The 45,035-nt window shown below is 72.4% G+C and carries 43 protein-coding genes, 4 tRNA genes and 1 pseudogene; 21 read left to right on the plus strand and 27 right to left on the minus strand.

Annotated elements, in window-relative coordinates:
* The 4 genes from UK12_RS18240 to UK12_RS18255 all read left to right on the plus strand — a co-directional run.
* Nucleotides 1-657: LLM class flavin-dependent oxidoreductase (locus UK12_RS18240; protein ID WP_045304087.1), on the plus strand; the 657-nt coding region annotated here is incomplete at its 5' end.
* Entirely contained in the window at nt 654-1,274 is a 621-nt protein-coding gene (locus UK12_RS18245; RefSeq protein ID WP_045304088.1) for an FMN reductase, read from the plus strand. The genes UK12_RS18240 and UK12_RS18245, both read left to right, overlap by 4 nt.
* Nucleotides 1,275-1,420: 146 nt before the next feature.
* Entirely contained in the window at nt 1,421-2,785 is a 1,365-nt protein-coding gene (locus UK12_RS18250) for an FAD-binding oxidoreductase (RefSeq protein ID WP_045304089.1), read from the plus strand.
* Nucleotides 2,786-3,177: 392 nt separating this feature from the next.
* Nucleotides 3,178-3,507 (plus strand): hypothetical protein, encoded by a 330-nt coding sequence (locus UK12_RS18255; protein ID WP_045304090.1) that lies wholly within the window; start codon nt 3,178-3,180, stop codon nt 3,505-3,507.
* A gap of 175 nt (nt 3,508-3,682) precedes the next feature.
* Here UK12_RS18255 and UK12_RS18260 read toward each other — a convergent pair whose 3' ends face one another.
* Complete coding sequence (locus UK12_RS18260; RefSeq protein WP_045304091.1) at nt 3,683-4,621, minus strand: EamA family transporter; 939 nt, start codon at nt 4,619-4,621, stop codon at nt 3,683-3,685.
* A 127-nt stretch (nt 4,622-4,748) separates the two neighbouring features.
* On the opposite strand from UK12_RS18260, the gene UK12_RS18265 reads away from it, so the two are divergent.
* The 3 genes from UK12_RS18265 (at nt 4,749) to UK12_RS18275 (ending at nt 8,558) form a co-directional block, all read left to right on the plus strand.
* Entirely contained in the window at nt 4,749-5,687 is a 939-nt protein-coding gene (locus UK12_RS18265) for a DUF1906 domain-containing protein (protein WP_082119725.1), read from the plus strand.
* A gap of 167 nt (nt 5,688-5,854) precedes the next feature.
* Nucleotides 5,855-6,265, plus strand: coding sequence for an SSI family serine proteinase inhibitor (locus tag UK12_RS18270; RefSeq protein WP_045304092.1), 411 nt, complete (start codon nt 5,855-5,857; stop codon nt 6,263-6,265).
* A gap of 616 nt (nt 6,266-6,881) precedes the next feature.
* A complete protein-coding gene (locus UK12_RS18275) occupies nt 6,882-8,558 on the plus strand; it encodes a long-chain fatty acid--CoA ligase (protein ID WP_045304093.1) in 1,677 nt (558 codons plus the stop codon).
* Between the two features lie 86 nt (nt 8,559-8,644).
* Here the strand turns inward: UK12_RS18275 and UK12_RS18280 are convergent, their stop codons facing one another.
* On the minus strand, nt 8,645-12,334 hold the full coding sequence (locus UK12_RS18280) for a hybrid sensor histidine kinase/response regulator (protein ID WP_045304094.1): 3,690 nt from the start codon (nt 12,332-12,334) through the stop codon (nt 8,645-8,647).
* Between the two features lie 221 nt (nt 12,335-12,555).
* On the opposite strand from UK12_RS18280, the gene UK12_RS18285 reads away from it, so the two are divergent.
* The 3 genes from UK12_RS18285 (at nt 12,556) to UK12_RS18295 (ending at nt 12,983) form a co-directional block, all read left to right on the plus strand.
* Nucleotides 12,556-12,646 (plus strand) — tRNA-Ser (locus UK12_RS18285).
* Between the two features lie 152 nt (nt 12,647-12,798).
* Nucleotides 12,799-12,874: transfer RNA gene (locus tag UK12_RS18290), tRNA-Arg, on the plus strand.
* 36 nt (nt 12,875-12,910) lie between these two features.
* Nucleotides 12,911-12,983: transfer RNA gene (locus UK12_RS18295), tRNA-Arg, on the plus strand.
* A gap of 72 nt (nt 12,984-13,055) precedes the next feature.
* Here UK12_RS18295 and UK12_RS18300 read toward each other — a convergent pair.
* Together UK12_RS18300 and UK12_RS18305 are read right to left on the minus strand one after the other, a co-directional pair.
* Nucleotides 13,056-13,754, minus strand: a complete 699-nt coding sequence (locus UK12_RS18300; protein ID WP_045304095.1) for a globin domain-containing protein — start codon at nt 13,752-13,754, stop codon at nt 13,056-13,058.
* Between the two features lie 10 nt (nt 13,755-13,764).
* The gene (locus UK12_RS18305) at nt 13,765-14,079 is read right to left on the minus strand and encodes a hypothetical protein (RefSeq protein ID WP_156178793.1); all 315 of its coding nucleotides are present in this window, start codon (nt 14,077-14,079) and stop codon (nt 13,765-13,767) included.
* Nucleotides 14,080-14,371: 292 nt separating this feature from the next.
* Here UK12_RS18305 and UK12_RS18310 point away from each other — a divergent pair, with 292 nt between their 5' ends.
* Entirely contained in the window at nt 14,372-17,356 is a 2,985-nt protein-coding gene (locus UK12_RS18310; protein ID WP_156178794.1) for an Ig-like domain-containing protein, read from the plus strand.
* A 128-nt stretch (nt 17,357-17,484) separates the two neighbouring features.
* A complete protein-coding gene (locus UK12_RS18315; protein ID WP_156178795.1) occupies nt 17,485-18,924 on the plus strand; it encodes an SPFH domain-containing protein in 1,440 nt (479 codons plus the stop codon).
* On the opposite strand, the gene UK12_RS18320 is transcribed toward UK12_RS18315, so the two are convergent.
* Together UK12_RS18320 and UK12_RS18325 are read right to left on the minus strand one after the other, a co-directional pair.
* Entirely contained in the window at nt 18,863-20,014 is a 1,152-nt protein-coding gene (locus UK12_RS18320) for an SGNH/GDSL hydrolase family protein (RefSeq protein ID WP_052681968.1), read from the minus strand. The two genes, UK12_RS18315 and UK12_RS18320, sit on opposite strands and share 62 nt — an antisense overlap.
* Before the next feature lie 145 nt (nt 20,015-20,159).
* A complete protein-coding gene (locus tag UK12_RS18325) occupies nt 20,160-21,095 on the minus strand; it encodes an aldo/keto reductase (RefSeq protein WP_231591277.1) in 936 nt (311 codons plus the stop codon).
* A gap of 206 nt (nt 21,096-21,301) precedes the next feature.
* Between UK12_RS18325 and UK12_RS18330 the strand changes: the two genes are divergently transcribed.
* Nucleotides 21,302-21,502: a hypothetical protein gene (locus UK12_RS18330; protein ID WP_045304099.1), complete on the plus strand. Its 201-nt coding sequence runs from the start codon at nt 21,302-21,304 to the stop codon at nt 21,500-21,502.
* A 56-nt stretch (nt 21,503-21,558) separates the two neighbouring features.
* On the opposite strand, the gene UK12_RS44770 is transcribed toward UK12_RS18330, so the two are convergent.
* Nucleotides 21,559-22,233 (minus strand): endo alpha-1,4 polygalactosaminidase, encoded by a 675-nt coding sequence (locus UK12_RS44770; RefSeq protein WP_082119732.1) that lies wholly within the window; start codon nt 22,231-22,233, stop codon nt 21,559-21,561.
* A gap of 30 nt (nt 22,234-22,263) precedes the next feature.
* Between UK12_RS44770 and UK12_RS18340 the strand changes: the two genes are divergently transcribed.
* Nucleotides 22,264-23,157: a tyrosine-protein phosphatase gene (locus UK12_RS18340; protein ID WP_045304100.1), complete on the plus strand. Its 894-nt coding sequence runs from the start codon at nt 22,264-22,266 to the stop codon at nt 23,155-23,157.
* A 56-nt stretch (nt 23,158-23,213) separates the two neighbouring features.
* Here the strand turns inward: UK12_RS18340 and UK12_RS18345 are convergent, their stop codons facing one another.
* From UK12_RS18345 to UK12_RS18375, 9 genes are all read right to left on the minus strand, one after another.
* Nucleotides 23,214-24,125: an RNA polymerase sigma factor SigF gene (locus UK12_RS18345; RefSeq protein WP_045304101.1), complete on the minus strand. Its 912-nt coding sequence runs from the start codon at nt 24,123-24,125 to the stop codon at nt 23,214-23,216.
* Between the two features lie 163 nt (nt 24,126-24,288).
* A complete protein-coding gene (locus UK12_RS18350) occupies nt 24,289-25,131 on the minus strand; it encodes an RNA polymerase sigma factor SigF (RefSeq protein WP_082119728.1) in 843 nt (280 codons plus the stop codon).
* A gap of 256 nt (nt 25,132-25,387) precedes the next feature.
* The gene (locus tag UK12_RS18355) at nt 25,388-25,681 is read right to left on the minus strand and encodes a Dabb family protein (RefSeq protein WP_045304102.1); all 294 of its coding nucleotides are present in this window, start codon (nt 25,679-25,681) and stop codon (nt 25,388-25,390) included.
* Between the two features lie 85 nt (nt 25,682-25,766).
* On the minus strand, nt 25,767-25,955 hold the full coding sequence (locus UK12_RS39805; RefSeq protein ID WP_156178796.1) for a hypothetical protein: 189 nt from the start codon (nt 25,953-25,955) through the stop codon (nt 25,767-25,769).
* Nucleotides 25,956-26,410: 455 nt separating this feature from the next.
* Nucleotides 26,411-26,587: a hypothetical protein gene (locus UK12_RS41405; protein WP_197084968.1), complete on the minus strand. Its 177-nt coding sequence runs from the start codon at nt 26,585-26,587 to the stop codon at nt 26,411-26,413.
* A 118-nt stretch (nt 26,588-26,705) separates the two neighbouring features.
* Nucleotides 26,706-26,795, minus strand: a tRNA-Ser gene (locus UK12_RS18360).
* Nucleotides 26,796-26,850: 55 nt separating this feature from the next.
* Nucleotides 26,851-27,348: a tRNA adenosine(34) deaminase TadA gene (tadA, locus tag UK12_RS18365; RefSeq protein WP_052681972.1), complete on the minus strand. Its 498-nt coding sequence runs from the start codon at nt 27,346-27,348 to the stop codon at nt 26,851-26,853.
* 29 nt (nt 27,349-27,377) lie between these two features.
* Nucleotides 27,378-27,965, minus strand: a complete 588-nt coding sequence (locus tag UK12_RS18370; RefSeq protein ID WP_331386656.1) for a tRNA adenosine deaminase-associated protein — start codon at nt 27,963-27,965, stop codon at nt 27,378-27,380.
* A 199-nt stretch (nt 27,966-28,164) separates the two neighbouring features.
* Nucleotides 28,165-28,368 carry a hypothetical protein gene (locus tag UK12_RS18375; protein ID WP_045304104.1) on the minus strand — a complete coding sequence of 68 codons (204 nt, stop codon included), beginning with the start codon at nt 28,366-28,368 and terminating at the stop codon, nt 28,165-28,167.
* Between the two features lie 116 nt (nt 28,369-28,484).
* Here UK12_RS18375 and upp point away from each other — a divergent pair, with 116 nt between their 5' ends.
* Entirely contained in the window at nt 28,485-29,120 is a 636-nt protein-coding gene (upp, locus tag UK12_RS18380; RefSeq protein ID WP_045304105.1) for a uracil phosphoribosyltransferase, read from the plus strand.
* 114 nt (nt 29,121-29,234) lie between these two features.
* On the opposite strand, the gene UK12_RS18385 is transcribed toward upp, so the two are convergent.
* A complete protein-coding gene (locus UK12_RS18385; RefSeq protein WP_063838282.1) occupies nt 29,235-29,984 on the minus strand; it encodes a LytR C-terminal domain-containing protein in 750 nt (249 codons plus the stop codon).
* A gap of 254 nt (nt 29,985-30,238) precedes the next feature.
* Nucleotides 30,239-30,535 (minus strand): type II toxin-antitoxin system VapB family antitoxin, encoded by a 297-nt coding sequence (locus UK12_RS18390; RefSeq protein WP_045304107.1) that lies wholly within the window; start codon nt 30,533-30,535, stop codon nt 30,239-30,241.
* A gap of 152 nt (nt 30,536-30,687) precedes the next feature.
* Between UK12_RS18390 and UK12_RS44775 the strand changes: the two are divergent.
* A pseudogene (locus tag UK12_RS44775) lies at nt 30,688-31,068 on the plus strand (helicase HerA-like domain-containing protein); the annotation flags it as partial.
* 53 nt (nt 31,069-31,121) lie between these two features.
* The gene (locus tag UK12_RS44780) at nt 31,122-31,463 is read left to right on the plus strand and encodes a helicase HerA-like domain-containing protein (RefSeq protein ID WP_045304109.1); all 342 of its coding nucleotides are present in this window, start codon (nt 31,122-31,124) and stop codon (nt 31,461-31,463) included.
* 88 nt (nt 31,464-31,551) lie between these two features.
* Here the strand turns inward: UK12_RS44780 and UK12_RS18405 are convergent, their stop codons facing one another.
* The 3 genes from UK12_RS18405 to UK12_RS44470 all read right to left on the minus strand — a co-directional run bounded on the left by UK12_RS18405 (nt 31,552) and on the right by UK12_RS44470 (nt 34,193).
* On the minus strand, nt 31,552-32,055 hold the full coding sequence (locus UK12_RS18405; protein ID WP_052681971.1) for a hypothetical protein: 504 nt from the start codon (nt 32,053-32,055) through the stop codon (nt 31,552-31,554).
* A gap of 130 nt (nt 32,056-32,185) precedes the next feature.
* Nucleotides 32,186-33,352 carry a hypothetical protein gene (locus UK12_RS18410; protein WP_045304110.1) on the minus strand — a complete coding sequence of 389 codons (1,167 nt, stop codon included), beginning with the start codon at nt 33,350-33,352 and terminating at the stop codon, nt 32,186-32,188.
* A 118-nt stretch (nt 33,353-33,470) separates the two neighbouring features.
* A complete protein-coding gene (locus UK12_RS44470; protein WP_045304111.1) occupies nt 33,471-34,193 on the minus strand; it encodes a rhomboid family intramembrane serine protease in 723 nt (240 codons plus the stop codon).
* A gap of 76 nt (nt 34,194-34,269) precedes the next feature.
* Between UK12_RS44470 and UK12_RS18420 the strand changes: the two genes are divergently transcribed.
* Both UK12_RS18420 and pyrB read left to right on the plus strand, forming a co-directional pair.
* On the plus strand, nt 34,270-34,788 hold the full coding sequence (locus tag UK12_RS18420; RefSeq protein WP_045304112.1) for a YbhB/YbcL family Raf kinase inhibitor-like protein: 519 nt from the start codon (nt 34,270-34,272) through the stop codon (nt 34,786-34,788).
* Between the two features lie 180 nt (nt 34,789-34,968).
* Nucleotides 34,969-36,015, plus strand: coding sequence for an aspartate carbamoyltransferase (gene pyrB, locus UK12_RS18425; protein WP_045304113.1), 1,047 nt, complete (start codon nt 34,969-34,971; stop codon nt 36,013-36,015).
* 63 nt (nt 36,016-36,078) lie between these two features.
* On the opposite strand, the gene UK12_RS18430 is transcribed toward pyrB, so the two are convergent.
* Nucleotides 36,079-36,798: a nucleotidyl transferase AbiEii/AbiGii toxin family protein gene (locus UK12_RS18430; protein WP_045304114.1), complete on the minus strand. Its 720-nt coding sequence runs from the start codon at nt 36,796-36,798 to the stop codon at nt 36,079-36,081.
* A 38-nt stretch (nt 36,799-36,836) separates the two neighbouring features.
* Here UK12_RS18430 and UK12_RS18435 point away from each other — a divergent pair, with 38 nt between their 5' ends.
* Nucleotides 36,837-37,049 carry a KTSC domain-containing protein gene (locus tag UK12_RS18435; protein WP_045304115.1) on the plus strand — a complete coding sequence of 71 codons (213 nt, stop codon included), beginning with the start codon at nt 36,837-36,839 and terminating at the stop codon, nt 37,047-37,049.
* A gap of 10 nt (nt 37,050-37,059) precedes the next feature.
* Here the strand turns inward: UK12_RS18435 and UK12_RS18440 are convergent, their stop codons facing one another.
* Nucleotides 37,060-37,710: an HhH-GPD-type base excision DNA repair protein gene (locus UK12_RS18440; protein WP_045304116.1), complete on the minus strand. Its 651-nt coding sequence runs from the start codon at nt 37,708-37,710 to the stop codon at nt 37,060-37,062.
* A gap of 206 nt (nt 37,711-37,916) precedes the next feature.
* Between UK12_RS18440 and UK12_RS18445 the strand changes: the two genes are divergently transcribed.
* Nucleotides 37,917-39,935: a transglycosylase domain-containing protein gene (locus UK12_RS18445; RefSeq protein ID WP_045304117.1), complete on the plus strand. Its 2,019-nt coding sequence runs from the start codon at nt 37,917-37,919 to the stop codon at nt 39,933-39,935.
* Nucleotides 39,936-40,028: 93 nt separating this feature from the next.
* Here UK12_RS18445 and UK12_RS18450 read toward each other — a convergent pair whose 3' ends face one another.
* The 4 genes from UK12_RS18450 to UK12_RS18465 form a co-directional block, all read right to left on the minus strand.
* Nucleotides 40,029-41,090, minus strand: a complete 1,062-nt coding sequence (locus UK12_RS18450) for a hypothetical protein (RefSeq protein ID WP_231591280.1) — start codon at nt 41,088-41,090, stop codon at nt 40,029-40,031.
* A 323-nt stretch (nt 41,091-41,413) separates the two neighbouring features.
* Nucleotides 41,414-42,202, minus strand: a complete 789-nt coding sequence (locus UK12_RS18455; protein ID WP_231591281.1) for a TIGR03943 family putative permease subunit — start codon at nt 42,200-42,202, stop codon at nt 41,414-41,416.
* A complete protein-coding gene (locus UK12_RS18460; RefSeq protein WP_063838283.1) occupies nt 42,187-43,122 on the minus strand; it encodes a permease in 936 nt (311 codons plus the stop codon). The genes UK12_RS18455 and UK12_RS18460 overlap by 16 nt, the downstream gene beginning before the upstream one ends.
* 260 nt (nt 43,123-43,382) lie before the next feature.
* Nucleotides 43,383-44,672: an MFS transporter gene (locus UK12_RS18465; protein ID WP_045304120.1), complete on the minus strand. Its 1,290-nt coding sequence runs from the start codon at nt 44,670-44,672 to the stop codon at nt 43,383-43,385.
* Nucleotides 44,673-45,035: the final 363 nt, after the last annotated feature.

Raw genomic sequence — 45,035 nt, forward strand, 5'->3', positions numbered from 1 at the left:
CAGGAGACGGTCGACTGGAAGGGCCGCTTCCGCACCCCGCTGCAGGGCTTCACCTCCACCCCGCGCCCGCTGGACGACGTCCCGCCGTTCGTCTGGCACGGCTCGGTGCGCAGCCCGGAGATCGCCGAGCAGGCCGCCTTCTACGGCGACGGCTTCTTCGCCAACCACATCTTCTTCCCCAAGGAGCACTTCGTCCGCCTGGTGGAGCTCTACCGCACCCGGTACGCCCACTACGGCCACGGCACCGCCGAGCAGGCGTACGTCGGCCTCGGCGGCCAGTTCTTCATCCGCCGCAACTCCCAGGACGCGATCCGCGAGTTCCGGCCGTACTTCGACAGCTCCCCGATCTACGGCGGCGGCCCGTCGCTGGAGGACTACCAGGCGCAGACCCCGCTCACGGTCGGCAGCCCGGAGGAGATGATCGAGAAGACCCTCGCCTTCCGCGAGCACTTCGGCCACTACCAGCGCCAGCTCTTCCTGGTGGACAACGGCGGCATGCCGCTGAAGACCGCCCTCGAACAGCTCGACCTGCTCGGCGAGTACGTACTGCCGGTGCTGCGCAAGGAGTTCGCGAACGGACGCCCGGCCGAGATCCCGGCCGGACCGACCCACGCCGAGCGGGTCGCCCGGGCGCAGAGCGCGGAGGCACAGCGGTGACCCGCACCCTGGTCGTGGTCTCGGCCGGCCTCAGCCAGCCGTCCTCCACCCGGCTGCTCGCCGACCGCCTCGCCGAGGCGACCACCCGCGAGCTCGGCGAGGCGGTCCAGGTCTGCTCGGTGGAACTGCGCGAGCTGGCCGTCGACATCGCCAACAACCTGGTGACCGGATTCCCGTCCGCGGCCCTGGCCAAGGTGCTCGCGGACGTGGTCCAGTCGGACGGCCTGATCGCGGTGACCCCGGTCTTCACCGCCTCCTACAGCGGCCTGTTCAAGTCCTTCTTCGACGTCATCGACAACACCGCGCTGACCGGCAAACCCGTGCTGATCGCCGCCACCGGCGGCACCGCCCGGCACTCGATGGTGCTCGACCACGCGCTGCGCCCGCTCTTCGCCTACCTGCGCGCCACCGTGCTGACCACCGGCGTGTACGCGGCCTCCGAGGACTGGGGCGACGGCCACGAGGAACTGTCCCCCCGGATCGCCCGGGCCGGCCGGGAGCTGGCCGCGGCCATCCGCTCCCGGCCCCGATCGGCGCCGCCCGCACCGGAGTTCTCCCCGGACACCGTCGTCCCCTTCGCCCAGCAACTGGCCGACCTCGGCATCGACCCGACCTGACCCCCGAGGGCCGCTGGCCCGCTCGTCCGTCCGCCCGGTTTCCCGGCCCGGCGACCTTGCTCCGGCCTCCTGGGCGCGGCAGAGTTCGCCCCGGGCCGGGCGCCGGGCACGCGTCCGGCCGGCGAGCACGAGGAGCGGAGGCTGTCGTGGCGGATCTGGCGGGAAGGCTGTTGGAGGGGCTGCCCGAGGCGGCCGTGGTGGTGGACCCGGACGTGACGTCCGCGTACCGCCACGACATGGCGGGATTCTGCGCGGCCGGCGAACCGGCCGTCCTGGTCCTGCCGGAGACCGTCGAGCAGGTGCAGCACGTCCTGCGCACGGCTACCGAACTCCGGGTCCCGGTGGTGCCGCAGGGGGCCAGGACCGGTCTCTCCGGCGGCGCCAACGCGGTGGACGGCTGCATCCTGCTCTCCCTCGTCAAGATGGACCGGATCCTGGAGCTGGACCCGGTCAACCGGCTCGCCGTGGTCCAACCCGGCGTGGTGAACGCCCGGTTGTCCCGCGCGGCGGCCGAGCACGGCCTGGCCTACCCGCCGGACCCGTCCTCCTGGGAGTCCTGCACCATCGGCGGGAACATCGGCACCGGCGCGGGCGGCCTGTGCTGCGTGAAGTACGGCGTGACCAGCGAGTACGTCCTCGGCCTGGACGTCGTCCTGCCCGACGGGCGGCTGCTGAGCACCGGCCGCCGTACCGCCAAGGGCGTCGCGGGCTACGACCTGACCCGGCTGCTGGTCGGCTCGGAGGGCACCCTCGGCGTGGTGGTGCAGGCCGTGGTGGCCCTCCGCCCGGCGCCCGCGGCACAGTTGGCGCTGGCGGCGGAGTTCCCGAGCACGGACGCGGCCTGTGCGGCGGTGTGCGAGGTGATGGCGGCGGGGTTCGTCCCCTCGCTGCTGGAGCTGATGGACGCCACCACCGTCCGTGCCGTCAACGAGATGGCGCAGATGGGGCTCCCGGACGCCACCAAGGCCCTGCTGCTGGTCGCCTTCGACGGTCCGGGCAAGGCCGAGGAGCTGTCCGCCGTGGCAGAGCTGTGCCGGGCGGCCGGGGCGGGCGAGGTGGTGCCGGCGGAGGACCGGGCCGAGTCCGACCTGCTGCTCCAGGCCCGTCGGCTGGCGCTCCCCGCGCTGGACCGGTTGGGCACCACGATGATCGATGACGTCGCGGTGCCGCGCTCTCGGATGGCCGAAATGCTGCGCGGGGTCGCCGGGATCGCCGACCGGCACCGGCTCACCATCGGCATGGTCTGCCATGCCGGGGACGGCAACACCCACCCCGTGGTGGTCTTCGACGCCGCCGACGAGGCGGAGTCGGCGCGGGCCCTGGAGTCCTTCGACGAGATCATGGCGCTCGGCCTGGAGCTCGGCGGCACCATCACCGGGGAACACGGGGTCGGTCTGCTGAAGCGGGACTGGCTGGCGCGCGAACTCGGCCCGGTCGGGCTGGAGTTGCAGCGACAGATCAAGTCGGTCTTCGACCCTTTGGGCATCATGAATCCGGGTAAGACTCTCTGACGGTCATTCAAATAGATGTCGGATATTCGGATATGGCCGGTTCGCACAGTCGGGGGCGTATTCAGGATTTTCTGCGCCCCCGGTGGTGCAACGGCGTGCGTACTTCATCGGAATGCGCAGGTCAGGGCGGTCCGCCGAGCCGCCGCCGTTCGATTGAACTCGCAGGTGGGCGGCGGTGTGTCGGCAGTAGCACGACCTTTCGACGGACTATGCGCCGCACTCGAAATGTCACGCTAACGGGCGAAAAACCAGTCCTGTGCTGGTGCCGGGTCGATTCGCTGCGGAAGCCTGTTCAGCGGCGTCGCAGCCGGCAGGAGTCCGTCTGGCCACGAACTCCTGCATGCAACAACCGACTTGCAGCCCGCGTGGCTGTCAGCCCTATGGAGGATTCCATGGCCCGCTCGCGTACCACACGTCTCGCCGGCCTTCTGGTCGCCGGCCCGCTCGCCGCGGGCCTGCTGCTCGCCGGAGCGGGGGCCGCAGCCGCCGACAACGGCGCTCTGGCCGGGGACGGTTCGAACAGCAGCGTGGTGTCCAACACCGGCACCGGCAACATCTTCGGCAGCGTGCACGGCAACTACAACACCACCCAGCAGACCGCGACCGGCGCCGGCGCCTCGAACCAGAACAACAACCTCCAGGTGAAGGACAACGCCGGCCTCGTCTTGGCCGACCAGTCCAACAAGAACATCGACTTTGTCTTCGCTCCCGTCTTCCGCTGATCCCGGTCGGCGGGGGCGCCGACCGGGATCCGTAGGAAAGGGCGGCGAGTGCGCCCGCACTCGCGAGTGAGGTGAGCGAAACAGCCGTGGGCGGCGCCGGTTTCCCGGCGTCGCCCACGGACGCGTTCTCCTCCTTCGGCAGGCGGGCGGCCCCAGGGGCACCGCCCGGGCCGTCCTACCGCCGCCCCGCCAGGGTCGCCCCGACGCTGGCGGCCACCACGCAGGCGATCCCGGCCAGCTGCACCGCGCCCAGCACCTGCTGCAGCACCGCCAGCCCGACCAGCGCGCTGACCGCCGGCTCCAGGCTCACCAGCACGCTGAACACCCGCTGCGGCAGCCTCCGCAGCGCCGTCATCTCCAGGGCGTACGGAATCACCGGCAGCAGCAGCGCCACCCCGGTCACCGCGAGCAGCAGCGGCCAGGGGTCGTCGGCCCCGGAGAGTCCGTGCCAGGCCGGACCGATGCCCAGCGGCAGCGTCACCAGGGCGCCGACCCCGATCGACACCGCCAGCCCCTCGAAGCCCTTGAAGGCCGCGCCGACCTTGTCGGTCAGCAGGATGTACCCGGCGTAGCAGGCCGCGGCGGCGAAGGCGAAGCCGAGTCCGACCGGGTCCAGGCCGGCGCCGTCGCCACCGCCCTCCGAGCCGAACAGGGTGAGCAGCGCGACCCCGCCCCCGGCGAGCAGCGCCCAGACCAGGTGGCTGGCCCGCCGGGCGAAGGCCAGGGCGACGGCCAGCGGGCCGAGGAACTCGATGGTCGCGGCCGTCCCCATCGGCAGCCGGTCGACGGCGCCGGCGAAGCACAGGGTCATCCCGGCGGAGACGACGCCGAGCAGCCCGGCCGAGGCCAGGTCGCGTCGGCTCCGGCCGCGCAGCCGCGGCCGGGTGAGGGCGAGCAGGATCACGGCGGCGGCGGCCAGCCGCAGGAAGGTCGCCCCGGCGACCCCGAGCGTCCCGAAGAGCGGCTGGGAGAGTGCGATGCCGAGCTGGACGGCGAACATCGCCGTGACGCAGAGCAGAGGCGCGGGGACGCCCAACCGGCGCCGCAGGGGATGGACGGGCGAGGGGCCGGGCGAGACCGGGACGGCGGTCTCGCAGGTACTGGCTGTGGACATGGGGTCGAGTGTGACGTAATACCTGAACAGGGTCCAAACTCATTACCGCACTGTTTCTCGGTATGCGGACAGTCGTCACTGCCGGGTGAACACCGGTGACTCTCCGGCGCGGCGGACCCATCGTGCGATGACCGGTCAGTATCAAAGGACGGTGCGCTACCTCGGCCCGGCCGCCCTCTCGGCAGCCTCCCTCGTCCTGCTCCTGGCCACCGATCGCAACCTGCCGTTGCCGGGCGAACGGGTGGTCGACGCCCAGGCGGTCGCCGCGGTCACCCGCCCGGCCAAGGGCCGTCCGTCCGTGCCGCCGACCGTGCTCCCGGAGTCCACCCACAGGCGGGAGGAACTGCCGAAGCGGCACTTCGTCGGGGCCGGCTTCGACGCCTGCACCGCGCCGCCGCTGGAGTCCATGCAGGCGTGGCGCACCGCGTCCCCGTACGGCGCGGTCGGCATCTACACCAGCGGAGGCCAGCGCGGCTGCGACCAGCCCCGGCTCACCGCGGACTGGGTGAGCCGGGTCCGGGCGATGGGCTGGGAGCTGGTGCCCACCCACGTCGGCCTCCAGGCGCCCTGCGCGAAGCTCAGGAACAAGCCCCAGCGGATCGACCCGGCCCGCGCCGTCCAGCAGGGCGGGGAGGAAGCCGCCGAGGCGGTGCTCAACCTCCAGGCGCTCGGCCTGGGCCAGGGCAGCCCGGTCTACCTGGACATGGAGGCCTACCCGCCGGGGGACCAGACCTGCAGCCAGGCCGTGGTCGACTTCACCCTCGGCTGGACCCAGACGCTGCACGCCGCCGGCTACCACTCGGGCTTCTACTCCAGCGTGGACTCCGGCGTCGCCGACCTCGTCGTCGCCGCCCGGGCGGGCAGCTCCCCGGTGCCCGACGTCATCTGGTACGCGCGCTGGGACGGCCGCGCCGTCACCGACGGACTGGGCGCGCTGCCGGACGACCTGTGGGCGCGCCGCCAGCGCATCCACCAGTACCGGGGCGGCGCCGACGAGACGTACGGCGGCGTGACCCTCAACGTGGACCGCGATCAGCTGGACGGCCTGGTGGCGGTCGGCCGCTGAGCACGCCGCCCGCCCGGTGGCCTCCCGGCGGCACCCCCGCGGTGTCCCGGTTACGGGTCGGACGGCCGGACGGCGGTCACTCCTTAGCGCTAACTTCCCTGCGGGGATCACTCGTTCGTCGGATGAGGGGCTTGGTCGGGCCGATCCGTCCGTGGTCGGGTGAAGCCATGACCACCACCGGGCTCCGCAGGCTCGTCGCCTTCGCCGCTGTCGCCGTCGTCGCCGTCACCACCCTCAGCATCGCCCCGGCCCCCGCCCCCGCCGCCCCGGCCGACTCGAACACCTTCCTGCAGCTCTTCGTCGTCCACGACGCGGACGACGCCCTCCAGGAGGTCTACAACCTCACCTGCAACCCGGACGGCGGCACCCACCCCCACCCGGACGCCGCCTGCGCGGCCCTGAGCGCCGCCAAGGGCGAGTTCGACCGCCTCGCGGGCAAGCCGCGCCTGATCTGCCCCGCCGTCGAGGACCCGGTCACCGCGACCGCCTACGGCGACTGGAACGGCCAGCAGGTCACCTGGCAGAAGAGCTTCCCCAACGTCTGCTACCTGCACCGCGCCACCAGCCCGGTCTTCTGACCCGGCCGACTCCCCGCCACACCCCGGCTCTCCCACCGCACCTCGGCGCTCCGGCGCACCCGGACCTCTCGGGCGCGTCCGGTCCGCCGACGCACCGGGCGCCCCACCCTCGGGGGGTGGGGCGCCCGGCCTGCTCTTGCGGCATTCACCTCTGCTGCACGACCGCCACCGACAGCACCCCGCCCAGGGCCGCGACCAGCAGGCGATCCGGCCGCACCGCCGCGCCGCAGGCCCAACAGGGCGGTAGCAAGCCGGGCCTGACTGACGGTCGGGCTGTGCCCGAGCCACGGCATGAGCAGCAGGAAGAAGACCCCGCAGGCGACCGCACGGAACGCCCAGGCCCCGGCAAAGGTCGGACCGCTGCCGAACCGTCGCCACGGTGCATCGCCCCGCCGTTCTCGGAAGCCCCCCGAACCCCCGGGTTCGGGCTACCCCACCCTGTCCGTCCGCCCGCCCGTCCGGGGCCTCGGCGACGGGGCAGGTGAGCGACATGTCTCATCCGTGGCGGGTGGGCTGACAGCGGGGCGCCGTGGCGTCAGAATCAGGCCGAGGTGGCGTTCTCTACTCGCCAGTAGTGGTGGGCGCTCGCACCCAGGCCCGGTCAAGGAGGACCCGCGTGTTCAGCACCATGCAGGACGTACCACTCACCGTCTCCCGAATCCTCACACACGGATCCACCATCCACGGCCGGTCCACCGTCACCACCTGGGACGGCACCGGCCCGGTCGTCCGTACGTTCGCCGAGGTCGGCGCCCGCGCCGCCCAGCTCGCGTACGCCCTGCGCGACGAGCTCGGGGTCTCGGGCGATCAGCGCATAGGAACGCTGATGTGGAACAACGCCGAGCACGTGGAGGCGTACCTGGCCGTGCCCTCGATGGGTGCGGTGCTGCACACGCTGAACCTGCGGCTGCCCGCCCAGCAGCTGGCGTTCATCATCAACCACGCCGCCGACCACGCGATCATCGTCAACGGCAGCGTGCTCCCGCTGCTGGCCGGCGTGCTGCCGCAGCTCGCCCCGACCCTCAGGCACATCGTGGTGAGCGGCGAGGGCGACCGCTCGCTGCTCGCCGGTTTCGGCGGCACCGTCCACGAGTACGAGGAGCTGCTCGCCGGCCGGCCGGCCGAGTACCCGTGGCCGACCGACCTGGACGAGCGGGACGCGGCGGCCCTCTGCTACACCTCGGGCACCACCGGCGAGCCCAAGGGCGTGCTCTACAGCCACCGTTCGGTCTACCTGCACTGCCTGCAGGTGAACTCCGCCGACACCTTCGCCCTGACCCCGGGGGACATCGCGCTGCCGGTGGTCCCGATGTTCCACGTGAACGCCTGGGGCGTGCCGCACGCGGCGTTCATGTCGGGCGCCAGCCTGCTGATGCCGGACCGCTTCCTGCAGCCCAGGCCGCTCGCCGAGATGATCGCCCGGATCCGGCCGACCGTCAGCGCCGCCGTCCCGACCATCTGGACCGGTCTGCTGGACGAGCTCGACGCCGGCGACTACGACACCTCCTCGCTGCGCATGGTGGTGATCGGCGGCTCGGCCTGCCCGCCCTCCCTGATGAAGTCCTTCGAGGAGCGCCACGGCATCAACGTGGTGCATGCCTGGGGCATGACCGAGACCTCTCCGCTCGGCACCTTCTCCCGCCCGCCGGGCGGACTGACCGCCGAGCAGGAGTGGCCGTACCGGACCACCCAGGGCATCTTCCCGGCCTCCGTCGAGGCCCGCCTGACCGGCCCCGGCGGCGAGCGGATGCCCCACGACGGCGTCGCGGCGGGAGAGCTGGAGATCCGCGGGCCGTGGATCGCGGGCGCCTACTTCGGCGGCGCCGGGCAGGACCCGCTGCGCCCCGACGACAAGTTCAGCGAGGACGGCTGGCTGCGCACCGGCGACGTCGGCACCATCACCCCGGACGGCTACCTCACCCTCACCGACCGGGCCAAGGACGTCATCAAGTCCGGCGGGGAGTGGATCTCATCGGTCGAACTCGAGAACCACCTGATGGCCCACCCGGAGGTGGCCGAGGCCGCCGTGGTCGCCGTCCCGGACGAGAAGTGGGGCGAACGCCCGCTCGCCACCGTCGTGCTGCGCTCCGGTGCCGCCGCCGGACTGTCCGAACTCCGCACCTTCCTGGCCCAGCGGGTCGCCTCCTGGCAGCTCCCCGAGCGCTGGGCGCTGGTGGAGTCGGTGCCCAAGACCTCGGTCGGCAAGTTCGACAAGAAGGTCATCCGGGCCGACTACGCCGCCGACCAGCTGAACGTGACCGTCCTCGGCAAGGACGCAGTAGGCAAGGAGTAGGCGAGGCGCAGGCAGGGAGCGGGCCTGGGCGAGCAGAGGACGGACCCCGGCCCGCCCAGGGGCAGGCCCGCACGCCCTCGCAGGCGCTACCGCCCCGCCGTGCTGACCTCGCCCATCGCGCCGATCCGTCCCAGCAGGTCGACGATGCGGGACTGGACGTCCTCGGTGGTCGAGCGCTCGGCCAGGAAGAGGACCGTCTCCCCGGTGCGCAGCCGGGGCAGTTCCTGCGGGTCGAGGTCCACGGAGGTGTAGACGACCAGCGGGGTCCGGTACAGGCGGTCGTTGGCGCGCAGCCAGTCCAGCAGGCCGACCCGGCGGCGGCGGATCTGGAGCAGGTCCATCACCACCAGGTTGGGCTGCATGCTGCTGGCCCGGGAGACGGCGTCGCTCTCCGAGACCGCGTGCTCGACGTGCATGCCGCGCCGTTCCAGGCTGCTGATCAGCGCCGCCGCGATGTCCGGGTCGGACTCGACCAGCAGCACCCGGGCGGCGTGGTTCTCGCTGTCACGCGGTGCCAGGGCGCGCAGCAGTACGGCCGGGTCGGCCCCGTACGCGGCGTCCCTGGTGGCCTGGCCGAGTCCGGCGGTGACCAGCACCGGGACCCGCTGGTTCAGCGCGGCCGTACGCAGCGACTGGAGCGCGGTGCGGGTGATCGGGCCGGTCAGCGGGTCGACGAACAGGGCCGCCGGGTAGCCGGAGACCTGGGCGTCGACCTCCTCCCGGGAGCGGACGATCACCGGACGGTAGCCGCGGTCCTGGAGCGCCGCCTTGGTGGACGGGTCGGGCTCGGGCCAGACCAGCAGCCGACGCGGTCCGCCGTCCACGGTGGGCGCCACCATGGTCGGGTAGTCGGGCATCGCGGTGGGTGCCGGGGCCGCCTCCTCGGCGCTGGAACGGGCCAGCTCCGCCATCGGACGCGGGGGCGTACGCGGCTCGACCTGCGCGGGCGCGTCGGGGGCGCTCACCGGTGCGGGCAGCGCGGGACGCGCGCCGTCCGCCGATCCCTGCGCCTGCACCGGCGACAGCGGCTGGGGCTGGGGCTGGCCGGGTACGGCGGGCACCTGCGCGAACGCCTGCGGGAACGCCGAGGCGAACCCGCCGAGCGGACGCGGCGGCGCCAGCTCGCCCAGCCCGCTGCCCACCGGCAGCGCCTGACCGCCGGTGGCCCGGTGCTCCGGCGTCTGCTGCTCGGAGCCCTGCGAATCCTGCCGCCCGGTACCCGCCTCCGGGCCGCCCGCCTGCCCGAACGGCACGGGAAGGGCCGACTGCCCGCCCATCGCGGCGTCCGGCTGCCCGAACGGCACGGGGAGACCGGGGCGATCCCCCGGAGCCTCGGGTGTGTCCTGAGCCGACTGCGGGGCGGTCGGGCCGGGGCCGAGCGCGAGTGCCCGGCCCGGCTGCGGCGCCGTGTCTGCGGGCGCCGGGGATTCCGGGGCTGCCGGGTCCGCCGCCGGGGTCTCCGGCTGCGCGGGAATGGCCAGTCTGCGGCGGCGTCCGGTCGGCGGCGGAGTGGCCGGGACGGGCGGCGCCACCGGGGTCGCGGGCAGGGCGTGCTCAAGACCGGGGTACAGCGGCGTACCGGGCTCGGGTACCCCGGGCAGGGACAGCGCGCCCGAGGACGCCTCGCCCGCAGGTGCCCCGCGCCGACGGCGACCCGTCCGGACCGGCTGCTCTTCCGTCCCGGCAGCCGCGGCCTCAGCCCCTGCCGCCGCCTCGGGTACCGCAGGAGTCCCCGGAGCCGTCGGCGGCACCGGCGTCTCGGCTGCGGCGGGCTCACCGGAGCCCAGCGCGATCGGCCCACGTGACCTGTCGGCCCCAGCCGACCGGTCGTCGGCGGCACCGCCGCCGAGGCTGTCACCGGCACCGTCGGTGTCAGAACCCGCAGCACCCCGGCCTACCTCGCCGCGACCGCCCCCGGAACCATCACCGCCACCGGAACCGCCACCGCTGCCGCGACCATCACCGCTGCCGGAGCCACCGGAACCGGTACCCCGGCCCGCGCCCGGACCCGCCGCCTCGCCATCACTGCTGCTGGCCGCCGCACCCGGCGCGCTGCCCTCGCCGCCGCCCGCCGCGCCGGGCGCGGGCGGGACGTCCGGCAGATCGGGCAGCATCGCGGTGTCGGTCTCCTTGGGGACGCTCCGGCCCCCGTCGGCCGCCGACTTGGCAGCCGCCCGGGCAACCGCCGCCGGGTCCAGCGGCAGCTCGACCACGTACGTCGTCCCGGCCCGGCCGGGCAGTTCGTGCCGCTGCAGCATGCCGCCGTGCCGCTCGACGGTGCTGCGCGCGATCGGCAGGTGCACGGGGCTGCTGGAGCGTGCGGGGCCGCGGACCTCGATCCGGGCCACCTCGCCGCGCTGCGCGGCCGCCAGCACCACCATCGGCGAGTCGCCGCCCACCGGAGGCAGCGCGGGCACGCCGAGCTGCCCGACCTGACCACCCGTGGCACCGACCGCACCGGACTCGGCGCCCTCGCCGTCCGGGCCGGTGGTGGTGACCCCGCCCACCGCGTGGCCGATCCCGCTGACGTCGGCCACCAGGTGGGCCAGCGCCTGGGCGAAGCGTTCCCGGTCGGCGGTGACCTCGACGGCGGCGGCGTGCACCGAGTAGCGGACCCGCCCGGGACCGACCAGGTCGCCCGCCAGTTCGACGGCCCGCTGCACGACCTTGTCCAGGCCGACCGAGGTCCGCTCCAGCGTCCGCTTCCCGGCCTCGACCTCGTTCTCGAACTTCTGGTGCGTCAGCACCCCGTCTATCAGGGTGCCGAAGCGCCGGCACTCGTCCGCGAGCCGGTGGAGCGTCCAGTTGGCCTCGGGCCAGAGCTGCCCGGCGGGGTCGGCCGCCAGCGCGTCGATCCGGCGGTGGAGGGCGCCGAGCGCGCTGCCGAGCTCGCTCTCCAGGACCGCCGTGAGGTGCTCGTTGCGGGCGATCAGGGCGAGTTCCCTGGTCCGGTCGGTGAAGGTCATCACCGCGCCGACCAGCTGCTCGCCGTCCCGGACCGGCGCGGTGGTGAGGTCCACCGTCACCGGGGTGCCGTCCTTGCGCCAGAGCACGGCGCCGCGTACCCGGTGCTTGCGTCCGGAGACCAGGGTGTCCAGCAGCGCCGAGCCCTCCAGCGCCAGCGGGCTGCCGTCCACCTGCGAGTGCTGGATGAGCGGGTGCAGTTCGCGGCCGCCGAGCTCGCTGGCCCGGTAGTCGAGGATGTGCGCGGCGGCCGGGTTCACCAGGACGACCCGGCCGTCCAGGTCCACGCCGAGCACGCCTTCGGCGGCGGCCCGCAGGATCATCTCGGTCTGCTTGTGCTGCCGCCGCAGCTCGGCCTCGACACCGAGCCGGCTGGAGAGGTCGCGGACCAGGAGCAGCAGCAGGTCCCGGCTGCTGGACCCGGAGTCCCGGTACGGGTCGAAGCCGACCCCGTACGAGCTGCCCGTGCCGCCGCCGCCCGCGCCGTCGTCGCTGAAGTCGTTGCCGGAGACCTCGACCGGGAAGGTGCTGCCGTCGGTCCGGCGGGCCGTCATCCGGACCGGGTGGTCCAGGCCCTCGGGCTCGCTCGCCTTCGGCCGCATCGAGCCGGGGATCCGGCTGGGGTCGAACTCGGGCAGCAGGTCGAGCACCCCGCGCCCGACCAGGGAGGTGCCGGGGGCCTGCATGGCCTGCACGGCTGCCTTGTTGGCGTCCACGACGGTGCCGTTGCTGTTGACCAGCAACAGTGCGTCGGGCAGGGCGTCGAGTATCGCGGCGAGGCGAGCAGCGCCTCGGATCGGCCTGCTGCTCACGTCGACAGGTCTCCTTACGGCTTTCGTCACGGACGGCTGTGCCGTCACGGCGTGCGACTCGCGGCTCGCGCTCTCCTCGGGAGGCTGAAGTATCTCATTCTTCTTTGCGCTCCGGATGACCCGCCTAGTAACGTTGGCGGTGGTTGGTGTCAGAGCCTCTGGCTGTGGCATCATCGCAGTCGCACGGAGTGCATCCGGTCCGCCGGTGCAGTCCATGTGGAGGAGGCTTCGCCTAGTCCGGTCTATGGCGCCGCACTGCTAATGCGGTTTGGGCCTTAAAGCCCATCGAGGGTTCAAATCCCTCAGCCTCCGCCTCGGAAGGGCCCCGTCGGCAGCACGCCGACGGGGCCTTTCGTGCACCTGGCGGCGTCGCCGGGCGCCCGGCGGCAATGGATTTCGCCCCAGGTCGCAGGTCATGTAATGTTGTCCCCGCACCGCCCCGCTGGCCCCGGCCGACAGGGCGAGCGCTCATAGCTCAACGGATAGAGCACTTGACTACGGATCAAGAGGTTGCAGGTTCGAATCCTGCTGAGCGCACCACACCACTGCGAAGGCGCCCCCTCGGGGATGTCCCAAGCGCTCATAGCTCAACGGATAGAGCACTTGACTACGGATCAAGAGGTTGCAGGTTCGAATCCTGCTGAGCGCACCGGCCGAAGGCCCCGGACGACAGTCCGGGGCCTTCGTCGTTCCCCGGCCCGTTCGACCCCGGCCGGCCGGTTCACCCCAGGTCGGTGCGGTTGATCCAGGGGACGTTGCGCCGGTCCAGGAACCAGTCGGACGAGGTCAGCGGCCGGGTCCGGTTGAAGGTCGGCGGTACGGGGTCGTGGCGGATCAGCCCGGGGTCGGCGGCCAGCCCGAGCAGCAGCCGGGCGACGCCGGGCGCGAGGTCGGGCGGGCCGCTGAGGCGGATGTCGTGGCCGGCCCAGCCGCCGTACCGGTCGAGGCCGTAGCGGCGCAGCCCGTCGTGCAGCAGCCGGATCGCCTCCTCCCGTTCGGCGCCGTCGGCGGGGGCGGCCAGCACCACCTCCAGCCAGGATCGCCCGGCCACCAGTTCCCGGACCGTGTCCAGGTCGTACTGGTCGGCATCGTCCCGGGCGGCGAGGAAGACCGTGGCCGGGGCGGGCCGAGCGGGTCCGGCCCACGCGGCGCGCTGTTCCATCAGGGACTCGATCTGCGCCCAGCCGGTCCCGCCGGCCACGGCCAGCAGCGGACGGGACGAGTGCGGGTCCAGGACGGCATCGCCGACCGTCGGCCCGATCAGCAGCCGTTCGCGCTGCTCGGAGAGCTCGGCGGGGAAGAGCGGCCGGACATCCGGGTTGTGGGCGAACAGGTGGGCGTAGAAGTACGTGACCAGGTGGTCGGCGCGGCGCTCGACGACGGCGAAGCTGGCGCGGATCACCGCAGGGTCGAAGGGCACCGGGCGGCCCTCAGCCGGTGACGTCGGGGTCGGCCGCCGCGGACTCCGCCGCCTTGGTCGGCAGGCTGTTCCCGGCGTTCCCGACCCGCCCGGCGCCCGGCTCGCGCAGGAGGGCGGCGGGTGCCTCGGAATCCTCCGGACGGGTGACGTGGGCGCCGAGCGCGGCCCACGGCCGGTCCCGCCGCTCGGCCGAGTACCGGGCGAGCGGTCCGCGCACCTCGGGATTCCGCTCGAACAGCTGCTGGTGGACGTATCCGGCGACCTCGGGCCCGTGCGGTTCCACCGGGGTGAAACCGCTCTTGCTGAGAACTGGGTCGGTTGTCACGGCTGCTGACTCTACTGAGCCCGCGTCCAATTCGAACAGATGAAGGTGACGCATATTCAAGCCATGGTCAAAAGCGACCGGTTGGCGACTGTCGCGGTGGCCGGAATGCGACGACTCCGAGGAGTTCCGCACCGCCCGGAAGGTGGCGGCCAATCGGGTGGCAACGGGCGTCCAGCCAGGTGTCGCAGTATGACGGGCTCTCGATCGTGATTCCCTTTTGTCGGATGTTATGGGCGTGTCAAGACCGTCCCCCGTACCGCCTGTTGGCGGCAGATGCCGCAAGGAGAGCCGGATGAGCCGACAGTTTCCCCGTGCCGCCGCAGTGTCCGGCTCAGGCCGGTGCGGGCCCGATGCGCTCGACCGCAAGGGAGTTGGCAGGGCCGGTGCCGCCGCGCTGGCCGCCACCCTGCTGCTCGGCTGGAACTCGACGGTCGCGTCGAACTGCGCCGGGGCGCAGCAGAGTCCGGACACCTGGACCGCCGAGCGCCGCGCCACGCTGCCGTCAGGTCTCACCGCGGAACTGGAATTCTCACCCGTGCCCGGCGTGAGCGCCACGGCGGCACCCGGAAAACTCGCCATCCGAACGGCAACCGGAACCGGAGGCGGAACCGATTCCGGTGTGACACAGCACGCTGGTAATAGAAATGGCGGGAAAGCCTCCGCTTACGAACCACCTGCACCCGGGTCTCCCGCGTCCGGCCCGGTCACTTCGGGGCTTTCCGGGGCAGCGGCTTCCGGGACATCGGCCTCCGGTCCGGCCGGATCCGCGGCAGGGGCATCGGGCTATGCGGACGGGCTGCGTCCCGGGGACCCGGCCGAGACCTTCCGGATCGCCGAGGAACGCCCGCAGGCCGACGGCTCCTGGCGCACACTCGGCACGCTCCAGCTGTCCTTCTCCCGCGCGGTGCGCAACCCCCGGCTGCACCTCAGCGGTCTGGCGGGGCTCGCCACGGGCAAGGGCGGCAGTACGTCGACCGCCACCCGGCTGACCGTCACCGGCGGTTCGCCGAGCGCCCCGAGCCTGGTCGGCCGCACCGGCTGGCCGGGCTGGACGGTCAGCGGCAACACCCTCGCCCCCGCCGGGGACGGCCAGGCGGACGGCGCCACGGACGGACTCGGCACGCTCGAACTCGCCGGTACTGTCACCACCGTCACCTTCCGGGTCGAGGAGCGCAGCACCGCCCGTGCGGGCAGCACCACCGCCCCCGCCGCGCTGAAGCACGCGTACACCGTCACGCTGGACGAGGGGCTCGGCACCGCACCGCAGGGCTACGGCAACGCCTCGCACCTGGTCTCCGACCTGTTCCTCGGCCAGGACACGACCGGCAACCCCGGGCGGACCCCGGCCGAGCCGATCGCACGGAACGGGCAGCCGCTGGTCTCCCGGGAGCCCGGCAGCGGCGCGGCCACGCTGCGGGATCCGCGCGAACTCGACGACGTGCCCTCGCCGTTGATCGATCCCGACCGCGGTGCGAGTCGCCGCAGTCCGTTCGCCAGCCCGCTGCCGGCCAGGAACCAGCCGGGCCGGGCCGAGTACCAGGGCGCCGACCCCACCGTCACCTTCCCCGGTGAGGTCGCGATCGGCCGGTACTACGAACTCACCGTCCCGGTGAACCCGGGCAGCGGGCCCGCCACCCTGGTCGGCTGGATCGACTTCGACCACAACGGGCACTTCGACGCCACCGAACGCGTGCAGGCCGAGGTTCCGGCCGCAAGCACCTCCGCCCGGCTGGAGTGGACCGTCCCCGGCAACGCCGCCTCCGGCGAGACCTGGGCCCGGCTCCGGATCGCCCGTGACCCCTCGCAACTGGTCGGCCCGGGCGGCTTCGCCGACTCGGGCCAGGTCCTCGACCAGCGGGTCAAGCTGACCGTCGGCGCAGCCAGGCCCGAGATCACCGGACCGGTCGCCGGTACGGTGGTCGCCGAGGCCCGGCCGGAGATCCGGGGCTACGGTGCCGTCGCGGGCGCGGCGGTGGCGGTGGTCGAGGGCGACGCCACCCTGTGCCGCGCCAAGGCCGGTTCCGACGGCGCCTGGACCTGTCGGCCGGAGCGGCCGCTCGCGCCCGGCGAGCACAGGCTCGTCCCGGTCGAGACCACCCAGGGCGGCGTGGTGCTGCACGGCGAGCCCGTCAAACTCACCGTCAAGACCGCGCCGCCGGCCGCCCCGGCGCTCGCCCTGCCCGAGTTCACCAACGATCCCGGCCTGCTCTTCACCGGCACCGCCGACCCCGGCACCACGGTCTCCGTCACCGAGGCGTCCGCCTCTCCGGGAGCCCCGCGCACCGGCGAACTGTGCAGTACGGCGGTCGCGGCCGACCGCACCTGGTCCTGTCTGCCGGTCGAGAGCCTCGCCGACGGGCAGCACCAGGTCGTCGCCACCGCCGTGGACGCGGCCGGAAACCGCACGCCCGGCAGACCCGTGACCCTGGTGGTCGACACCGCCGCCCCCGAGCGCCCGACGCTCGCCTCACCTGCCTCGGGCGCCCTGCTGACCACGGCCAGACCCCGCCTCACCGGGCGCGCCGAGGCTGCGGCGACGGTCACCGTGACGGCCCGGCTCGGCGAGGACGGCGATCGCTTCCTGCTCTGCAGCGCGCAGACGGCGGCTGACGGTACGTGGGGTTGCACGGCCACCCGCGACGTCGCGGAGGGCGAGTTCACGGTGGTGGTCACCGCGACCGACCGGGCGGGCAACGGCGCGACGGGGGAGCCCGTGACGGTCAAGGTGCGTCCCCCGGCCGCGCCGGTGACGCCGAGTGCGCCCGCGACGCCGAGCGCTCCGGTCTCCCCGACACCGGCGGCCCCGCCACCTTCGGCGCAGAGTCCGGGTGCGACGGCCGTGCAGAGCGCGGCCCCGAGCGCGACCGCCGACGCGACGAAGGATGCCGCGCCCGCGCCGACTGCCGTACCTGCCGGACTCGTCGGGTCCGCCTCGCCGGCCCCCGCCAGGTCGGCGGCGCCGTCAGCCGCCGTGCCCACGGCATCCGGCCCCGCCCCCGTCTCCAACCAGCTCCCTGCCCCGACCCCGACCGCAGGGCGGCCCGGGGCGGCCGCCGGCACCGCTTCTGCCGGATCCCCGGGGGCCCCGAAGGGGGGTGCGGCGTCGTCGGCCCGGGCTCTCGCGGCTCTGCCGGAGAGCCCGGAAGCGGTTGCCGCGCGCCGCACGGCCACGGGCGGCTGGCGCAGTGCCCTCTGCGGCGGCCTCTTCTTCCTCGCTGGGGTAGGGCTGCTCGCCCGTCGGCTTGTCGGCCGCGGCCCGGGCTTGCGCAGGCGCTGACGAGGCCCTGGCCCGTCCGCAGTGCCCAAATGCTGTATTTGACGCTTTATCGACCCAGTCCGAGTCTGGCGCCGCCTGTCAGATCCGGTCCGCCCGTTGCGCGACACACCGACCCAGAGGATCCGTGCATGGACATCACTCGCGATTCATCGCCACGACCCGATTCCTGGCCTCAGTCCAGGCCCGAGCCGCCTCCGGCGGGCGCCATCCAGCTTCGCCGGGCCGTCGCCGAGGCGGTCGTCAGACCGCTGATCAGGGCGGCTCCGGTGCTGGCCGAGGACGAACTGGACCTGGCCGAGACCCAGCCACTGACTCCCTATCCGGCCGCGGCCGGAGGCGATCCGCACAAACAGCTCGCCGGCGCCTCCGCCGCACCCGGATCCGTGGCTCCCGGCACCGAAGCCCTGCCGCAGTCCGGCCCGCACAACGCACTCGACCCGCACGACAGACGTGCGACGCCCGGTCCCGGCGCAGCCGATCCGGCCCGGACGGCCCAGCCCGAACGACCCGAACGACCCGAACGACCCGAGCGGCCCGAGCAGCCCGAGCGGCCCGAGCCCGCCGAGGCGCCGAGCGAGACGCCTGCGGTGCGCCGTCCGCCCCGGGCCGACCAGGCACTGCGCGAGCACCGCGCCCGTTCCTTCCCCGGCTGGATCGCCCTGCTCACGCTGCTCACCTCCGCTGCCGCGCTGCTCCTGCTGCTGGCCCGGACCGGCATGCTGCCACGGCTCGCCGCCCTGCCGGACCTCCGCAGTGCCGCCGCGAGGGGGGCCGGACGGGCCGAGGTCGACTCCGCGGCGCTGGCCGCCGCCTGTGCCGCCGCCCTGCTCGGTGTGGTCACCTTCGCCGGGCTGCTTGTGAACAGCGGGGGCCAGACCCGGGTGCTCACCCGCTGGGGCCGCTACCGGGGCACCGTACGCCGTACCGGGCTGGTCTGGGTCAGCCCGCTGCTGAACCGGCAGGAGGTCGACGTACGGCTGCGCCACTGGCGCAGCGAGCCGGTCAACGTCACCGACCGGAGCGGGACGCCGATCGTCGTCCAGCTGCTGATCGTCTGGCGGGTGAAGGACACGGCCCGTGCCGTGCTGGCGGTCGCCGACCACGAGGAGTACCTGCGCGAGCAGGTGCACGCGGTACTCACCCGCACCGCCAGCGCGCTGCCCTGCGACAGCAACGCCGCGCCAGGTCCCGCGCTGCGCGACGGGCAGTGGTTCGCCGACGAGCTGACCCGGGCGCTGGCCGCCGAGGTCGCGCCGATCGGGCTGGAGGTGTACTCGGTCCAGCCGCTCGCCCTCGACTATGCGCCGGAGGTCGCCGAGAGCATGCGCCGGCGCCGGCTCGCCGACCTGGACGCGAGCCTGCGCGCGGTGCTCGTGGACGATGCGGTCGAGGCGGCCGCGCTCGCCGTCCGGGGCCTGGAGCGGGCCACCGCGCACGAGCTGGACGAGGCCACCCGCCGCTCGCTGATGGAGCAGCTCTTGGTCGCCTTCGTGACCCCCGCCGGGGTCACCGCCTCGGTGCCGTCCCCGGCCGCTCGGGCGGGGCAGAAGGAGGGGAGGACCGCGTGAGACCGGCCACCGCCGTCCCTCGGCCGGCCTCGGGGCGCACCCAGGCCGGCCAACCCGGGAAGCCGCCGAGGACGGCCGTTTCGACCTGTGCGGCGGCGTTCCGCTGACCGTCGGCGTTCGGGTGGATCAGGGCGACGGCGTTCGGGTCCGGGGAGCTCAGGATGCCGTCGACCCACCGCTCGGTGCTGCACACGTCGTGGCCCCTGCTGGAGCTGTAGAGGTCGACGAAGGCCGCCCGGTGCCCGGCGCTCTGCTCGGCGATGACGGCGTTGAGGGGTTCGAGCACGTCGTGGCGCAGCCAGTCGAGGTCCTGGAAGGTGATGGTGCCGAAGTTCAGCAGGCCCCGGGCGTCGCCGGTCTCGGCGCTGCCCCAGGTACAGCTCGCCGCGGCGGACTCGGGGAAGATCGCCGGGTATCCGACCGAGACGACCCGGGCCCCGGGGGCCTTGCGGTGGATCCGGTCGAGCATGCGGCCGTACTCGGCGGCCACGGTGGTGAGCCGCTCGCGGATGCCGGGTTCGCCGGGGAGCCCCGAGGTGTAGTGGTCCCGGCAGGGGTGCCCGGTGTTGCCGCCGGCCAGGCCGAGCCGGTAGCAGGTGCCCAGGATGTCCACGAAGGCCAGGGTGTTGCCGCCGATCCCCACCGTCACGAGGTCGGTGCCGGGGGAGACCGCGTCCAGCTGCAACGGGACCGGAGGGTAGGGGTAGTGCGGGTCCTCCAGGCCCCACTGCGGGACGTGGGTGCCGATCGGCAGCTGCCGCAGCTCGGCGACGTTCGCGATGGCGGCGCCGCCGCAGGAGGCGTTCCGGAGGTCCACGAGCGGGCCGAGGCGCTCCCGCAGGATCTCGGGGTAGGAGTACTGCCGCCGCAGGCACCCGTCCTCGGCGGGCGCCCCGAGCGGGACCTGGGCGCCGGTGGCCGGGATCGCCCCGGCGGTGTACGAGTCGCCCAGCACCGCCCAGCGGATCGGGACACGTGGGCCGCGGGGTCCGGGATCGGCGACGGCGTGGGCGGCGACCGTGCCCAGTGCCAGGACGGCGACCGAGGCCAGTGCGGAGAGCTGGGCGAAGAGGCGTGTCGGACGTGTCATCGGTGGTTCCTCCCGTAGCACCCGGAAATCCACTCCGTACACGGAAGACTACGGTCCGGGGTCGGGAAAGTCCCGGGAAAGTCCACAGGCTGTGGACAGACCCGACGGGGGCACTGCCCACAGCCTGCGCGGCCGTGCGGGAGGGTCAGGCGGAGACGGAGTCCAGCAGGGCGAGCTGCTCCGCCGTCAGCCGCAGCCGGGCCGCCGCCAGCAGCGGGGGCAGCTGCTCGACCGTACGCGCGCTGGCGATCGGCGCGGCGACGGTCGGCTGTGCGGAGAGCCAGGCCAGCGCGACCGAGGCGAGCTCGGCGCCGTGTGCCTCGGCCACCTGGTCCAGGGCCGCCAGCACCTTGGGCCCGCGCGGGTCCTCCAGGTAGCGGGCGGCGCCCTGGGCGCGGGCGCTCTCCACCGCGCCGCCGTCCAGCCGGTACTTGCCGGTGAGGAAGCCCGAGGCGAGCGCGTAGTACGGGACCGAGGAGAGGCCGTGCGCGGCGACCACGTCGGCGAGCGGGCCCTCGTAGGTGGCGCGGGAGACCAGGTTGTAGTGCGGCTGGACGGCGATGTACGAGGCCAGGCCCTCGCGGGCGGAGAACTCCAGCGCCTCGGTCAGCCGCTCGGCGCTGATGTTGGAGGCGGCGATCTCGCGGACCTTGCCCTCGCGGACCAGCTCGTCGAGTGCGGTGACGAACTCCTCGACCGGGGTGTGCGGGTCGTCGCGGTGGGTGTAGAGCAGGTCGATCCGCTCGATGCCGAGCCGGCGCAGCGACTGCTCGGTGGCGGCCTTGATGGTGGACGCCTTCAGGCCGCTGGCATCCGGGTGCTGGCCCACCTTGGTGGCGACCACGATGTCCTCGCGGTTGCCCCGGCTGCGCAGCCAGTTGCCGATGATGGCCTCCGACTCGCCGCCGGCGTTGCCGGGCACCCAGGCGGAGTAGACGTCGGCGGTGTCGACGAAGTTGCCGCCGGCTGCCGTGTAGGCGTCGAGCACGGCGAACGACTGGGCCTCGTCCGCCGTCCAGCCGAAGACGTTGCCGCCGAGCGCCAGCGGGGACACGGTCAGGTCCGACGTGCCGAGGGTCACCCTGTGGGGAGCGTCACTGTGATTATCGGTCATGATCGGATTCAACCCGATCCGCGCGCGATGGCGTTCCAACCCGGCCCAGTCTTCACGAGCCTGTCGTACGCGTGTTGTGCGAGCGGCCGTCAGTACCCGGCCCGTGGCGGGCCTGCTCACTCCCCGGGGTCCGGGGTGTCCTTCGGCCACACGGGTTGGCTAGAGTCCCTGCCATGGCTGACAACGACTACGACCCCGCCGGTAGCACCCAGATGTTCCGGGCGTTCGTGGAGGAGACCCCCGCTCCCCAGGCCCCGGGTTCCGTGTCCACCTACGGCAGCGCCTCCAACAGCAACCGCAGCGGTCTGATCATCGGCATCGCCGTGGTGGCGGTCGCCGTGGTGGCCGCAGTGATCTGGCTTGCCGTCAAGTAACCGCACCTGCCGTCAGGTCGGTACGACGGCTCATCACCCATGCCTGGCGGCCGGTCTCAGCAGGGCCGCCGCCAGGCATCCAGCTTCAGGTGCTCGGCCGTCGAGCTGAAGCCCAGTGCCTCGGTCCGGCGGCAGAACTGCGCCGTCGTCAGGTTGTACTCGACGTGCGGCACCGGCTTGCCCGCCCTGACGAACGGGCTCAGCCGCGCGCACTCGCCGAACTCGGCGCAACTCTCGTCCACCGCGAAGTCGAACCTCCCCACCGGCTGCGGGACCTGCTCCAGGTCGTTCTTCAGCGCCGCCGCCGGCCCGCGCTCGTGCGCCAGGGCGGCGATCACCCGGTTGTGGCGGAGCCGGTCGGCGCCGGTCAGCGGGAAGCCGGTCCGGTCGGTGCAGCCGTCCAGCAGATCGGGCTCGACCGCGTCGAAACCCTTCTTCCGGCACCTGTCGAAGCGCGCCGCCATCAGCGGTTCCGACAGGTCGATCCGCCGGCGAGCACGGTGAGGACGGCGTGGAACACCGGACGGCGACGCATGGCAGAACCCCCTCGGACGGCTCGGCGCGGCAGCGGACGAGGGCCCGGCAGACCCCGCGCACGGCACGGCCCGCTCCCCCCGAAGAGGCACGCTACAGCCCGGTGCTCCCCGGCCGCCGCCCAATACACTGATCAGGTCGTACGAATTTTCGTACTCCGTCCCCGCAGACCATCGCCCGCTCTCGTACCACCCCATCCGTGCGACCGTGCCCCTGGAGGACACCCTGTGACCCAGCAGACCACCGAGACCGCCCGCAGCCTCGGCCTCAAGGGGGCGGCCAACGCCCGCGACCTCGGTGGCTACCGGACCCGGGACGGCCGCACCGTCCGCCACGGCGTCGCGCTGCGCGCCGACGCCATGAACCGGACCACCGAGCAGGACCAGGCGGTCCTGGCCGCCAGCGGCCTGCGCAGAGTCGTCGACCTGCGCAGCCTGGACGAGGTCCGCGAGGCCGGCGCCGACCGAATCCTCGGCCTGGCCGTCGCCGAGCTCGACGGCAGCGGCGATGCCGCGGTGCTCGCCCCGATACCCTCGGCCGAAGCCGGCGGCCCGACCCTGCACCACGTGCCGATCTTCGCCGCCGACTTCGACATCTACATCGCCATGCGCGAGGCCCTCGCCGACCGCGACGCCGACCGGCAGCGGGCCGTCCTCGGCGACGGCAAGGCCGAGCAGATGATGATCGGCCTGTACCGCTGGTTCGTCACCTCGCCCGTCGCCCGTGAGCGCTTCGCCACCGTGCTGCGCCTGCTCGCCGCCCCCGACGGCGTGCCGATGCTCTTCCACTGCTCGGCCGGCAAGGACCGCACCGGCTGGGTCGCCGCCCTGGCGCTCACCGCCCTCGGCGTCGACCGCGAGACGGTCTTCGAGGACTACCTGCTCACCAACGAGCGCTCCGCCGCGCTGATCGAGCACATCGTGGACAGCTTCGGCACCCGAGGCCTGATGAAGGAGCCCAGCCTGCTGCTCCCGGTCTTCCTGGCCGAGCGCACCTACCTGGAGACCGCCTTCGCCGAGGTCGAGGCCGGCTGGCCGTCCTTCGCGGACTTCTGGCGGGACGGCCTGGGCCTCGACGACGACGTCCTGGACGGTCTGCGGCGCAACCTCCTCACCGACTGACGCGCGACCGGCGCACCTGCTGGCGCACCGACCGGCGCGCCGCCGCGCCGGGCCGGTCAGCTCTCGCTGATCAGCCCGGCGCGCAGCTGGGTCAGCGTCTTGGTCAGCAGCCGGGAGACGTGCATCTGGGAGATGCCGATCTCCTCACCGATCTGCGACTGCGTCAGATTGCCGAAGAACCGCAGCATGATGATCCGCCGCTCCCGCGGCGGCAGCTTGGCCAGCAGCGGCTTGAGCGACTCGCGGTACTCGACCCCCTCCAGCGCCAGGTCCTCGTAGCCGAGCCGGTCCGCCAGCGGGCCCTCGCCCTCCTCCTCGCCGGGCGTGGAGTCCAGCGAGCTCGCGGTGTACGCGTTCCCCACCGCCAGGCCCTCGACCACGTCTTCCTCGCTGACGCCGAGGAAGACGGCCAACTCGGCCACGGTGGGGGAGCGGTCGAGCTTCTGGGAGAGCTCGTCGCCCGCCTTGGTCAGCGCCAGCCGCAGCTCCTGCAGGCGCCTGGGCACCCGGACCGACCAGCTGGTGTCCCGGAAGAACCGCTTGATCTCGCCGACCACCGTCGGCATCGCGAACGTCGGGAACTCCACCCCGCGCTCCGGGTCGAACCGGTCGATCGCCTTGATCAGGCCGATGGTGCCGACCTGGACGATGTCCTCCATCGGCTCGTTGCGGCTGCGGAACCGCGCCGAGGCGTACCGCACCAACGGCAGGTTGAGCTCGATCAGGGTGTCCCGGACGTAGGTGTGCTCGTCGCTGCCCGGCTCCAGGGTGGCCAGCCGGTGGAACAGCGAACGGGAGAGCGTCCGGGTGTCCAGCGCCCTGTTCTCGGGCGCGGCGGACACCGACTCCGGCGCCGGCTCGGATGTGACCACCGCCTCGGACACCGGCGGCGTATGGCTCTGTTGCACGGGAAACTCGGCGACTGTTGTCGTGCCCTGGATCTCGGCAGCGCCCAGCTCTGCGGACATGCACCCACCCCCTCGTGACTGACTGTACAACGGGCACTACCGAGCGGCAGTTCCCGGCTGGACGGCCCTCCAGCTCCATACCGGAACATGTGTCTCGGCAAACCCGACCGTCGCAAGATGTCACGCCGCAGTAACGCGCAGCAACCCCCCGACCGGGATCGGTTCACTCCTCCCAGGAGTTTCCGGTCCGCAGCCGGGTCAGGATTCTCGACAGTAGCCGGGAGACGTGCATCTGGGACATGCCGAGCTCGGTGGAGATCTGGGACTGCGTCAGATTGGCGAAGAATCGCAGCATGATGATCCGCCGCTCCCGCTCGGGGAGTTGGACCAGCAGGTGGCGGACCATGTCCCGGTGCTCGACATCGGCCAGCGCGGAGTCCTCGTAGCCGAGCCGGTCCAGCAGGGCCAGGCCGCCCTCGTGCTCCTGGGCGGCCTCCAGTGAGGCGGCGTTGTAGGCCCGCCCGGCGTCCAGGCAGGCCCGGACGTCCTCCTCGGGGATGCGCAGGTTGGCGGCGATCTCGGGCACCTTGGGCGCCCGGCCGTGCACCACCGTCAGCTCCTCCATGGCGCCGCTGACCTGGACCCACAGCTCCTGCAGGCGGCGCGGTACGTGCATGGTGCGGACGTTGTCCCGAAAGTAGCGCTTGATCTCGCCGAGGATGGTCGGCAGCGCGTACGTCGGGAACTGCACCCCCCGGGTCGGGTCGAAGCGGTCGATCGCGTTGATCAGGCCGATGGTGCCGACCTGGACGATGTCCTCCATCGGCTCGTTGCGGCTGCGGAACCGGGTCGCGGCGTAGCGCACCAGGGGAATGTTGATCTCGATCAGCGCGGCCCGCACCCGCTCCCGCTCCGGAGCGTCCGGCGACAGTTCGGTCAACCGCTCGAACAGGACCCGGGTCAGCGTCCTGACGTCGACCGAGCTGCGTCCGGTGCCCGACCGGCCGCCGGGGGGCCCGGGTGGCCCTTCTTCGCCGGCCTCCGGCGCGCTGTCCTGGGTCCGCACGGAACGTCACCCCTCCCTTGATCGACTATTCCGGTCCGAGCCACTGCCGCGCGGTCCTTGGGTCGTCCTCACCACCTCGCCAGGTCCGGCAAAACCGGTCATAGCATCACAAGTCGTGCGCAGTCCGGGCAAGCACCGCATTCGGGCGTGTTGGCGGATTGTTGCCCGCAGTGCCCGCACGCAGAGGCCCCCTGGCTCGCCGGGAGCCAGGGGGCCGGGGGGTCGTGCGGGTACGACCGGTCGTGCTGTCGGTGCGTCAGACCTCGATGTCGGCGATCACCCAGGTGGCGAACTCGCGCCACTGCGCGGCCGCGGCCTGGTGCGCCTCGTGGGTGAGGTAGGACTGCAGGGCGTCGCGGTCCGCGACCAGGCTGTTGATCGCGTAGTCGAACGCGATGTCGCGCTCGGTGATGTTCCAGCCGCACTGCCACTCGCGCAGCTCGGGGATCAGCGGACCGAGCTCCTCGAAGGCCTTGGTGCCGGCGAGGACGCGCTCGTCGTCCTTGCTGACGCCTTCGTTGAGCTTGAAGAGGACCAGGTGCCGGATCACAGTGCCGCTCCTAGCGGTCGGGGGGTGGGGCGAACCCCGCCACCGTATCCGCCGCCGACCCGGGGCGGGCCGGTCGGGGCGCCGGTCAGTTCACCAGCCCCGTCATGAACGTCCCCACCGCCTTGGCGGCGTCCGAGATCCCCACGAACCCCGACTGCACCAGCTCCGCCGCCCTGGTGGGTGATGTGATGATCGTGTAGATCACGAAGATGAGCAGGAGGTACATGCCGATCTTCTTCGCCTGCGCCATAGCCCCGGCCTGCCTCCCTGCCATGGGCCGCCGGCCCTTCCCCGGGCGCCCCTCCGCTGCTGTTCGGCAGCTTATCCACCGGATGGCCGATCGGGTGAGTGGCGCGTTCACCCGACGGGACGAAGGTCCCGCTGACAGGGGCCTTTCTCCGGATGCCCCTGTCCGATCCGTGCAGCACGATGGATGGTGTACCGAGGGTCTGGCAGGAATCCGAGGTGCATGGATCCGGAGCTCCCCGCTGTGGGACCGGGCGCCGCGGCTTCCCCCCCCGACGCGGTGCCGGTTGTGGGACCTCCGCCGGGGGAGCGGCCTCGTCCCCCCGGAGACCGCTCCCCCTCCGAGAGACCGGCATCGGTCGCGAAACGGCTCCGCACTCCCCGGGTCATGGTGGTACATACCCGGCGAGTGCGGAGCCGTTCTCACGCCGGTCCCCGGCCGGTCCGGCCGGCGGGAGTGGCTCCGGTGTCGACGGGGCCCGCTCAGGCGTTGGGGACGCCCTGGCCGTGCACCTGGTCCCAGGCCTCGGACACGTAGCGCTCGCGCTCGATCAGGCTCAGCGCGGGGAAGTACTCCTTGAGTCGCTCCACCACGACCTGCTCGGGCTCGTTGCACTCGTGCAGCAGGAATGCGGCCTTGTGAACGATCTGGCTCTCCATAGCGGGTTCCTCCCATGTGCACGCCCGCCCTGTGCCGACGATGCGGGGATCAGCATAGATCCCCTGCATGTACGACAAAGGGCCCGGACTGTCACAGTCCGGACCCTTTGTCACTTCATGGCGGTAGCGGTGGGATTCGAACCCACGGTGGAGTTGCCCCCACACACGCTTTCGAGGCGTGCTCCTTTGGCCGCTCGGACACGCTACCGAGGGGAACTCTACCGGACGGTCCCGGCGGGAACGAAATCCGTATCGCGGAGCCCTCAGCGCTGGGTGTCGAAGAAGGCGCGCAGCTGTTCGGCGCAGTCCTCGGCGAGGACGCCCCAGATGACCTCGGGGCGGTGGTTGAGGCGGCGGTCGCGGACCACGTCGAAGAGCGAACCGGTCGCCCCGGCCTTCTCGTCGAGAGCGCCGTAGACCACCCGGTCGAGCCGGGAGAGCACGATGGCGCCCGCGCACATGGTGCAGGGCTCCAGGGTGACCACCAGCGTGCAACCGCTCAGCCGCCACTCCCCGACCTGCTCGGCGGCCTGCCGGATCGCCACCATCTCGGCGTGCGCGGTCGGATCGCCGATCGCCTCGCGCTCGTTGTGCCCGCGCCCGATGACCGTCCCGTCGGGTCCGAACACGAGCGCCCCGACCGGTACGTCGCCGGTGGCGGTGGCCAGTGCGGCCTCGGCGATGGCGAGGCGCATCCGGTCCGTCCAGCGGTCGCGTACCGGGTCGGGGCGTACGGGGGCCGGGAGAGGAGCGATCTGCATGGCACCAGTGTCGGACACCGGCGGCACGGTTACCGCACCGCCTCCAGGACCTCGCCGCAGCCGAGCGCCTCGGCGATCTCGGACAGCGCGTCGCCGGGGACGGCGCCCTCGCCGCTGAGGCCGAGCAGCTCGCCGGAGGCGATCCCGAGGTCGGCCAGCAGCTCGCAGTCGCCGAGCGGGCCGACCGGCACCCCGCCGGACCCTGCGGCGCCCTGGTCGTCGTCCTCCTCCTCTTCCTCCTCCTGGCCCGCGGCCTCGCTCTCGGCGCTCTCGTCGTCCAGCTCCGCCACCAGGGTGTCGAAGTCGTCGTCGAAGTCGCTGTCGCCGACCCGGTCCACCAGCTCGTCGGTGAGCACCGAGCCGTACGAGCTACGGGCCGCGGCGGCACCGTCGGAGACGAAGATCCGCGGGTCGTCCTCGCCATCCACCCGGATGACGGCGAACCACGCGTCTTCCTGTTCGATGAAGACCAGGACGCTGTCGTCGTCCTGGGCGGCCTCGCGGGCCAGATCGGCCAGATCGGCCAGGGTCTCGACCTCGTCTAGTTCTGTCTCGCTCACATCCCACCCGCCATCGGTGCGAGCAAGCACTGCAGCGAAGTACGCCACCGGGGACACTCCCAAGATTGGTCTCGGCTGTAGGCGATCTCGGGCGAACGCGGCCTGGCCGCCCCCGCGCCAGAGGCGGTCCGCTGTTCGGACCGTCCCTCCGGCATCGTGACAGAAAGGCTGCCGCTGCGGGGGGTGTTCGGCAGCGCGTCTTCGCAGGTCGTGTCGGAATGGTCGGCCGAGGACCGCGGGATCGGAGCAGTCACCGTCAGATCCGGAAGGTTCGCATCCGCATGGCCTCGCGCATCCGGCGCTCCTTCGTGCGCCGGGGCTGCACCCGCTCGCGCAGCTCGCGTGCCTCGGTGAGCTCGCGCAGAAAGACGGCGCGTCGTCTACGACGCTCCGACGGGGTCTCGGGGGCGGCCTTGGACTCGTCTGTCGAGCCGGGCCCGGTCTCCGGGTTGCTCTTCATATGGTCCGCCTTCCCAGAAGTGTTCGGTTGATACCACGGGAAAGGTCTCGGTTCGGACATTGGTGGCGCTTTGTGGCGGGTCGTACGTATGTGCCGAAGCCCGTTATCGTCGGACCATGCGTCTCCACGTCGTCGACCACCCGCTGGTCGCCCACAAGCTCTCCACCCTGCGCGACGAGCGCACCGACTCCCCGACCTTCCGGCGGCTGACCGACGAGCTGGTCACCCTGCTCGCCTACGAGGCCACCCGGGACGTCCGTACCGACCAGGTGGAGATCACCACCCCGGTTGCCGTCACCACCGGCACCCGGCTGAGCTACCCGCGACCGCTGGTGGTGCCGATCCTGCGCGCCGGGCTCGGCATGCTGGACGGTATGACCCGGCTGCTGCCGACCGCCGAGGTCGGCTTCCTCGGCATGGTCCGCAACGAGGAGACCCTGGAGGCGTCCACCTACGCCACCCGGATGCCGGACGACCTCTCCGGTCGCCAGGTCTACGTCCTCGACCCGATGCTGGCCACCGGCGGCACGCTGGTCGCGGCGATCCGGATGCTGATCGATCGGGGCGCCACCGATGTCACCGCCGTGGTGCTGCTGGCCGCGCCGGAGGGCGTCGAGGTCATGGAGAAGGAGCTGGCCGGCCTGCCCGTCACCGTGGTGACGGCCGCCGTCGACGAGCGCCTCAACGAGAACGGCTACATCGTGCCGGGCCTCGGCGACGCGGGTGACCGCCTCTACGGCACGGCGGGCTGAGTCCTCCGCCGACGTCCTCCGCCGACCGGAAGACCGCCGCCGCACCGAAGCCCGAAGGGCCGGCCGCACCACCCCGCGGGGAGAGGTGCGGCCGGCCCTCGGCCGTTCGGTCGGTCAGCAGCTGCCCGGGGAGGGGGACGGGGACGGCTTGGTCGCGACTTCGAGGGCGGCGGCGGCCTGGGCCGGCTCCAGCAGGGCGGCGTAGGTGTCGCCGATGACGAAGTCCACGGTGGCGTCGGTCCGGCTGTCCGTGGTGGCGGTGGAACCGGCGGCCTGGGCGCCGAGCAGGGTGGCCGCGCCCATCCCGGCCGGGCCGCTGATCACCTCGACGGTGCCGGGCAGCTTCCGGTCCAGCGCGGTCGGCGCGTTGCCGACCTTGCCGATGGTGAAGCCGCGCTTCTTCAGCTCGTCCGCCGTGCGGGCGGCCAGGCCGGACTTGTCGGTGGCGTTGTAGACGTTCACCGTGACGGCCTGCGGCTGCGGGACGGCGGTACTGGTCGCGGCGGGGCTCGCCGGGCTGCTCGCGGGACTCGCGGCCGCGCCCGAGGGAGAGCCGGAGGCGGCGGGCGAACCGGAGGCGGCAGGGGAGCCCGAGGCGGCGGGCGAACCGGAGACGGCGGCCGGTGCGGCGAGGGCCTTCCCGTTCGCCGAGGGCGAGGCGCAGGCCTGGGCGCCGGCCGACCTGTTCTTACCGGTGAAGATCCCCACCAGCTGGACGCCGCCGAGCGCGATCAGGGCGAGCGCGAGCACCGCGCCGATCACGGCCAGTACCTTGCGGCTCTTGCGGGGCGGACGCCCGAGGCGGGGATAGGAGTTACCGGTGATCCGGTACTGCTTCCCCTTCAACCCCTGCGGAGTCAACATGCTCACAGTCAGTCTCCCCCTCGTGCCAGGGCAGGCTCGTTGATGGGTGCGGCCAGCGACGGATCCGTATTCAGCAGATTAGTGCCAGAGTCGCTGCGAAGTACTAAATGATCATCACCTGGAGTACGAGGGCACTCGAAAGGATGTACCGGGGCCCCGAGCGCTCGCCATCTGCGGATGACTGATGATCAGGACGCGCGTGAGCGCCGTTCGGTTCGCGTCCGATCCCCGGGCTCTGCCGAGGCCGGTCGAGGTCAGTCCATTTCGAGCACGCGGGCGTGCAGCACCTGGCGCTGCTGCAGGGCGGCCCGCACCGCGCGGTGCAGCCCGTCCTCCAGGTAGAGGTCGCCGCGCCACTTCACCACGTGGGCGAACAGGTCCCCGTAGAAGGTGGAGTCCTCGGCCAGCAGGGTTTCGAGGTCCAGCTGCCCCTTGGTGGTCACCAGCTGGTCCAGCCGCACCGGACGTGGCGCGACGTCCGCCCACTGGCGGGTGCTGATCCGGCCGTGATCCGGGTACGGCCGACCGTTGCCGATGCGCTTGAAGATCACACGGAAAGCCTACCGTCACGCCGCCCGGGGGCGCAGCAAGCGCGGCGCGGCCCTGCGGGCCGGAGTGGGAGGGGATTTGATGGTCTATGCCCGCTTTTGTCTTCTCAGCTGCCGTCTTTTCGTCGCTCCGTGCCGCCCGGGAGGCCGCAGACATGACCGCCGAGAACTCGTCCGCCGCCGGGTCGTCCGGTCTGCCTGCCGCAGTCCGGCAGATCGCCGACGGCTACGCCTTCACCGGGCCCGCCCTCGACCTCGGTGCGGTGCTCCAGGGCGGTACCGCGTACCCCGGGGCGCAGGTCAGGATCCCGCTCGCGGTGCTCAACCGGCACGGGCTGGTCGCGGGCGCGACCGGGACCGGCAAGACCAAGACCCTCCAGTTGATCGCCGAGCAGCTCTCGGCCCAGGACGTCCCGGTCTTCCTCGCCGACATCAAGGGGGACGTCTCCGGCATCAGTGCCCCCGGAGTCCCGAGCGGGCGGGTGGCCGGACGGGCGGCCGAGGTCGGACAGGACTGGACCCCGCAGGGCTGCCCCGGGGCGCGCCGACACCGGTCGCGGCCACCCGGCTGCGGGCACCGCAGTCGCTGATGGGTCCGATCGACGCCGCCGTGCTGCAGGAGGCGGTGGACGCCTCGCCGCTGACCGCGCGCTACCGGGACGCGGTCGACCGCGAGTCGGCGTACGAGAAGCTGGCGGCCCGGGCCGAGCAGGCCCGACGGGAGGCCCAACCGCCGGAGGAGCCGGGGCCGGCCCCGGAGCGGCGGCGGGAACCGGCCGGGCGGGAGGTCGGGCGGCAGCAGGAGGTCGGGGGACTGCTCGGGGCGCTGCTCAGCAATCCGACGGTGAAGTCGCTGGCGCGCTCGGCCGGCACCCAGCTGGGGCGGGAGATCTCACGCAGCATCTTCGGCACCTCGAAACGGCGCAGATGAGTGGCAAGGGCCGGGGCACGGCAGCGCCCGGGTGCCGTGGTGGGCACCCGGGCGGCGGGAGGTCCAGGGGGGTGGGCCGGTCCGTCCGTCAGGCGGCGAGCTTGCCGGCCTCGACCAGGGCGCGCAGGGCGGTCTTCTGGGTGTAGACCAGCAGGCCGACGGTCAGCGCGGCCATCACCGCGGCGAACAGGACGTGCACCAGGGCCGAGGTGAGGGCCACGCCGATCACGCTGAGCAGGACGTGGCTGCCGATGCGCAGGCCGAGCAGCAGGAAGGCGACCTTGCGGGTGCCCTTGCCGCGCCAGAGCATCTTCGCCAGCTTGAGCCGCTTGCGCATCATGGTGAGCGAGACGGTGATGTTGACCGCGAACAGGACCACCAGCGCGGGCCAGGCCCCGGGGAAGGCGTGCAGGATGTCGAACGCGCCGGCCAGGACGCCCTCGAAGCCGAAGAACCAGGCGGGCAGCTGCATCTCGGCGACGGTCGGCAGCGGCTCGGCCTCGGGCAGCGGCTCGGCGGCCGCGGGGTCGGCGGCGGTGCCGAGCTGCTCGGCGTCGGTCTGCGGCAGGGCGGTGGCGGCGGTGCTGCTCATGGTGTGGTCCCCCGAGGCTGTGATCCCGGCCTCGCGTCGTTCGCCCCGCCGGTGACCATGATTCTGCCGTGCGGCGGGCGGTGTACGACAGGTCGCCGGATCACCGGATCGGCATGACGGATGTCACTGGTCAGCCGTGCAGGGCCCGGCCGATCCGGTCCATCGAGGACAGGCGCATCAGCCCGTAGTTGTAGAACTCGACTTCGGGGACGCCGAGTTCACGCAGTACGTCGATCTTGGCGGCCAGGTTGGCCGGGCCGTCGCAGTCCTCGGCCATCGGGCGGAGGATCACCGCCATGGATTCGGGCCGCACCCCGTGCAGCGCGAACGCGGCGACCTTCTCGCGGACGGCCTCCGGGGTCCTCGCGTAGCCGAGCGTCTCGATCTGGTGTGCCGCCCCGGCGAGGGCGGGCAGATCGATCCCCGACAGCCAGCCCTTTCCCGGGCCGGCGGCGTCCATGAAGCTCAGCCGCATGCCGTGCCGGTCCGCCGCCTCGGCCACCTCGGCGGCCAGCGAGGTGACCGAGCGGGCGGCTGCGTCGAGGTAGGCCGCCAGGGCGCCGTCGGCCAGCTCGTCCAGCGCGGCGGGCTCGGCGGCCCGGCGCTCGTCCGCGAGCCGGCCGCGCAGTTCGTCCTGCACGGCCCGCCGGACCTCGGCCGCCGGAACGCCCGCCGAGGCCGCGGCGGCCTGGCAGTGCGGGCAGAAGCAGATGCCGAGCAGGGCCTCCGCGACCGGCCCCAGCTCCTCGAAGTACCGCTCGTGGTGGTAGCCGTGGCGCAGGCCGTGGAAGTGCAGCGACTCGGCGCGGATCGCCTCCACGCCGTACCGGGCGAACTCGGCCACCAGGGTGGTGGCGTACTCGCGGACCTCCGGGTTGGCCGGGCACAGCTCGGTCAGGTGGCGGTCGCCGAAGGCGTTGGCCGGGGCGGTGTCCGGGTGGCTGAAGCCGAGGCGGTCGTTGTGGCAGAAGACCGTCCAGGCGTGCAGCCTGAGGCCGCGCCGCTGCGCCTCTTCGGCGGCCTCGGCGAACGGGTCGCGCTCGCCGATCGCGGTGGCGGGGGTGGGGACGAGGCGCCGTCCGGCCCAGCGGGCCGGGTCCGGGCGGAAGTACGCGGCGCCGGGCTCCAGGTAGCGGACCACCCGGCGCGGGTTGTGCGGGAAGACGTCGCGGGCCTGGTGGTAGACCGAGGCGAGGGTGACGCCGCCGACCCCGGCCCGGTCGGTGAGGTTGCCGAAGAAGGTGTCGGCGCCCTCGTCGATCAGATCGGTGGCGAAGGCGAGGACGGACGACTCCACGGGGCGGCTCCGGGCGGACGGTGCGGTGCGGACGGGCTGTCACGCTAGCCGGACGGTCGGGTATTGGTCTATACCTGGCGGGCGTCCGAGGGTGTCCGGGTGGCCGGCAGGCGGCGGCTCAGAGGCCCAGGTCGTCGAGCTCCTTGAGCAGCTGGGCGCGGTCCGGGTCGGTGCTCCGGGTGGGTGTGCCGGGCGTGGTGGGCGTGGCGCCGGCCGCGGGCGTGACGGCGGCGGCCGGGGCGGCGGTGGCGGTGCGGTCGCGGAAGATCCAGGCGCCCGCCAGGCCGCCGACCAGGCCGCCCAGGTGGCCCAGCCAGCTGACGCCCGGGGTGCCGGGGACGGCGGTGGTGAGGATGTAGGCGAAGGAGGCACCCATCACCAGGCCGATCAGGCTGTCGATCAGGTTGCGGTCGAACAGGCCGCGCAGGACGACGTAGCCGAAGTAGCCGAAGATCACCCCGCTGGCACCGACCGTCACCACCTGATCGCGCTCGAACACCCAGACCGCCGCGCCGCTGGTCAGCGCGACCAGCAGGGTGAGCGCGAGGAACTTCTTCACCCCGCGGTACGCGGCGAGGAAGCCGAAGACGAAGAGCGGGCCGGAATTGCCTTCCAGGTGCTGCCAGTTGACGTGCAGGAAGGGGGCGATGAGGATGTCGGCGAGGCGGCCCGGGCGCTGGGCCGCGATGCCGTAGTCGACGGTGAGCCGGTAGTCGTCGGCCCAGTTGGCGATCTGTATCACCCAGACCGCGCAGAGCAGGGCGAACATCACGAAGAACGCCCGCCGTGCCTCGGCGATCATCCGGGCGGGGTCAAGTGCAGGGGAGCTGTCCGTGGCCATGCCTCCGACTCTACGGCCGCCTCCTACACTGCTGCGTGGTTGATTCACTGCCCCGCCGGTTGAAGAAGGTGCTGCGATGAGCGTCCGTCCGCCCCTGCCGTACGAATTCCTGCCCCAGGTACCGTCGTTCGAGCTGACCAGCCGTGATCTGACGGACGGCGACACGCTCGCCGACGCCTTCGTCTACTCCGGTGGCAACCAGTCGCCGCAGCTCTCCTGGTCGGGTGCCCCCGCCGGGACCCAGAGCTACGCCGTCACCTGCTACGACCCCGACGCGCCGACCGGCAGCGGCTGGTGGCACTGGCTGGCCGTGAACCTGCCCGCCGACACCACCGAACTGCCGCGCGGCGCGGGGGCCTCCGACGACACCCTGCCCGGCAAGGCGTCCTTCCACGGCCGCAACGACTTCCCCGGCCACAAGTACGACGGTGCGGCCCCGCCGCCCGGCCCGGCCCACCGGTACGTCTTCGCGGTCCACGCGCTGGACGTCCCGGCCCTCGACGTCACCCCGGACACCCCGGCGTCGGCGATCGGCTTCAACATCACCTTCCACACCGTCGCGCGGGCCCTGATCACCGGCGAGTACGCCTCCTGAGGCCGCCGCCCGGCCGCCCCGGATTCCGTATTCGCCATTCGGAATTCGAATTCGGGACGGCCGGGAATTCGACCGGTCCGGGATATCGGAATCCGCGGGAAGTGCTCGGCAGTGTCCGGGCAGGTCCGGCGAAGTACACTGTCGGCGCCGAGCAGCACTACCGAGGAAGTCACAGCCGCCATGTCACTGACCGGGAAGCACATTCTGTCCAGCGATCTCTTCGATCGGGACGAACTGGAGCGGCTCTTCGAACTCGCCGACGTCCTGGTTCCGGTGGCCCGGGGCGAGCAGGTGACCCGGGTGCTGGAGGGGGCGGTGATGGCCAGCCTGTTCTTCGAGGCGAGCACCCGCACCCGGCTGAGCTGCGAGACCGCGTTCCTGCGGCTCGGCGGCGCCGTGACCAGCACCACCGGCTCCGAGGTGACCTCGATCTCCAAGGGCGAGTCGCTGGCCGACACCGCCCGGGTGGTCAGCGGCTACTGCGACCTGGTGGTCATGCGGCACCCCGAGGTCAGCTCGATCCACGAGTTCGCGGCGGCCACCAACGTCCCGCTGATCAACGCGGGCAACGGTGCCGGGGAGCACCCGACCCAGGCACTGCTCGACATGTTCACCCTGCACCGCGAGTTCGGCCGCCTCGGCAAGAGCATGGACGGCCGCCGGATCGCCCTGGTCGGCGACCTGCGCCACGGTCGTACCGTGCACTCCCTGATGAAGCTGATCTCCCGGTACGAGAACCTGACCATCGCCTGCGTCTCCCCGGCCGAGCTGCGGATGCCGCAGGAACTGGTCGAGCTGGCCGTGCGCCGGGGCCACCGGGTCGAGGAGACCGAGCAGCCGGGCAGCGGCCTCAAGGACGCCGACCTGGTCTACGCGACCCGGCTGCAGACCGAGCGTTTCGCGGACAAGCCGCTCCCCTACAGCGACGAGTTCCGGATCGACCGCGAGCTGGTCGACCGGGTCTGCCTCGACGACACGGTGATCATGCACCCGCTGCCGCGCGACAGCCGTCCGGGCGCCAACGACCTGAGCACCGACCTGAACCGGGACCCGCGGCTGGCGATCTTCCGGCAGACCGACGCCGGTATCCCGATGCGGATGGCACTGTTCGCCTCGGTGCTCGGCGTGGACCGGGAGGTGCGTACGGCGATGCGTCCCTCGACCTGGTACCGCCCCGAGTACATCGGGCCGGACGACGCTCCGTTCTACCGGAACTCCGGTCGCTGACCGGCGAGTTCGAAGCCGGGCCGGGCGTGGCGGTGGCGCCGTCGCCGGGTGCGCTGCGGTGGGTCAGCCCGGCTCGGCCGTCGGATCACCGGCGGTCGTGCCGTCCTCGTCCCCGTCGTCCTGGGGCGGGGCCTCCTCCATGAGGCGTTCGGCGATGTCGTCGACCCAGGACTGCGCCCAGGCGCGCAGCCCGGCCCGGTCGTCCTCGCCGAGGCCGTACGCCGCGAACTCGCGGTCGTCGATCCAGTCCGCCCTGGCGAGCCGGGCCTGGAGTTCGGTGAGGTCGAACTCGCCCCGGGCGTGCCGGCGTCCGAGCTCCTCCAGCTCGGGGTGGCTCCACCGGTCCGCGGCCGCGTGCACGTCGATCAGGTCGCGGGCCAGGCCCCGGTCGGCCAGCGCGCGGACCCTGGTGCCGACCACGTCCTCGAGTGCCAGCACCGGGCCGTACCCGGTCTGCACCGGAGGGCGCCAGAACACCTCCTTGAGCAGCTCGATCTCGCTCCCCTCCGCGCTCACCGGGTCCGACACGGAGAGCCGGGCCGACACCGCGCCGCACTCCAACTGCCGCACCGTCCACCCGACCCCGGCCAGCCCCGCGCCGATCTCCGCCGCGATCTCCGCCATCGGCACCGGGCTCTCGGTGGCCACCCCCAGGGCCTGCGCCGGCCGCTCGACCAGCCCGTGCACCAGGACCGCGCAGCCGCCGCCGAGCGCGAACGCGTACGGTGCGCCGACCGCCAACACGTCGGAGAGCAGCAGCTCGTGCACCGGGCTGAGCCTCATGCCGCGCGCTCCGCGGGGAGCGGGCACAGGATGGAACGGTGATACGCGATCATGTCGTTTCCTCATGTCTCCGGTCGGTCGGTCACGACGCCGAGGCGGACGTGCTGGAGATCGAGTTCGTGAGCGGTGCCGTCTACCGGTACACGGCGGTGCCTCGGCGGGTCCACCGGGAGCTGCTCGGCGCGTCCAGCCTGGGCGGGTACTTCAACCGGGAGATCCGGGGCCGTTACGCGTACCGGAGGTCGGCCTGACCCGACCGGGTCACGCCTTCTTCCGAGCGGCGGCCGATGTTTTCGCGGTGGTCTTCTTCGCGGCCGGGGCTGCCTTGGCCTCCTTGGCCTCCTTCGCCTCCCGCTTGGCCTGCTGCTTGTGGGCACGGACCTTGTCCAGCGACTCCGGCCCGGTGATGTCCGCCACCGAGCGGTAGCTGCCGGCCTCGCCGTACAGGCCCGCAGCCTCGCGCCAGCCGTCCGGCGTCACACCGAACTGCTTGCCCAGCAGCGCGAGGAAGATCTGGGCCTTCTGCTTGCCGAAGCCGGGCAGTGCGGTGAGCCGGTCGAGCAGTTCCCGGCCGGACGCCGCATCGCGCCAGACGGCCTGCGCGTCACCGCCGTAGTGCTCCACCAGGTACTGGCAGAGCTGCTGGATCCGCTTGGCCATCGACCCCGGGTAGCGGTGCACGGCGGGCTTCGCGGAGAGCAGGGCGGTGAAGGCCTCCGGGTCGTACGCGGCGATCCGGTGCGGGTCCAGGTCGTCCTCGCCGAGCCGCTGCGCGATCGTGTACGGACCGGAGAACGCCCACTCCATGGGGACCTGCTGGTCCAGCAGCATCCCGACCAGTGCGGCGAGCGGGCTGCGGCCGAGCAGTTCGTCGGCCTCGGGCTGCTGCGCGAGCCGAATGGTGTTGTTCATGCCCGCAATTCTCCCCGCCCCCGCCCGGCCCGCCCACGCTCAACACGCGACCTCGGCGAACGCTCGGCCGCCGGGTCCGGTTCCTGCCGTGCGGGACTCCGCAGTATGACGGTCATCACACCTGTCCCGGGTAACCGAGGTGCGGCCCTCATCACGTCCCTGTAATAGGGGGAGCCTGTCCCCACGAGCGAATCGGAGACCGGACTGTGCGTGCTCACCCAGGTGGCGGGACCAAGGAGGAGAAGCCCGGACGGCGGGGGCGGTGGCTGAAGCGGCTGAGTCGGCTGGACTACCCGCGCCGGGGCCGGAGCGGGGTCCGCCGCTGGCTGCCGTCGCGGCGGCAGGTGCTCCTGCTGCTGGCCACCGGGCTCGCCGCGCTGACCGGGTTCCTGACCTGGTTCTACGTGACCACCCAGGTGCCGGACGACCTGAACGCCTTCGCCACCCAGCAGAACAACGTCTACTACTGGGCCGACGGGACCGAGATGGCGCGCATCGGGGAGGTCAACCGGCAGGAGGTCCCGCTCGGGCAGGTTCCGGAGTCGGTGCAGTGGGCCGTCCTGGCCGCCGAGAACGAGACGTTCTACTCGGATCCCGGGGTCTCCTTCACGGGCATCGGCCGCGCGATCTACCGGATGGGTTCGGGCGGTGACACCCAGGGCGGCTCGACCATCACCCAGCAGTACGTCAAGAACATCTACCTGAACCAGCGCCAGGACGTCTCCCGCAAGCTCAGCGAGATCGTCATCGCGGTCAAGCTGGACCAGCGGATGAGCAAGCAGGACATCCTGGCCGGCTATCTGAACACCAGCTGGTTCGGACGCGGCAGCTACGGCATCGAGCGGGCCGCCGCGGCGTACTACGGCAAGGACGTCTCACAGCTCAACCCGAGCGAAGGGGCGTTCCTGGCGGCCCTGTTGAAGGGTGCGGGGCAGTTCGATCCGACGATCAGCCCGGAGAACCGCCAGCGGGCCGTGGAGCGGTGGTCCTGGATCCTGAACCGGATGGTGAAGGTCGGGAAGCTCCCCGCGGCCGAGCGCGCCAAGTACACGGAGTTCCCGGAGCCCAAGCCGGTGCCGAAGTCGGCCGGGATGAGCGGCCAGGTCGGGTACCTGGTGGACATGGCCAGGGCCTACGTGGAGAGCCACACCGACATCACGGCCGCCCAGTTCGACCTCGGCGGCCACCAGATCTACACCACCTTCGAGAAGCCGAAGGTCGCCGCGCTGAACGCCGCCGTGCAGGACGCCACCAAGAACATCGACCCCGATCAGCGCACCGCCGACCAGTTCGTCCGGGTCGGTGCCGCCTCGGTCGCGCCCGACGGCCGGATCGTCGCGCTGTACGGCGGACCCGACTACCTGAAGCAGGGCTTCAACAGCGCCAACACCTCGAACGTGCCGATCGGTTCGGCCTTCACCCCGCTGGTGTACGCCGCCGGGCTCGGCCAGGGCGTGCAGCGCGAGCGCGACGGCAGCCGGAGCCCGGTGCTCCCGACCACCACCTACAACGGCAACGACGGCGTGAACGTGATGACCCCGGAGGGGCCGTACTGGGGGCGGGACGGGAAGATCGTGAAGACCGCCAACGACCCCAAGCGGGACTGGGGTTCGATCAGCCTGCGGACCGCCGTCGAGCAGTCCGTCAACGGACCGATGACGCAGCTCGGCATGGACGTCGGCCTGGACCGGGTGCAGAAGACCGCCACCGACCTGGGCCTGCTGCCGGACAGCATGGGCGAGATGGTGCCCTCCTACGCGGTCGGCAACTCCACCCCGAGTGCGGTCAGGGCCGCCGACGCCTACGCGGCCTTCGACGGCGGCGGCCGGCACACGGACCCGTACTCGGTGCTCAAGATCACCCGGAACGGCGCGCCGATCGCGCTGCGCCTGCCGGCCGCCGCCCAGGCGCTGACGCCGAAGGTCGCCGGTGACGTCGACACGGCGCTCAAGGGCGCGGTCCGTACCGGGAGCGCCAAGGCGGCCGCCGCGGCCGGTCCCGGGATGGCCGGGAAGCCCGGGACCACCATGGACCGCACCGCGGGCTGGTTCGTCGGCTACAACGGCCAGCTGTCCACGGCCGTCACGCTCTTCCGGACGGACCTGAAGGACCTGAAGCTGCTCTCGCTGGAGGGGGTCGGCGGCGCGAGCCCGGAGACCCCGGACTCCGCGCTGCCGACCCAGGTCTGGACCTCGTACATGAAGGCGGTCGGCGGCGGGCGGTGACCGCGGGGGAGCAGCCGCTGCCCGGGGCGAGGACCGCTCGGGCAGCGGCTGCTTGACCAGCGGCTGCTTGGGGCAGGGGCTGGTTGGCAGTGGCTACTTGGTGAGGCGCGACCAGTCGGCGGGCTGCCCCGGGTCCAGCTGGCGCAGCTTGTCGAGCACCTTCGGGTCCTGGACGTCCAGCCAGTCGGCGAGCTGGCGGAAGGACACGCAGCGGACGCCGTCCCGCTTGCAGACGCTCTTCATCACGTCCTCGATGGCCTGCATGTAGATGCCGCCGTTCCAGGTCTCGAAGTGGTTCCCGATGAAGAGCGGCGCCCGGCTGCCGTTGTAGACCCGCTCGAAGCCGTTGAGGTAGCCGTCGCGGGTCTCCTTCTCCCAGGCGGCGTACTTCTTCGGGTCGCCCTGGGTGTTGTCACCGGACTGGTTGGCGAGGAAGTTGAAGTCCATCGACAGGACCTGGACCGGCTTGTTGGGGTAGGGCAGCAGCTGGAGCGGGAAGTTCCAGATGCCGTCCTTCTTCGTGGGCCAGACCTGGAGTTCGCCCGGAGAGCTGGCGTCGTAGCGCCAGCCCGCTGCCTTCTCGGCGGGGAGCAGGGTCTTCTGGCCCTCCAGGCAGGGGGCGCGGCCGCCGACCAGCTCCTTGGTGTAGTCGAACGGCAGCGGCGGGATGTCCTTGAAGCCGGTGTTGGTCTTCCAGTTGGTCACGAAGGAGACCGCCTGGTCGAGCTCGCTCTGCCACTCCTGGGTGCTCCAGTCGCCGCCGCCCTTGGCGCCGCAGAAGTGGCCGTTGAAGTGGGTGCCGATCTCGTCCCCGTCCAGCCACGCCTGGCGCACCTGCTCCAGGGTCTCCTTGATGTGGGGCTCCGTGGGGAAGTCGATGGCGGCACTGCCGACATCGTGCTGCGGCGGGTGGTAGAGCGCCCGCTTGGAGTTCGGCACCGTGTAGATGCCGCTCAGGAAGAACGTCATCTGGGCGTTGTTCTGCTCACCCAGTTCGCGGAAGCGGGAGAACAGGTGGTCGTCGTTCTCCAGCGCGCCGTCCCAGGAGAACACCACGAACTGCGGCGGCTTCTCACCGGGCTTCAGCTTCTCGGGCTTGGGCTGCTTGGGCTGCGGCCCGGTGTCGGAGGTCGAACCGTCGCCGAGCACCTTCACCTTGCCGTCCCAGCTCGGCGACGGGCTCGGGCCGCCGGACGGGGTCGCCCCCGGGTTCGGGGGAGCCGCATCCGCCGCAGTCGGTCTGTCCGGTGAGCCGGAGCCCCCTGTGGCCAGGGCAAGGGCCGCTACGACCCCCACTGCAAGCAGAATGGCCGCGCCGCGAGCAGTCCGCACCGTCGCCCCCGTTTCCCCGAATGACGGTCAGATGATGTTCGGAAATTCAGTCTTACAGTGGAATTATGAGAACACTTCGACTGTTATGTGTCGAGGCGGCAACAGAGAGGCGGGCGGGAGACGACCGGCGGACGTACGGGTTCAGGTCATTCGTACGGATCCCGTGGTTCCGGAATCCGGGTCACCTGGGCAGCCGTCAGTGCCGGGATCGTGTCGTCCTGAGCCGTCCGGCCGTCCGGCTGCCAGACGCCGACCACCTCCACCCAACTGCCGGGCGGCGGAGCCTGGGTGGCGCTGCCCCGGATCTCCACCTTGGAGGTCAGCGCGTCGGCGGCGCAGCAGCTGATGGTCAGCCTGGTCAGGTACCAGCCGCCGCCCTTCCTGGACGTGGCGAAGCCGACGAGCTTCACCCGGCGGCCCCGCAGCGGCGCGGCGGTGTCCCAGACCGCGCGGACGTCGAACGAGGCCAGCGTCATGCTCAGCGGGTCCCCGGCCGGCAGCGGCGGGAACGTCGGCTCGGTACCGGCGGGCTTGACCGTGGTGCTCTCCGACCGCTGCGCGGTGTACGAGCCCAGGGCCGGGGGCGCGATCAGCACGATGGCCAGCACCGGGAGCATCAGCAGCCAGGCGATCCGGGGGCCGCCGTGGTGGCTGTGACCGTGGTGCTCGTCGGGGGCTGCCTGGTGGTCGGGGTGGTCGGGGTGGTTGCTCTCTGCGGGGTCGGGGTTGGAGTCGGTGCGCAGGGCCCGTACGGTCGCGATCGCGCTCGCCACGCCGAGCAGCACCAGCACCACCCCGGTCGCGACCAGGTACGGCTGCAGCGCCGCCCGGACGTACCTGAGGTAGCTGTCGCTGAAGAGCGAGATGCGCAGCAGTGCGGTACCCAGCAGCACCAGCAGGATCGCCTGGACCTCGCGCCTCACAGCAGCCACCACCCGAGCAGTGTCGAGGTGGCCACCGCGACCAGGAAGGTGGCGGCCGAGAACCGCCACGCGAACGCCCGCCCGAAGGTTCCGGCTTGGAGGGCGATGAGTTTGGTGTCCACCATCGGGCCCACCACCATGAAGGCCAGCCGGGCGGCGGGCGGGAAGACGCTGAGACTGGCGGCGACGAAGGCGTCCGCCTCCGAGCAGACCGCCAGCACCACCGCGAGCAGCGCGAGGACCAGGACGGACACCCCGGGTACGCCGGCCGCGCCCTTCAGCACGTCGCGGGGGACCAGCACGTTGAGGGTGGCCGCCGTGATCCCCCCGATCACCAGGAACCCGCCCGCGTGCAGCAGGTCGTGCTCCAGGGTCGAGCGGAACACCGCGAACCGGCCGGACTCCGACGGCACTTCGCGCCGGGTCCGGGGCCGGAGCCACTCCGGCCGTCCGAACCGAGCCCAGAGCAGCCCCATGACCACCGCCGTCGCCAGCGAGGCGAGGAACCGGGCCAGCACCATCTCCGGATGCCCCCGGAAGGCGACCGCGGTCGCGGCGAGCACCACCGGGTTGATCGCGGGCGAGGAGAGCAGGAAGGCCAGCGCCGCCGCCGGGGCCACGCCGCGGGCGATCAGCCGGTCCGCCACCGGCACCGAGGCGCACTCGCAGCCCGGCAGCACCACCCCCGCCACGCCCGCGACCGGTACCGCGAGCAGTGGGTTGCGCGGCAGGGCCCGTTGCAGGAACGAGGCCGGGACGAAGGCCGCGATGACGGCCGAGAGCACCGTGCCGAACAGCAGGAACGGCAGCGCCTGGACACAGATCGCGACGAACACCGTGGTCCAGGCCTGCAGCCACGGGGGTCCGGTCCAGCCGCCCGAGAGCCGCTGGGCGAGCAGCAGTCCCGCCAGCCCGACGACCACCAGTTCCAGCGAGCCGACGCGCCGTCTGCCGCCTGCCGCCCGCGGTGCGGTCCCGCCTTCGGGCGGGTGCTCGGGCGGGTGCCCGGGCGCGACGGTCGGATCGGCAGCTCGGCTGTCCGGGGTAAGCACGCGCCGAGTTTAGAGGGGGAGTCCTTACGGTGATCGGCGGGGCTGCGGTGCAACGGCAGCCGTGCAGGTCCGGGGCGCGGGCAGCGGGTCCGGTCGAAGTGCCGGGTTGACGGGTCGGGTTGACGGGTCGGGTTGATCGGTCAGGTCGACGGGTCGGGTCGGGTCTGGGTGTCGGCACCGCGAATCCTGCGTACGGACGGGACCGCCAGGACGGCGGCGGCTGCCGCCAGTTGCCACAGGGCGCCGAAGCCGAGCACCGCCGAGGTACCGCTGTGGGCGGCGATCGGGCCGGCGAGTGCCAGGCCGACCGGGCCGAGGACGAATGCCCCCAGGGCCCCGAAGGAGTTGATCCGGGCCCGCACGTCGGGTGGGACGTTCTGCTGGGTCGTCGTGGTGAAGAGCGTGTCGACGACCGCGGCGGTGCCGCCCGCCAGCAGTGCGGCGAAGGCCGTCCAGAGCAGCGGCAGCCGGGCGGCCAGTGCCGCCGACGGCAGGGCCCAGCCCAGGGTGCCGAGCACGGCCACCACCAGGGGGCGGCGCGGCCGGCGGCCGAGCATGGCCAGTCCGCCGAGGACGGCCCCGGCGCCGTAGAGGGCCATGACCAGGCCCCAGGACCGCGCGCCGCCCAGGCGCTGCTGCGCGGTGAGGGGACCGAGGATCAGGAAGGGTGCCCAGACCAGCAGATTGAACAGCCCCATCTGGACCGTGGTGGTCCAGAGCCAGGTCCGCGAGCGGAACTCCGACCAGCCCGCCTTGAGTTCGGCCGGCACGGAGTGCCGTTCCGCCCCGGTCTCCGCCCTGCGCAGCGGAACGGTGAGCCGGGCCAGGGCCAGCGCGCCGACCGCGTAGGTGACCGCGTCCACGGTCAGTACCGAGGCGGGCCCCAGGGTGGCCGTGAGGATTCCGGCGACCGCAGGTCCGGCGACGGTGCTCGCCGATCTGGCCAGTCCCAGCAGCGTGTTGGCGTCGGCGAGACCGCGCTCGCGGCTGACCAGGTCCGGGATCAGCGCGCCCAGCGCGGGGAGGAAGAACCCCTCCCCGACACCCCAGACACCGACCAGCGCCACCATGGCCCACAGCGGCGGATGTCCCGCCATCAGGACGGCGGCGAACGCCGCCTGAGTGGCGAGCCGGAGCAGATCCGCCGCGAGCATCACGCGCTTGCCGCCCAGCCGGTCGGCGACCACCCCGCCCGCCAGCAGCACCAGCACGATCGGCAGGATCCTGGACGCCATCACCCAGCCGAGTTCGGAGCCGCCATCCCCGCTGTCGAGGACGGCGAAGGCCACCGCGACGGGCGCCATCGACGACCCGAACAGCGAGGTCGCGTAGCCGACGAAGAACCGGCGGAAGTCGCGTTCGGACAGCACTGACAACCGGTCCCGGAGGGTGGGTTTCGGCTCCCGGACCGGCTTCGTTTCCGTTGCCATGAGCGGCAGTCTGCCGTCGGTGCTCCGGGCGGCACAAGGTTTCCGGTGAAAAAGTTGAGCCTTTCGGAGGCAATTTCTCCGAGATGGGGAATTGCCGCAGTAAATAGCTGGTGGAAATACCTCTGACCAGTGATTGCCTCCCGATCGGATGGGACGCTGTGGTGTACTTCAGGCAGGTTTTTACTGCGGAAAAGGGGGATTGATGCAGCCGGTCGAATACTCGGTCGCCGTCGAGCGGTACCTCGCCGCCGCCGAGCTCGGCGAGGGCTCCCGACGGATCTACCGGATCGCCCTGACCAGCTGGGCCTGGCTGCTGGTGGAGCGAGGGGTCCCGGTCGGCCGCGAGCGGCGCCGGGCGCGGCC

Source organism: Saccharothrix sp. ST-888, assembly GCF_000955975.1.
GTDB lineage: Bacteria > Actinomycetota > Actinomycetes > Streptomycetales > Streptomycetaceae > Kitasatospora.

Bases quoted from the DNA above. Each gene is read 5' to 3' on its own strand.
- UK12_RS18255 (WP_045304090.1), top strand. From the start codon at position 3,178: ATGGCCCGCTCGCGTACCACACGTCTCGCCGGCCTTCTGGTCGCCGGC.
- UK12_RS18260 (WP_045304091.1), bottom strand. From the start codon at position 4,621: ATGTCCACAGCCAGTACCTGCGAGACCGCCGTCCCGGTCTCGCCCGGC.
- UK12_RS18265 (WP_082119725.1), top strand. From the start codon at position 4,749: ATGACCGGTCAGTATCAAAGGACGGTGCGCTACCTCGGCCCGGCCGCC.
- UK12_RS18270 (WP_045304092.1), top strand. From the start codon at position 5,855: ATGACCACCACCGGGCTCCGCAGGCTCGTCGCCTTCGCCGCTGTCGCC.
- UK12_RS18310 (WP_156178794.1), top strand. From the start codon at position 14,372: ATGAGCCGACAGTTTCCCCGTGCCGCCGCAGTGTCCGGCTCAGGCCGG.
- UK12_RS18315 (WP_156178795.1), top strand. From the start codon at position 17,485: ATGGACATCACTCGCGATTCATCGCCACGACCCGATTCCTGGCCTCAG.
- UK12_RS18320 (WP_052681968.1), bottom strand. From the start codon at position 20,014: ATGACACGTCCGACACGCCTCTTCGCCCAGCTCTCCGCACTGGCCTCG.
- UK12_RS18330 (WP_045304099.1), top strand. From the start codon at position 21,302: ATGGCTGACAACGACTACGACCCCGCCGGTAGCACCCAGATGTTCCGG.
- UK12_RS44770 (WP_082119732.1), bottom strand. From the start codon at position 22,233: ATGGGGTGGTACGAGAGCGGGCGATGGTCTGCGGGGACGGAGTACGAA.
- UK12_RS18345 (WP_045304101.1), bottom strand. From the start codon at position 24,125: ATGTCCGCAGAGCTGGGCGCTGCCGAGATCCAGGGCACGACAACAGTC.
- UK12_RS39805 (WP_156178796.1), bottom strand. From the start codon at position 25,955: ATGGCAGGGAGGCAGGCCGGGGCTATGGCGCAGGCGAAGAAGATCGGC.
- UK12_RS41405 (WP_197084968.1), bottom strand. From the start codon at position 26,587: ATGGAGAGCCAGATCGTTCACAAGGCCGCATTCCTGCTGCACGAGTGC.
- tadA (WP_052681972.1), bottom strand. From the start codon at position 27,348: ATGCAGATCGCTCCTCTCCCGGCCCCCGTACGCCCCGACCCGGTACGC.
- UK12_RS18375 (WP_045304104.1), bottom strand. From the start codon at position 28,368: ATGAAGAGCAACCCGGAGACCGGGCCCGGCTCGACAGACGAGTCCAAG.
- upp (WP_045304105.1), top strand. From the start codon at position 28,485: ATGCGTCTCCACGTCGTCGACCACCCGCTGGTCGCCCACAAGCTCTCC.
- UK12_RS18385 (WP_063838282.1), bottom strand. From the start codon at position 29,984: ATGTTGACTCCGCAGGGGTTGAAGGGGAAGCAGTACCGGATCACCGGT.
- UK12_RS44780 (WP_045304109.1), top strand. From the start codon at position 31,122: ATGGGTCCGATCGACGCCGCCGTGCTGCAGGAGGCGGTGGACGCCTCG.
- UK12_RS18405 (WP_052681971.1), bottom strand. From the start codon at position 32,055: ATGAGCAGCACCGCCGCCACCGCCCTGCCGCAGACCGACGCCGAGCAG.
- UK12_RS44470 (WP_045304111.1), bottom strand. From the start codon at position 34,193: ATGGCCACGGACAGCTCCCCTGCACTTGACCCCGCCCGGATGATCGCC.
- UK12_RS18420 (WP_045304112.1), top strand. From the start codon at position 34,270: ATGAGCGTCCGTCCGCCCCTGCCGTACGAATTCCTGCCCCAGGTACCG.
- pyrB (WP_045304113.1), top strand. From the start codon at position 34,969: ATGTCACTGACCGGGAAGCACATTCTGTCCAGCGATCTCTTCGATCGG.
- UK12_RS18430 (WP_045304114.1), bottom strand. From the start codon at position 36,798: ATGAGGCTCAGCCCGGTGCACGAGCTGCTGCTCTCCGACGTGTTGGCG.
- UK12_RS18440 (WP_045304116.1), bottom strand. From the start codon at position 37,710: ATGAACAACACCATTCGGCTCGCGCAGCAGCCCGAGGCCGACGAACTG.
- UK12_RS18465 (WP_045304120.1), bottom strand. From the start codon at position 44,672: ATGGCAACGGAAACGAAGCCGGTCCGGGAGCCGAAACCCACCCTCCGG.